The organism is Kitasatospora sp. NPDC048715, from assembly GCF_043198905.1.
In the GTDB taxonomy this organism is placed as follows: domain Bacteria; phylum Actinomycetota; class Actinomycetes; order Streptomycetales; family Streptomycetaceae; genus Kitasatospora; species Kitasatospora lactacystinica.
In genome coordinates this window covers 271,195-325,534 of record NZ_JBICVH010000012.1, presented here as the reverse complement: position 1 = coordinate 325,534, position 54,340 = coordinate 271,195, and the positions used below count along the sequence as shown (strand labels likewise).

General features: G+C 72.5%; 47 protein-coding genes and 1 pseudogene (1 of these 48 cut by a window edge). 7 read left to right on the top strand and 41 right to left on the bottom strand.

Annotation, left to right across the window (positions count from 1 at the left end):
- Positions 1–474: 474 nt before the first annotated feature.
- The 9 genes from ACGFSC_RS23925 to ACGFSC_RS23885 all read right to left on the bottom strand — a co-directional run bounded on the left by ACGFSC_RS23925 (position 475) and on the right by ACGFSC_RS23885 (position 10,877).
- Positions 475–1,998 (bottom strand): CoA-acylating methylmalonate-semialdehyde dehydrogenase, encoded by a 1,524-nt coding sequence (locus ACGFSC_RS23925; protein WP_359900672.1) that lies wholly within the window; start codon positions 1,996–1,998, stop codon positions 475–477.
- A 223-nt stretch (positions 1,999–2,221) separates the two neighbouring features.
- Positions 2,222–2,995: a nucleotidyl transferase AbiEii/AbiGii toxin family protein gene (locus ACGFSC_RS23920; RefSeq protein ID WP_359900669.1), complete on the bottom strand. Its 774-nt coding sequence runs from the start codon at positions 2,993–2,995 to the stop codon at positions 2,222–2,224.
- A 115-nt stretch (positions 2,996–3,110) separates the two neighbouring features.
- Positions 3,111–3,542 carry a hypothetical protein gene (locus tag ACGFSC_RS23915; protein ID WP_359900666.1) on the bottom strand — a complete coding sequence of 144 codons (432 nt, stop codon included), beginning with the start codon at positions 3,540–3,542 and terminating at the stop codon, positions 3,111–3,113.
- 133 nt (positions 3,543–3,675) lie between these two features.
- Positions 3,676–5,070 carry an FAD-dependent oxidoreductase gene (locus tag ACGFSC_RS23910; protein ID WP_359900663.1) on the bottom strand — a complete coding sequence of 465 codons (1,395 nt, stop codon included), beginning with the start codon at positions 5,068–5,070 and terminating at the stop codon, positions 3,676–3,678.
- A gap of 62 nt (positions 5,071–5,132) precedes the next feature.
- Positions 5,133–5,936 (bottom strand): ABC transporter permease, encoded by an 804-nt coding sequence (locus tag ACGFSC_RS23905; protein ID WP_359900660.1) that lies wholly within the window; start codon positions 5,934–5,936, stop codon positions 5,133–5,135.
- Positions 5,936–6,880 carry an ABC transporter permease gene (locus ACGFSC_RS23900; protein ID WP_359900658.1) on the bottom strand — a complete coding sequence of 315 codons (945 nt, stop codon included), beginning with the start codon at positions 6,878–6,880 and terminating at the stop codon, positions 5,936–5,938. The genes ACGFSC_RS23905 and ACGFSC_RS23900 overlap by 1 nt, the downstream gene beginning before the upstream one ends.
- Complete coding sequence (locus ACGFSC_RS23895; protein ID WP_359900655.1) at positions 6,877–8,019, bottom strand: ABC transporter ATP-binding protein; 1,143 nt, start codon at positions 8,017–8,019, stop codon at positions 6,877–6,879. Before ACGFSC_RS23895 ends, ACGFSC_RS23900 begins: the two co-directional genes overlap by 4 nt.
- A gap of 40 nt (positions 8,020–8,059) precedes the next feature.
- Positions 8,060–9,310, bottom strand: a complete 1,251-nt coding sequence (locus ACGFSC_RS23890) for a spermidine/putrescine ABC transporter substrate-binding protein (protein ID WP_359900653.1) — start codon at positions 9,308–9,310, stop codon at positions 8,060–8,062.
- Positions 9,311–9,365: 55 nt separating this feature from the next.
- Positions 9,366–10,877, bottom strand: a complete 1,512-nt coding sequence (locus ACGFSC_RS23885) for a gamma-aminobutyraldehyde dehydrogenase (RefSeq protein WP_359900650.1) — start codon at positions 10,875–10,877, stop codon at positions 9,366–9,368.
- Between the two features lie 252 nt (positions 10,878–11,129).
- On the opposite strand from ACGFSC_RS23885, the gene ACGFSC_RS23880 reads away from it, so the two are divergent.
- A complete protein-coding gene (locus tag ACGFSC_RS23880; RefSeq protein ID WP_359900647.1) occupies positions 11,130–12,782 on the top strand; it encodes a PucR family transcriptional regulator in 1,653 nt (550 codons plus the stop codon).
- Between the two features lie 39 nt (positions 12,783–12,821).
- Here the strand turns inward: ACGFSC_RS23880 and ACGFSC_RS23875 are convergent, their stop codons facing one another.
- From ACGFSC_RS23875 to ACGFSC_RS23865, 3 genes are all read right to left on the bottom strand, one after another.
- Positions 12,822–14,039 (bottom strand): spermidine/putrescine ABC transporter substrate-binding protein, encoded by a 1,218-nt coding sequence (locus ACGFSC_RS23875; protein ID WP_359900645.1) that lies wholly within the window; start codon positions 14,037–14,039, stop codon positions 12,822–12,824.
- A gap of 67 nt (positions 14,040–14,106) precedes the next feature.
- Positions 14,107–15,465 carry an aspartate aminotransferase family protein gene (locus ACGFSC_RS23870; RefSeq protein ID WP_359900643.1) on the bottom strand — a complete coding sequence of 453 codons (1,359 nt, stop codon included), beginning with the start codon at positions 15,463–15,465 and terminating at the stop codon, positions 14,107–14,109.
- Between the two features lie 223 nt (positions 15,466–15,688).
- Positions 15,689–17,164, bottom strand: coding sequence for a gamma-aminobutyraldehyde dehydrogenase (locus tag ACGFSC_RS23865; protein ID WP_359900641.1), 1,476 nt, complete (start codon positions 17,162–17,164; stop codon positions 15,689–15,691).
- Between the two features lie 268 nt (positions 17,165–17,432).
- Here ACGFSC_RS23865 and ACGFSC_RS23860 point away from each other — a divergent pair, with 268 nt between their 5' ends.
- The 4 genes from ACGFSC_RS23860 (at position 17,433) to ACGFSC_RS23845 (ending at position 21,450) form a co-directional block, all read left to right on the top strand.
- Complete coding sequence (locus ACGFSC_RS23860; RefSeq protein WP_030243538.1) at positions 17,433–17,906, top strand: Lrp/AsnC family transcriptional regulator; 474 nt, start codon at positions 17,433–17,435, stop codon at positions 17,904–17,906.
- Entirely contained in the window at positions 17,903–19,297 is a 1,395-nt protein-coding gene (locus ACGFSC_RS23855) for an aspartate aminotransferase family protein (RefSeq protein ID WP_359900638.1), read from the top strand. Before ACGFSC_RS23860 ends, ACGFSC_RS23855 begins: the two co-directional genes overlap by 4 nt.
- A 235-nt stretch (positions 19,298–19,532) precedes the next feature.
- A complete protein-coding gene (locus ACGFSC_RS23850) occupies positions 19,533–20,288 on the top strand; it encodes an ATP-binding cassette domain-containing protein (RefSeq protein WP_359900636.1) in 756 nt (251 codons plus the stop codon).
- Between the two features lie 10 nt (positions 20,289–20,298).
- Positions 20,299–21,450 carry a hypothetical protein gene (locus ACGFSC_RS23845; protein ID WP_359900633.1) on the top strand — a complete coding sequence of 384 codons (1,152 nt, stop codon included), beginning with the start codon at positions 20,299–20,301 and terminating at the stop codon, positions 21,448–21,450.
- Positions 21,451–21,469: 19 nt separating this feature from the next.
- On the opposite strand, the gene rlmN is transcribed toward ACGFSC_RS23845, so the two are convergent.
- The 6 genes from rlmN to rpsB all read right to left on the bottom strand — a co-directional run bounded on the left by rlmN (position 21,470) and on the right by rpsB (position 27,681).
- Positions 21,470–22,570, bottom strand: coding sequence for a 23S rRNA (adenine(2503)-C(2))-methyltransferase RlmN (gene rlmN, locus ACGFSC_RS23840; RefSeq protein WP_359900630.1), 1,101 nt, complete (start codon positions 22,568–22,570; stop codon positions 21,470–21,472).
- A gap of 82 nt (positions 22,571–22,652) precedes the next feature.
- The gene (locus tag ACGFSC_RS23835; protein WP_380633061.1) at positions 22,653–24,158 is read right to left on the bottom strand and encodes a phosphatidate cytidylyltransferase; all 1,506 of its coding nucleotides are present in this window, start codon (positions 24,156–24,158) and stop codon (positions 22,653–22,655) included.
- Positions 24,158–24,715, bottom strand: a complete 558-nt coding sequence (gene frr, locus ACGFSC_RS23830) for a ribosome recycling factor (protein ID WP_359900627.1) — start codon at positions 24,713–24,715, stop codon at positions 24,158–24,160. The genes ACGFSC_RS23835 and frr overlap by 1 nt, the downstream gene beginning before the upstream one ends.
- A gap of 98 nt (positions 24,716–24,813) precedes the next feature.
- Complete coding sequence (pyrH, locus tag ACGFSC_RS23825; RefSeq protein WP_329929692.1) at positions 24,814–25,578, bottom strand: UMP kinase; 765 nt, start codon at positions 25,576–25,578, stop codon at positions 24,814–24,816.
- Positions 25,579–25,839: 261 nt separating this feature from the next.
- Entirely contained in the window at positions 25,840–26,679 is an 840-nt protein-coding gene (tsf, locus tag ACGFSC_RS23820) for a translation elongation factor Ts (protein WP_189923571.1), read from the bottom strand.
- A gap of 129 nt (positions 26,680–26,808) precedes the next feature.
- Positions 26,809–27,681, bottom strand: a complete 873-nt coding sequence (rpsB, locus tag ACGFSC_RS23815) for a 30S ribosomal protein S2 (protein WP_359900624.1) — start codon at positions 27,679–27,681, stop codon at positions 26,809–26,811.
- A gap of 787 nt (positions 27,682–28,468) precedes the next feature.
- Between rpsB and ACGFSC_RS23810 the strand changes: the two genes are divergently transcribed.
- On the top strand, positions 28,469–29,119 hold the full coding sequence (locus tag ACGFSC_RS23810) for a M23 family metallopeptidase (RefSeq protein ID WP_359900621.1): 651 nt from the start codon (positions 28,469–28,471) through the stop codon (positions 29,117–29,119).
- Between the two features lie 60 nt (positions 29,120–29,179).
- Here the strand turns inward: ACGFSC_RS23810 and ACGFSC_RS23805 are convergent, their stop codons facing one another.
- From ACGFSC_RS23805 to proS, 18 genes and pseudogenes are all read right to left on the bottom strand, one after another.
- On the bottom strand, positions 29,180–29,770 hold the full coding sequence (locus tag ACGFSC_RS23805; protein WP_359900692.1) for a TetR/AcrR family transcriptional regulator: 591 nt from the start codon (positions 29,768–29,770) through the stop codon (positions 29,180–29,182).
- A gap of 139 nt (positions 29,771–29,909) precedes the next feature.
- Positions 29,910–30,705, bottom strand: a pseudogene (whiG, locus tag ACGFSC_RS23800) (RNA polymerase sigma factor WhiG); the annotation flags it as partial.
- A gap of 597 nt (positions 30,706–31,302) precedes the next feature.
- The gene (gene dprA, locus ACGFSC_RS23795) at positions 31,303–32,499 is read right to left on the bottom strand and encodes a DNA-processing protein DprA (protein WP_359900618.1); all 1,197 of its coding nucleotides are present in this window, start codon (positions 32,497–32,499) and stop codon (positions 31,303–31,305) included.
- Complete coding sequence (locus ACGFSC_RS23790) at positions 32,496–34,238, bottom strand: YifB family Mg chelatase-like AAA ATPase (RefSeq protein ID WP_359900615.1); 1,743 nt, start codon at positions 34,236–34,238, stop codon at positions 32,496–32,498. The genes dprA and ACGFSC_RS23790 overlap by 4 nt, the downstream gene beginning before the upstream one ends.
- A 1-nt stretch (position 34,239) precedes the next feature.
- The gene (locus tag ACGFSC_RS23785; RefSeq protein ID WP_359900612.1) at positions 34,240–34,743 is read right to left on the bottom strand and encodes a YraN family protein; all 504 of its coding nucleotides are present in this window, start codon (positions 34,741–34,743) and stop codon (positions 34,240–34,242) included.
- Positions 34,744–34,911: 168 nt separating this feature from the next.
- Positions 34,912–35,238 carry a DUF2469 domain-containing protein gene (locus ACGFSC_RS23780; protein WP_030056781.1) on the bottom strand — a complete coding sequence of 109 codons (327 nt, stop codon included), beginning with the start codon at positions 35,236–35,238 and terminating at the stop codon, positions 34,912–34,914.
- 55 nt (positions 35,239–35,293) lie between these two features.
- Positions 35,294–35,767 (bottom strand): NUDIX domain-containing protein, encoded by a 474-nt coding sequence (locus ACGFSC_RS23775; RefSeq protein WP_359900609.1) that lies wholly within the window; start codon positions 35,765–35,767, stop codon positions 35,294–35,296.
- A 112-nt stretch (positions 35,768–35,879) separates the two neighbouring features.
- Positions 35,880–36,632, bottom strand: coding sequence for a signal peptidase I (gene lepB / locus ACGFSC_RS23770; protein ID WP_359900606.1), 753 nt, complete (start codon positions 36,630–36,632; stop codon positions 35,880–35,882).
- Between the two features lie 160 nt (positions 36,633–36,792).
- Positions 36,793–37,797, bottom strand: a complete 1,005-nt coding sequence (lepB, locus tag ACGFSC_RS23765) for a signal peptidase I (RefSeq protein WP_392863871.1) — start codon at positions 37,795–37,797, stop codon at positions 36,793–36,795.
- 242 nt (positions 37,798–38,039) lie between these two features.
- Positions 38,040–38,810: a signal peptidase I gene (gene lepB / locus ACGFSC_RS23760; protein WP_380633073.1), complete on the bottom strand. Its 771-nt coding sequence runs from the start codon at positions 38,808–38,810 to the stop codon at positions 38,040–38,042.
- A 187-nt stretch (positions 38,811–38,997) separates the two neighbouring features.
- On the bottom strand, positions 38,998–40,011 hold the full coding sequence (gene lepB / locus ACGFSC_RS23755) for a signal peptidase I (RefSeq protein WP_392863869.1): 1,014 nt from the start codon (positions 40,009–40,011) through the stop codon (positions 38,998–39,000).
- A gap of 76 nt (positions 40,012–40,087) precedes the next feature.
- Complete coding sequence (gene rplS, locus ACGFSC_RS23750; protein ID WP_030306736.1) at positions 40,088–40,438, bottom strand: 50S ribosomal protein L19; 351 nt, start codon at positions 40,436–40,438, stop codon at positions 40,088–40,090.
- A 154-nt stretch (positions 40,439–40,592) separates the two neighbouring features.
- Complete coding sequence (trmD, locus tag ACGFSC_RS23745; protein ID WP_359900684.1) at positions 40,593–41,411, bottom strand: tRNA (guanosine(37)-N1)-methyltransferase TrmD; 819 nt, start codon at positions 41,409–41,411, stop codon at positions 40,593–40,595.
- Between the two features lie 161 nt (positions 41,412–41,572).
- On the bottom strand, positions 41,573–42,199 hold the full coding sequence (rimM, locus tag ACGFSC_RS23740; RefSeq protein WP_359900603.1) for a ribosome maturation factor RimM: 627 nt from the start codon (positions 42,197–42,199) through the stop codon (positions 41,573–41,575).
- Positions 42,200–42,362: 163 nt separating this feature from the next.
- Positions 42,363–42,602 (bottom strand): RNA-binding protein, encoded by a 240-nt coding sequence (locus ACGFSC_RS23735; protein ID WP_030056773.1) that lies wholly within the window; start codon positions 42,600–42,602, stop codon positions 42,363–42,365.
- Positions 42,603–42,604: 2 nt separating this feature from the next.
- Positions 42,605–43,033, bottom strand: a complete 429-nt coding sequence (rpsP, locus tag ACGFSC_RS23730) for a 30S ribosomal protein S16 (protein ID WP_359900600.1) — start codon at positions 43,031–43,033, stop codon at positions 42,605–42,607.
- Positions 43,034–43,387: 354 nt separating this feature from the next.
- Positions 43,388–43,966, bottom strand: coding sequence for a hypothetical protein (locus tag ACGFSC_RS23725; protein WP_049650398.1), 579 nt, complete (start codon positions 43,964–43,966; stop codon positions 43,388–43,390).
- Positions 43,967–44,559: 593 nt separating this feature from the next.
- Positions 44,560–45,972: a proline--tRNA ligase gene (gene proS / locus ACGFSC_RS23720; RefSeq protein WP_359900597.1), complete on the bottom strand. Its 1,413-nt coding sequence runs from the start codon at positions 45,970–45,972 to the stop codon at positions 44,560–44,562.
- Between the two features lie 189 nt (positions 45,973–46,161).
- On the opposite strand from proS, the gene ACGFSC_RS23715 reads away from it, so the two are divergent.
- Complete coding sequence (locus ACGFSC_RS23715) at positions 46,162–46,986, top strand: SAM-dependent methyltransferase (RefSeq protein ID WP_359900595.1); 825 nt, start codon at positions 46,162–46,164, stop codon at positions 46,984–46,986.
- Between the two features lie 67 nt (positions 46,987–47,053).
- Here the strand turns inward: ACGFSC_RS23715 and ftsH are convergent, their stop codons facing one another.
- The 5 genes from ftsH to ACGFSC_RS23690 form a co-directional block, all read right to left on the bottom strand.
- On the bottom strand, positions 47,054–49,087 hold the full coding sequence (ftsH, locus tag ACGFSC_RS23710; RefSeq protein ID WP_359900593.1) for an ATP-dependent zinc metalloprotease FtsH: 2,034 nt from the start codon (positions 49,085–49,087) through the stop codon (positions 47,054–47,056).
- A gap of 92 nt (positions 49,088–49,179) precedes the next feature.
- Positions 49,180–49,704, bottom strand: coding sequence for a GNAT family protein (locus tag ACGFSC_RS23705; protein WP_359900590.1), 525 nt, complete (start codon positions 49,702–49,704; stop codon positions 49,180–49,182).
- A gap of 125 nt (positions 49,705–49,829) precedes the next feature.
- Positions 49,830–51,392 carry a signal recognition particle protein gene (gene ffh / locus ACGFSC_RS23700; protein ID WP_359900681.1) on the bottom strand — a complete coding sequence of 521 codons (1,563 nt, stop codon included), beginning with the start codon at positions 51,390–51,392 and terminating at the stop codon, positions 49,830–49,832.
- A 196-nt stretch (positions 51,393–51,588) separates the two neighbouring features.
- Positions 51,589–54,075, bottom strand: coding sequence for a [protein-PII] uridylyltransferase (locus ACGFSC_RS23695; protein WP_359900588.1), 2,487 nt, complete (start codon positions 54,073–54,075; stop codon positions 51,589–51,591).
- Positions 54,076–54,323: 248 nt separating this feature from the next.
- A protein-coding gene (locus ACGFSC_RS23690; protein WP_359829808.1) for a P-II family nitrogen regulator crosses the window boundary here: on the bottom strand, positions 54,324–54,340 show its 3' end. Its footprint extends 322 nt past the window's final position; 17 of the gene's 339 nt are visible here — the last part of the coding sequence; its start codon lies beyond the right edge, outside the window — the gene reads right to left on this strand; it ends in the stop codon at positions 54,324–54,326.

The window sequence follows — 54,340 nt, the reverse complement described above, 5'->3', positions numbered from 1 at the left end:
CTCAAGGAACGGACGCTTCCTTCGGACCGCCTTCCAGCGGACCCTCCGGGCTTCGTTCTTTCGTGTTTCCAGCTTATCAGATGTTTTCCGCTCCGATTCCGGGGCTTCGTTCATCCAACTCGCCGGTGTCTTCCGGGGCTCGACGCCCTGTCCGACGTTTCAAACTCTAGCCGATCCCCGCTCCGAAAAGCGAATCCGACCGCAATCCGATAAAATGCGCACGCCGAATAAGCACCAGGTCGGGACGCGAAAAGCGAAAACGACCGGCACGAACCGAGAAGTGGTGTTTCAAAGGATTGGCTGCCCCGGGACCGTCCGCGCCGATGCGTGTCCGGTGCTCCCAGCCAGGCAGCTCGAAGAACTGTACGCGCTTCGGCGGCGGGATGCAAACGTCGTGCAAAGACCGCTGGCCGGACCCCGGGGGGAGGGGTCCGGCCGGCGGAGCTGTGCGGCTCGGCTGTTGGAGCGGGCGGCTCAGCTGTTGGTGGGGAAGCCCAGGTTGATGCCGCCGTGCGACGGGTCCAGCCAGCGCTGGGTCACGGCCTTGCCCCGGGTGAAGAACTGCACGCCGTCCGGGCCGTACGCGTGGGTGTCGCCGAACAGCGAGGCCTTCCAGCCGCCGAAGGAGTAGTAGGCGACCGGCACCGGGATCGGCACGTTGATGCCGACCATGCCGACCTCCACCTCGAACTGGAAGCGCCGGGCCGCGCCGCCGTCGTTGGTGAAGAGGGCGGTGCCGTTGCCGTACGGGTTGGCGTTGATCAGCGCCAGGCCCTCCTCGTACGAGTCGACGCGCACGACCGAGAGGACCGGGCCGAAGATCTCGTCGTTGTAGACGGACATGCCGGGCTTCACGTGGTCGAACAGCGTGGGGCCGAGCCAGAAGCCGTCGGCCGTCGGGGAGCCGTTGCGGTCCTCGGCGGTGACCGGGTGCTTGCGGCCGTCCACGGCGAGCTCGGCGCCGTCGGCGACGCCGGACTCCACGTAGGAGGTGACCTTGTCCCGGTGCTGGCCGGTGACCAGCGGGCCCATCTCGGAGTCGCCGTTGCAGCCGGGACCGACCTTCAGGGTGGCGATCCGCTGCTTGATCTTCTCGACCAGCTCGTCGCCGATCGGGTCGACCGCGACCAGCACGGACACCGCCATACAGCGCTCGCCGGCCGCGCCGAAGCCGGCGTTGACGGCGGCGTCGGCGGCGAGGTCGAGGTCGGCGTCCGGCAGGACCAGCATGTGGTTCTTGGCGCCGCCCAGGGCCTGCACGCGCTTGCCGTAGCGGGTGCCGGTCTCGTAGACGTAGCGGGCGATCGGGGTGGAGCCGACGAAGCTGACGGACTTGACGTCCGGGTGCTCCAGCAGGCGGTCGACGGCCACCTTGTCGCCGTGCACGACGTTGAAGACGCCGTCCGGCAGGCCGGCCTCCTTCCACAGCTCGGCGAGGAAGTTGGCGGCGGACGGGTCCTTCTCCGAGGGCTTCACCACGACGGTGTTGCCGGCCGCGATGGCGATCGGGAAGAACCACATCGGCACCATGGCCGGGAAGTTGAACGGCGAGATGATCGCGACCGGGCCGAGCGGCTGGCGGATCGAGTAGACGTCGACACCGGTCGAGGCCTGCTCGGTGAAGCCGCCCTTGATCAGCTGCGGGATGCCGCAGGCGTACTCCACGACCTCCAGGCCGCGGGCGATCTCGCCCAGCGCGTCGGAGTGCACCTTGCCGTGCTCCGCCACGATGATCGAGGCCAGCTCGTCGCGGCGGGCGTTCAGCAGCTCGCGGAAGGCGAAGAGCACCGTCGTCCGCTTCGCGATCGAGGCGTTGCGCCACTCGGTGAAGGCCGCGGCGGCGGCGGCCACCGCCTGGTCGACCTCGGCGATCCCGGCGAAGTCGACCTGGCCGGCGACCTGGCCGGTGGCCGGGTCGAAGATCTCACCCCGACGGGGGGCCGCACCGGCGGTGGCGACCGGCTTGCCGCTGATCCAGTGAATGATGTGCTTGCTCAAGGTCCGTCTGCCTCCGAAGTCCCGGGCGGCGTCCTGCCACCGGTCCGGTCTGGCGCCGCCCGCATGGGCCGGGCGCCGGGAAATCACGGGGCTACCGCGTTCGCCTTCCAGTCTGGTGGCCGTTTCGGTCCTGCTCAACGAACAGGCTGACGGGGATCGTGGATTCAGCCTTACAGGTCGTCCGGTCGCTCGGCCGAACGGGCGGCTCCACCGGGCCGTGGCCTCAGGCCTCCCCGTCCTCCGGCTCCTCCAGGTACGGGTCGTGCAGGCCGTCTGCCGCTTCCCGGGTCTCCAGCAGGTCCAGCCGCAGGTCCTGGGCCCAGGCGAGCGCCCACCGCTTCAGCCCGTCGACCTCCCCGGCCGGAACACCCCGGGCGCGGAACCGCCCGTCCGCCGCGTCGGCGAGCGTCTCCAGTCGGTCGGCCAGTGCCGTGGGCTGGAAGTCCGGGTCCAACTCCCCTGCCAGTGCGATCAGTTCGCCCTCGCGGTAGCAACGGGTGAGGGCGTGGACGTCGATCAGGTCGCGCGGCATGCCCCGGTCCACGAGGAGCGCGGTGGTCAGCGCGGCCGCGTCCTCCAGGGCGACGACCGGCAGCACCACGGGAGGCTCGTCCGGCCCGGGCGCACCGAGGTCGAGGCGGACCGGGCGGTGGCCCAGCGGCTCCTTGCGCAGTTCCACCGAGTGCGACCGCCCGCCGAGCGCCAGCCGGACGGTGAGCTGCTCCAGCCGCGGTGTGCCCGGCCGCTCGACGGCCTCCCCGCCCGCCGCCCGGTACGCCTCGCGCAGCGCGGCGGCCACCTCCGGCAGGTCGGCGCCGCCGGTGGCCAGGGTCAGCCCGTCCTGCGGGCAGGCCGCGACGCCGTGGGCGCGCAGCGCGTGCCCGCCGGCCAGCGCGAGGCCGTACCGGTCGCAGACCGGTGCGGCCGCGGCGGCCAGGCGCAGCTGGGCGGGGCCCGGGCGGAGGGACGCGTCGACGGCGTGCGGGACGGTGGTCACGCCTCCAGTCTGACGCGACCGACCGCACGGCGCGCCACCACCGCCGGGCGCCCCCGCGCATCCCAAAGCGCCGGAACTCCCCCAGGTGCGCCACCACAGCCGGGCCCCGGAGGGCTCACCAGCCGCTGAGCCTCGCCGCCGCCTCGTGCAGGGCGAGCTCCAGCAGCATCGGGTCGTTGAGCCGCCCGGAGCCGTCGGGCGGGACCAGCCAGCGCACGCCCCGGCTGCTGCGCCCGGGGTGCGGCACGACGATCCAGGCGCCCTCCCCCGCACCGCGCACACCGGTGCCGATCCAGCGGGCCGCCGTGCCGACGGGCACCAGGAAGCTGACCTGCTCGCCCCCGAAGTCGGTGAGGACCGGGCCGCGGGTGCGCGGGTCCGTGATCTCCAGGGCCGGGTGCCCGAGCCGCCCGGGGACGGAGAGGACGTCCCAGCGTCGGCCGGCCGGCAGCAGCACCAGGCCCAGCCCGGTGCGCTCCCACTGCTCCCGGAAGGACTCCGGGTCCGGTGCCGCCTGGGCGAGCCAGTGCAGTCCGGTGGTCTCCATGTCGTGTCCCCGCTTCTTGCCGTTCGTACTGTTCGGAGACGGCGGGAGGAACGGGACCCGCCGTCACCAAGGAGAGGCGGACGGCGGGTCCCGATTACACGACTATGGGGTGCCCGGTTGGCGGCGGCGTGGTTCAGCTGTCGAAGCCGAGCCCCAACCGGTCGAGGGTGCGCAGCCAGAGGTTGCGGTGGCCGCCGGTGCGGTCCGCCCGCTCCAGCGACCGGGTGGTGAGTTCGATCCCGGCCCAGCGCACCGGCTCGGGCGGGAACGGCAGCGGCTTGCTGCGCACCATGTCCAGGGAGGTGCGCTCGGTGCGCTCGCCGGCGAGCAGGTCGAGCATCACCTCGGCGCCGAAGCGGGTCGCGCCGACGCCGAGCCCGGTGTAGCCGACCGCGTAGGCGACCTTGCCGCGGTACCCGGTGTCGAAGAACGCCGAGAACCGGCTGCAGGTGTCGATGGCGCCGCCCCAGGCGTTGGTGAAGCGCAAGCCCTCCAGCTGCGGGAAGCAGCGGAAGAAGTGGTTGGCCAGGGTGCGGAAGGTCTCCGGCCGCTGGTCGTACTCGTGCCGGACGTGGCCGCCGAAGTGGTAGACCGCGTCGTAGCCGCCCCAGAGGATCCGGTTGTCGGCGGAGAGCCGGAAGTAGTGGAACTTGTTGGCGCTGTCGCCGAGGCCCTGCCGCCCGCGCCAGCCGATCGAGGCGAGCTGCTCGTCGTCGAGCGGCTCGGTCATCAGGGCGTAGTCGTACACCGGGACGATGTACGGGCGGACCCGCTTGAGCAGCGACGGGAAGACGTTGGTGCCGAGGGCGACCTTGCGGGCGAAGACCCGGCCGTACGGGGTGCGGACGGCCATGCCGCTGCCGTGCTCCCGCAGGTCGGTGGCCCGGGTGTGCTCGAAGATCCGCACGCCCTGGCCCAGGCAGGCGTCCTTGAGGCCCCAGGCGAGTTTGGCGGGGTGGACCATCGCCACGCCCTCCTTGTCCCAGAGGCCGCCGAGGAAGGTCGGCGAGTTCACCTCGGCGCGCAGCTGGTCGGCGTCCAGGACGGTGATGTCGAAGCCGTACCGGGCGACCGCCTCGGCGATCTCGTGGAGCTCCTCGACCTGGTGGGGCTGGGTGGCGACGTCGATCTCGCCGGTGCGCTCCCACTCGGCGTCGATGCCGTAGCGCTTGAGGGTGGCCTCGATGCCGTCGAGGTTGGCGGCACCGAGGCGTTCCAGCTGGGCCAGTTCGGACGGCCAGCGGTCCAGGCCGTTGCCGAAGCCGTGGGTGAGGCTGGCCGCGCAGAATCCGCCGTTGCGCCCGGACGCGGCCCACCCGACCTCGTTGCCCTCGACCAGCACGACGTCCAGCGAGGGGTCGCGTTCCTTGGCGATGAGGGCGGTCCACAGGCCGGAGTAGCCGCCGCCGACGACCAGCAGGTCGCAGGTGGTGTCGCCGACCAGGGCGGGCAGCGCCGCCGGCCGGCCGGGATCCTCCAGCCAGAAGGGGGTGGGCCTGGCGTCACTGAGTGCGCGGGCGGAATCCATGCATTATCAGCCACTTTCTACGAATAGATGACGTATGACGTGCCACCGCTGTCGACCGTACGTCAGGCGGTGGCCTTCCGGCGGTTGCCCAGCCACTGGCCGACGACGGTCAGCACCACGGCGGCGAGGAACATCGCGGTGCCGATGACGTTCACCTGCACCGGGATGCCGCGCTGCGAGGCGCCCCAGACGAACATCGGGAAGGTGACCGTGGTCGGCCCCGAGTTGAACTGGGTGATGATGAAGTCGTCGAAGGAGAGCGCGAAGCTGAGCAGCGCGCCCGCCGCGATGCCGGGCGCCGCCAGCGGCAGGGTGACCCTCAGGAAGGTCTGGGTGGGGGTCGCGTAGAGGTCCTGGGCGGCCTGTTCGAGCCTCGGGTCCATGCTCATCACGCGCGCCTTGACCGCCGTCACCACGAAGCTGAGGCAGAACATGATGTGCGCGATGAGGATGGTGGTGAAGCCGAACGGGATGCGCATGTTGAGGAAGAGCGTCCCGAGCGAGGCGGCCATGACCACCTCGGGCATGGCCATCGGCAGGAAGATCATCGCGGTGGTGGCCGAGCGGCCGCGGAAGCGGTAGCGGGCCAGTGCGAAGGCGACCATGGTGCCGAGCACGGTGGCGCCGATGGTGGCGAGCACCGCGATCTGCAGGCTGAGCGAGAGCGACTGGCACATGTCGGCCACGCCGCAGGGGTTGGTCCAGGCGTCGGTGGAGAACTCGTTCCACTCGTAGTTGAACTTGCCCACCGGCTTGTTGAACGAGAAGGCGAGCACGACCAGGTTGGGCAGCACCAGGTAGGCGAGGGCCAGCAGGCCGGCCAGCACCACCAGGCGGGCGCGGATCCATGTGAATATCCGGGACATCAGACCAGATCCTCCGTCCCGGCCTTGCGCATGTAGACCGTCACCATGCCCAGGATCAGGGCCATCAGGATGAAGCTCAGCGCGGCGGCCGTGGGGTAGTCGAGCACGTTCAGGAACTGCTTCTGGATGCCGTTGCCGACCATCTGCTCGCTCGGCGAGCCCAGCAGCTGGGCGTTGATGTAGTCGCCGGAGGCCGGGATGAAGGTCAGCAGGGTGCCCGCGACCACGCCCGGCAGCGAGATCGGGAAGGTGACCTTGCGGAAGGTGGTGAACGGCCGGGCGTAGAGGTCGCCGGCCGCCTCGTGCAGGCGCGGGTCGATCCGCTCCAGCGAGGTGTACAGCGGCAGGATCATGAACGGCAGGAAGTTGTACGTCAGGCCGCAGACCACCGCGAGCGGCGTGGCCAGCACCCGGTCGCCGTCGGTGAGGCCGAGCAGGTTGGTGACGTCCAGGACGTGCAGCGCGTTCAGCGCGCCGACCACCGGGCCGCCGTCGGACAGGATGGTCTTCCAGGCCAGCGTGCGGATCAGGAAGCTGGTGAAGAACGGCGCGATGACCAGGATCAGGATGACGTTGCGCCAGCGCTTGCTCGCCTTGAAGGCGATCGTGTACGCGAGCGGGTAGCCGACGGCCAGGCAGAGCACGGTGGCGACGGCGGCGTAGGAGAACGAGCGCAGGAAGTGCCACTTGTACTCGACCAGGGCGTCCCAGTAGGTCGAGAAGTGCCAGGTGACCTTGAAGCCCTCTTCGAGGGAGCCGGTCTGCAGCGAGGTCGACCCCTGGTAGAGCATCGGGACGGCGAAGAAGATCACCAGCCAGGCGATGCCGGGCAGCAGCAGCCAGTACGGGGTGAGCTTGCGCTTCGGCCCGCGCTCCGCCGGTTGCGGGGAGCCGCCGTCGGGGGGTATCGCCCGGGACGGCGCGGCCGGGGTGGTGGCGGTCATGCGGCCTCCTCCCCGGTGCCCGCGTCGATCGCCTGTGCGGCGTCCAGGGCGAAGGAGTGCGCCGGGTTCCAGTGCAGCTGGACGGCGGCGCCGGGGACGATGCGGGCGTCGCGCTCCATGTTCTGCTCGAAGACGGTGACCTCCTGGCCGCCGTCGGTGCGCACCACGTACTGGGTGGAGACGCCGATGAAGCTGGAGTCGAGCACCGTGCCGGTCAGCCGGTTGCGGCCGTCGGCGACCTGCTCGGAGGCGTGGGTGATGGTGATCTTCTCCGGGCGCACGCCCAGGTGGACGCGCTTGGCGTCGGTGGTGCAGCGCGCCTTCGGCACGGCGAGGCGGACGCCGGCCGCACTGAGCAGCAGGTCACCGCCCTCGGTGCCGGTGACCTCGGCGGGCAGCAGGTTGGACTGGCCGAGGAAGTTGGCCACGAAGGTGGTGGCGGGGTTCTCGTACAGCTCGGCGGGGGCGCCCAGCTGCTCGACCCGGCCGCCGTTCATCACCGCGATGGTGTCGGCCATGGTCATGGCCTCCTCCTGGTCGTGGGTGACGTGCACGAAGGTGATGCCGACCTCGGTCTGGATCCGCTTGAGTTCCAGCTGCATCTGGCGGCGGAGCTTGAGGTCGAGCGCGCCGAGCGGCTCGTCCAGGAGCAGCACCTGCGGGTGGTTGATCAGCGCGCGGGCGACGGCGACGCGCTGCTGCTGGCCGCCGGAGAGCTGGTGCGGCTTGCGCCGGGCGTACTGGCCGAGCTCGACCAGTTCCAGCATCTCGTCGACCTGCTTCCTGACGTCCTTCCGGCCGCGCCGGCGCAGGCCGAAGGCGACGTTCTCGAAGATGTCCAGGTGCGGGAAGAGCGCGTAGCTCTGGAAGACGGTGTTCACCGGCCGCTTGTACGGGGGCAGGGCGGTGACGTCCTGGCCGCCGATCAGGACGGTGCCGCTGGTGGGCTCCTCCAGGCCGGCGATCATGCGCAGGGTGGTGGTCTTGCCGCAGCCGGAGGCGCCGAGCAGGGCGAAGAAGGAGCCCTGGGGGACGGTCAGGTCGAGCGGGTGGACGGCGGTGAAGGAGCCGTAGGTCTTGCCGATTCCGGTGAGCCGGACGTCGCCGCCGACGGCCGCGTCGCGCTGCTGGTCTGTCATGGGGTGGTGTCTTCCTGGGATTCTCTGCCGGGAGGTGGGGTCAGGCGCCGATGAGCTTCGAGAACTTCTGCTCGAAGTCGCTCTCCTCGCTCTCGGAGAGCGTGCGGAACACGTGCGCCTTGACCGCCATCTCGGGGGTGGGTACGACCAGCGGGTTGGCCGCGGTGTCCGGGGCGATGCCGGCGAGCTCGTCCTTCATCCCGGTGACGGCGGAGACGAAGCCGATGCCCGCGACCAGCTGCGCCGCGATCTTCGGCTGATAGTAGAAGTCGATCAGCTTCTCCGCGTTCGCCTTGTGCCGGGCCTTGGCCGGAACCAGCATGTTGTCGGTCGAGGCGATGTAGCCCTTCTCCGGGATGACGAACCCGATGTCCGGATTGTCGGCCTGCAGTTGGATCAGGTCGCCGCCCCAGGCGATGCAGGCCGCGATGTCGCCGGCGGAGAGCTCCTGGCCGTAGTCGTTGCCGGTGAAGCGGCGGATCTGCTTGCTGTCGACGGCCTTCTGCAGCCGGGCGACCGCGCCGTCGTAGTCGTCGGCGGTGAACCTCGCGGTGTCCTTGCCCTGGTCCAGCAGGACCATCCCGATGCTGTCGCGCATCTCGGACAGGAAGGTCACCCGGCCCTTGAGGTCGGGGTCGTCCAGCAGCTGGGAGACGCTGGTGACCTCCTTGCCCCTGGTCGCCTTCCGGTTGTACGCGACGACGGTCTGGATGCCGGCCCACGGGTAGGAGTAGAGCCGCCCCGGGTCCCAGTCGGGGGCGCGGAAGCGCGCCTCGATGTTGGTGATCGCGGTGGTGACGTTCGCCGGGTTGAGCTTCTGCGCCCAGCCGAGCCGGATCAGCCGGGCCGCCATCCAGTCGGTGAGCACCATCAGGTCGCGGCCGGTGTCCTGGCCCGAGGCGAGCTGCGGCTTGACCTTGCCGAAGAACTCGACGTTGTCGTTGACGTCCTCGTTGTACTTGACCTTGATCCCGGTGGCCTCGGTGAAGGCGTCCAGGGTGCCGTGCTTCTCCTTGTCCTTCTCGTCCGTGTCCACGTACAGCGGCCAGTTGGAGAAGGCGACCTCCTTCTGCGTCCCCGAGAGGTCCTCGGCGGCGTTCGCGGTCGAGTCACCGGTCGCCCGGGGAGCCGCCGGGATGCCGCAGGCCGCCAGGGTGCCCGCCCCGGCGGTCAGCGCGGCGGCGCGCAGCAGGGTGCGACGGCCGAGCGCGGCCCGGCCGCTGGTCAGACTGCGTTCCCAGGCCCTGCGGACCGGTTCGGGCAGACCGTCGGTGAGCTCGTTGAACGCCATGGAACGGGCCTCCTGGGGGGAGATGGGGTGTGGGGGCACCCGCTTGGGCCGGGGGTTATCTGTCTCCGAAGACGGTGCGGTGCCAGTCCTTGCGGGCCACCGCGGTGGTGTCGAACATGACGTGCTTCACCTGGGTGTACTCGTCCAGCGAGTACTGGGACATGTCCTTGCCGTAGCCGGACGCCTTGTAGCCGCCGTGCGGCATCTCGCTGATGATCGGGATGTGGTCGTTGACCCAGACGCAGCCGGCCGCGATCTCCCGGGTGGCGCGCAGCGAGCGGTGCACGTTGCTCGTCCAGGCGGAGGCGGCCAGCCCGTACGGGGTGTCGTTGGCCAGCCGCAGGCCCTCGTCGTCGCCGTCGAAGGGCAGCACGACCAGCACCGGGCCGAAGACCTCGCCCTGCACGACCTCGCTGTCCTGGGCCGCGCCGGTGATCAGGGTGGGCGGGTAGTACGCGCCCCGGGTGAGGTCGTGGCCGTCGTGGCCCCGCTCCGGGACCCGGCCGCCGGTGACCACGGTGGCGTACGAGCGGGCGCGCTCCACGAAGCCCGCCACCCGGTCCCGGTGGGCGTACGAGACCAGCGGGCCGAGGTCGGTGCGCGGGTTCAGCGGGTCGCCGATCCGGATCGCCGCGAACAGCTCGGCCACCCCTGCCGTGAAGGCGTCGTACAGCGGGCGCTGGACGTAGGCGCGGGTGGCCGCCGTGCAGTCCTGGCCGGCGTTGATCAGCGAGGCCGCGACCGCTCCGTGCACCGCGGCGTCCAGGTCCGCGTCGTCGAAGACCACGAACGGGGCCTTGCCGCCGAGCTCCAGGTGGGTGCGCTTGACGCTCGCGGTGGCGATCTCGGCGACCCTCCTGCCGACGCCGGTGGAGCCGGTGAAGGAGACCATCGCGACGTCCGGGTGCCCGACCAGGTGCTCGCCCGCGGTGCGCCCGGCGCCGGTGACCACGTTGACCACGCCGTCCGGGATGCCCGCCTCGGTGCAGGCCCGGGCGAACATCAGCGAGGTCAGCGGGGTCAGCTCGGCCGGCTTGAGCACGATGGTGTTGCCCGCGGCGATCGCCGGGAGGATCTTCCAGGCGGCCATCTGCAGCGGGTAGTTCCACGGCGAGATCGAGCCGACCACGCCGACCGCCTCGCGCCGCACGTAGGAGGTGTGGTCGCCGGAGTACTCGCCGGCCGCCTTGCCCTCCAGGTTGCGGGCGGCGCCTGCGAAGAAGGCGGCGTTGTCGACGGTGCCGGGCACGTCGAACTCGGTGGCCAGCTTGACCGGCTTGCCGGTCTGCGCCGTCTCCACCCGGGCCAGGTCGTCGGCCGCCCCGGCCAGGACGGCCGCCAGCCGGGTGAGCGCCTCGGAGCGCGCGCCCGGGGTGGCCGAGGACCAGCCGGGCAGGGCGGCCCTGGCGGCGGCGACGGCGGTGTCCACGTCCTCGGCGGTGGCCAGCGCGACCTGCTCGACCACGCTGCCGTCGGCGGGGTTGACGACCTGGAAGGGGTCTCCGCTCCCCCGGGTCGGGCGGCCCGCGATGTACTGCGCGCCCGGGCCGAAGTCGGTCAGGTCCATCTGGTTCCTCCAAGTGCCGTGGTTCGACCGCTGCGGGGTCACGCGTCCGCGGTGGGGGTCTGCGGTCCCGCTGACCTTGCCTGCTGCGGGGTTGGGGTGACAAGGGTCACTTCGACAACCTCGGCACGAAGGGCCTTACAGGGTGCAAGGGTGCGGCCAGGGCAACACCTCGTCGGGGGGATGGATGATTTACCTGACACTCTGATCACCCGGAGCCCCCGCTCCGGCCCCCACCGGCCCCGGAGGCCCGCGATGCTCCCCACCGTCGCCCGAGTCCTCGACCTGGACGTGATGCGGCGCGGCCTGCCCCAGGTGGTGGCCGGCGCCGACCACCTGGAGCGGCCGGTCCGCTGGGTCCACGTCAGCGAGCTGCCCGACGTCGCCGGGATGCTCCGCGGCGGCGAGCTGGTGCTGACCACCGGCATCGCCCTGCCCGAGGACCGCGAGGGCCTGGCCCGCTACGTGCGCGAGCTGGACGAGGTCGGGGTGGCCGGCCTGGTCGTCGAGTTCGGGCGGCGCTACTTCGACTCGCTCCCCCGCGCCCTGGTCAACGCCGCCGAACAGCGCGGCCTGCCACTGATCACGCTCCGCCGCGAGCTGCGCTTCGTCGCCGTCACCGAGGCCGTGCACGCCCTGGTGGTCAACGCCCAGCTGGAGCAGCTGAGGATCTCCGAGTCCGTCCACCAGGTCTTCAACGAGCTCGTGGTGGAGGGCGCCGAAGCGCCCGAGGTGATCCGCCAGGTGGCCCGGATGGCCGGCGCCCCGGTCGTCCTGGAGAACCTGGCCCACCAGGTGCTCGCCCACGACACCGCCGGGCGCCCGGAGGCCGAGGTGCTGGAGGACTGGGAGCGCCGCTCGCGCGGGGTCCGCCCGGCCGGGCGCACCGGCCACGACCCGCGCAGCGGCTGGCTGGTCACCGCCGTCGGCGCCCGCGGCCAGGACTGGGGCCGGCTGGTGCTGGTGCAGGAGCCCGGCCCGCTGCCCGAGGGCGAGGCCCACCCCCACGCCATGCTGCTGGAGCGCGGCGCCTCCGCGCTTGCCCTCAACCGGCTGGTGGTCCGCGACCGGGAGAGCCTGGAGCGGCAGACCCACCGCACCCTGCTGTCCGGCATCCTCACCCACGCTCTGACCGTCTCCGAGGCGGCGCTGCGCGCCCAGGCCCTCGGCGTGCCGCTGGAGGGCCGCCGGCTGGTCGGCGTGGTGCTGCGGCAGCGGCGCGGACCGATCCCGGCCGCGCTGGAGGCCCAGGCCCGGCTGCGCGACTTCACCGAGCTGGCCGCCGGCGCGGTCCGGGCCTGCCGGCTGACCGCCCTGGTCGGCGCGCTGGACGACGAGGCCGTCGGCCTGCTGGTCGCGCTCGGCACCCAGCAGGACGAGCACGCCGCGCTGGACGCCCTGTCGGCCGCGCTGCGCCGGATGTCCGCCGAGGCGGGACGGGAGGGCGGCGACCCGGCGGGCCCGGTGGTCGCCGTCGGCTCCTCGGTCGGCTCGGTGCGCGACGCCCGGCGCACCCTGCTGGAGGCCACCCAGGTCGCCGACGCCGCCCTGCACGACGCGCCCGGCGGCCGCAGCTCCTCCTACTACCGGCTGCCGGACGTCCGGCTGCGCGGCCTGCTCCACCTGCTGCGCGACGACGCCCGGCTGCAGACGTACGTGGAGCGGGAGCTGGGCCCGCTGCTGGCCCACGACGCCGAGCACAACGGCCAGTTGGTGCAGATGCTGCGGATCTACCTGGAGCAGGGCCGCAACAAGTCGGCCGCGGCGGACGCGGCGCACCTGTCCCGGCCGTCCTTCTACGACCGGCTGCACAAGGTCGAGCGGATCCTCGGCGTCGACCTCGACCAGGTGGAGTCCTGCCTCTCCCTGCACGTGGCGCTGCTCGCGCTGGACGCCGTCCGGCGCTGAGCGGGGCGCGCGCCCCGGGGCGGCGCCGGGCCCCGCGCGTCACACCCCGGTGATGCGTCCCCAGACCTTGTGCAGCTCGGGCCGCTCGGCCGAGGTGACGTCGCGCATGGTGTGCAGCCGGGCCCGCATCTCCTCGGTCGGGAACACCAGCGGGTTCTCGGCGAGTTCGGCCTTCTCCTTGTCGCCGCTGGCCGCCAGCACCTCGCGGGCGGCCGGCACCGGGCAGATGTACTGGACGAACGCGGCGAGTTCGGCCGCCACCTCGGGCTGGTAGTAGTAGTCGATCAGCAGCTCGGCGTTGCGCTTGTGGGCGGCCCGGTTGGGGATCATCAGGCTCTCCGCCCACAGCTCGCCGCCCTCCTCCGGCACCACGAACTCGATGTCCGGGTTCTCGGCGGTCAGCTGGACGGCGTCGCCGGAGTAGGCCTGGCAGGCGAGCGCCGCACCGGAGGCGAGGTCGCTGGTGTAGTCGTTGCCGGTGAAGCGCCGGACGTGGCCGCTGTCGACCACCTTCTGCACCAGGTCCATCGCCTTGCGCGCGTCGTCGTCGCCGAACCTCGCGATGTCCGCGCCCTGGGAGAGCATCAGCAGCCCGAGTGCCTCGTCCAGCCCGGCGAACAGCGTGACCCGGCCCTTGAGGTCGGGCGCCCACAGGTCGGCGGTGGACCTGATCTCCCGGCCGAGCGCCTTGCGGTTGTAGGCGATGCCGGTGATCCCGGACTGCCAGGGCACGCTGCGCCTGCGCCCGGGGTCGAAGGCCGGGTCGGCGAGCTGCGGGTCCAGGTTGGCCGTGACGTTGGGCAGGTTGGCCCGGTCCATCGCCTGCACCCAGCCCAGCGAGACGTACCGCCCGGCCATCCAGTCGCTGATCACCATCAGGTCCCGGCCGGGGGCGGCGCCCTGGGTGAGCACCGGGCTGATCTTGCCGAAGAACTCGTCGTTGTCGTTGATGTCCTCGGTGTAGGTGACCTCGATCCCGGTCTTCTCGACGAAGGCGTCCAGGGTCGGGCGCCCGCCCGCGTCGTCGGTGTCGATGTACTGGGTCCAGTTGGAGAAGGCGAGCCGCTTGTCGCTCTCCGAGCGGTCCGGTGCCGAGCGACGGTCCTCGGCCACGTACGCGGACGGGATGCCGCAGCCGGTCAGGGTGCCGGCGCCGAGCAGCGCGGCCCCGCCGAGCACGGAACGTCGGCGGATGCGTGCGGGCCCCTGCGGGCGGTCGGCGACGGAGCGACGGGTCGGGGTGGTGCTGCTGGGCATGAGCGGCCTTCCGGAGCGTGGGACGGCCCCGGGCACACGGGTGCTCGGGGCCGTCCTGGTAGGTACGTCAGACAGTGTGCGCGTCGGTGAGCGACAGCACCTCGTCCAGCACCGCGAGGCCGGTCTTGGCCTCCTCCTCGGTGACGGTGCACGGCGGGACGACGTGGAAGCGGTTCATGTTGACGAACGGCCAGAGCCCGCGCTGCTTGCAGGCGGCGGCCAGCTCGGCCATCGGCGCGTTGCCGGCGCCGGCCGCGTTGTAGGGCACCAGCGGCTCGCGGGTCTCCCGGTCCTTCACCAGGTCGAGCGCCCAGAACACGCCCAGGCCGCGGACCTCGCCGATCGACGGGTGCCGCTCCGCCAGCTCGCGCAGGCCGGGGCCGAGCACGTTCTCGCCGATGTGCCTGGCGTTCTCGACGATGCCCTCCTCCGCCATCGTGTTGATGGTCGCCACCGCCGAGGCGCAGGCCAGCGGGTGGCCGGAGTAGGTGAGCCCGCCGGGGAAGGCCCGCTCGGCGAAGGTGGCCGCGATCTCGGCGCTGATCGCCACGCCGCCCAGCGGCACGTAGCCCGAGTTGACGCCCTTGGCGAAGGTGAGCAGGTCCGGGGTGACGCCCCAGTGGTCGGCGGCGAACCACTCACCGGTGCGGCCGAAGCCGGCCATCACCTCGTCCAGGATGAACACGATCCCGTAGCGGTCGCAGATCTCCCGCACCCCGGCCAGGTAGCCCGCCGGCGGGACCAGGATGCCCGCGGTGCCGACCACGGTCTCCAGGATGACCGCCGCCACGGTGCCGGGCCCCTCGAACGCGATCACCTGCTCCAGGTGCTCCAGCGCGCGCTCGCACTCCTGTGCCTCGTTCTCGGCGTGGAAGTTGGAGCGGTAGGCGTACGGCCCCCAGAAGTGCACCACACCGGAGACGCCGCCCTCGTTGGGCCAGCGCCGCGGGTCGCCGGTGAGGGCGATCGCGTTGGCGGTGGCGCCGTGGTACGAGCGGTAGGTGGACAGCACCTTCTGCCGGCCGGTGTGCAGCCGGGCCAGCCGGATGGCGTTCTCGTTGGCCTCGGCGCCGCCGTTGGTGAAGAAGATCTTGTCCAGGTCACCGGGGGTGCGCTCGGCGATCAGCCGGGCGGCCTCGCTGCGCGACTCGACCGCGAAGCCGGGGGCGATGGTGCAGAGCTTCGCCGCCTGCTCCTGGATCGCCGCGACCACCTTCGGGTGCTGGTGACCGATGTTGGTGTTGACCAGCTGCGAGGAGAAGTCGAGGTAGCGGTTGCCGTCGTAGTCCCAGAAGTACGAGCCCTCGGCGCCGGCCACCGCGAGGGGGTCGATCAGTGCCTGGGCGGACCACGAGTGGAAGACGTGCGCGCGGTCGGCCGCCTTGACGGCCTGGCCGGCGGCTGGGTCAGCGGTGGGAATGCTCATGCCGGTAAGGCTAGGGCGGCCCGTCCCCGAAGGGCAGTTCCATCGTGTCAGCCGGTCGCGCCAACCGCCGACAGGATGCAAAGACACAGGGCCCGGGTCGAGAAGACCCGGGCCCATGGTCGGTTCAGCCGACTTATCAGCGCACTCAGATCGCGGTCATACAGCGCCGACGGTCACGACCCGCTCAGATCGCGGTCATACAGCGCCGACGGTCACGACCCGCTCAGATCGCGGTCATGACGTGCTTCACGCGGGTGTAGTCCTCGAAGCCGTACGCCGACAGGTCCTTGCCGTAGCCGGACTTCTTGAAGCCACCGTGCGGCATCTCGGCGACCAGCGGGATGTGGGTGTTGATCCAGACGCAGCCGAAGTCGAGGCGGCGCGACATCCGCATGGCGCGGGCGTGGTCCTTGGTCCACACCGAGGAGGCCAGCGCGAACTCGACGCCGTTGGCGTACGCGACGGCCTGGTCCTCGTCGGTGAACTTCTGCACGGTGATGACCGGGCCGAAGACCTCGTTCTGGATGATCTCGTCGTCCTGGTTCAGGCCGGAGACGACGGTCGGGGCGTAGAAGTAGCCCTTGTCGCCGACCTGGTGGCCACCGGCCTCGACCTTGGCGTGGGCGGGCAGCCGCTCGATGAAGCCGGAGACCTGCTTCAGCTGGTTGGCGTTGTTCAGCGGGCCGTACAGCACGTCCTCGTCGTCCACGCCGCCGGTCTTGGTCTCGGCCGCGGCCTTGGCCAGCGCCTCGACGAAGGCGTCGTGGATCGACTCGTGCACCAGCACGCGGGTGGCGGCGGTACAGTCCTGGCCGGCGTTGAAGTAGCCCGCGACCGAGATGCCCTCGACGGCCTCGGCGATGTCGGCGTCCTCGAAGACCACGACCGGGGCCTTGCCGCCCAGCTCCAGGTGGACGCGCTTGACGTCCTTGGAGGCGGACTCGGCGACCGAGATGCCGGCGCGCACGGAGCCGGTGATGGAGGCCATCGCCGGGGTCCTGTGCTCGACCATCAGCCTGCCGGTCTCGCGGTCGCCGCAGATGACGTTGAAGATGCCGGCCGGCAGCTCCAGGTCCTTGAGCACGCCGCCGATGATCTCGGCCAGCAGCACGGTGGAGGCCGGGGTGGTGTCGGAGGGCTTCAGCACGACGGTGTTGCCCGCGGCGATGGCCGGGGCGAACTTCCAGACGGCCATCATCATCGGGTAGTTCCACGGCGCGACCTGGGCGCAGACGCCGACCGGCTCGCGGCGGATGATCGAGGTCATCCCGTCCATGTACTCACCCGCGGCCTTGCCCTCCAGCATGCGGGCGGCGCCGGCGAAGAACCGGATCTGGTCCACCATCGGGCCGATCTCCTCGGAGAGGGTCAGCGCGCGGGGCTTGCCGGTGTTGCGCACCTCGGTGTCGACGATCTCGTCGGCGCGGGCCTCGACCGCGTCGGCGATCTTGAGCAGCAGCTTCTGGCGGGTGCTGGGGGTGGCGTCGCGCCAGATCGGGAACGCGGCGTCGGCGGAGGCCATGGCGGCGTCCACGTCAGCGGCGCCGGACAGCGGCGACGTCGCGTACACCTCGCCGGTGGTCGGGTCCACGATGTCGAGCGTGCGGCCGTCGGCCGCGTCGACGAACTCACCGTTGATGTAGTTGCGCAGCGCGCGAAGGTCGCTCACGGATCTCTCCTCGGTCTGGGCCTGCGGCATTGCAGATTCCGGCGCAATGGTACGTCGGCGGATCCGGCGTACGAAGGGTCCCGAGTGGCCGCGACCGGAGCGGCGCGGTCCACTGGTGGCGGTACGCGCAACGGCCCTCGGGGGCGCGCGCGTACCGTGCCAGGGTAGCCGCACGACTGCCGGTATCGACAGGGCGAGCTCGCTTCAGCGATGAAATCCGCATGCGTTTTCCAAGATCACGACGAAATCAGCAGCTTCCACGCTTGCGAACACGGGAGCGATCAGGCACAGTGGCCGCGTGGCCAACCGCGACCGGAACGCCAGCGTTCCCCTCGACGCCGCCTCCAAGGCGATCATCGAGCAACTCCAGGAGGACGGGCGCCGCCCGTACGCCGCCATCGGCAAGGCCGTCGGCCTGTCCGAGGCGGCCGTGCGGCAGCGCGTCCAGAAGCTGCTCGACCAGGGCGTGATGCAGATCGTCGCCGTCACGGACCCGCTCACCGTCGGCTTCACCCGCCAGGCGATGGTCGGGATCCGGGTCGAGGGCGACATCGAGCCCGTCGCCGACGCGTTGGCCGCCCTCGACGAGGTCGACTACGTCGTCTGCACCGCAGGCTCGTTCGACCTCCTGGCCGAACTGGTCTGCGAGGACGACGAGCACCTGCTCGAACTGATCAACAAGCGCATCCGCGCCCTTCCCGGCGTGCGGAGCACCGAGAGCTTCGTTTACCTGAAGCTCCGGAAACAGACCTACACCTGGGGCACCCGATGACAGCCGACCCGGCGCAGAAGGACCTTTCCAAGACCGCCTACGACCACCTGTGGATGCACTTCACCCGCATGTCGTCGTACGAGAACTCCCCCGTGCCGACGATCGTCAAGGGCGAGGGCACCTACGTCTGGGACGACAAGGGACGCAAGTACCTCGACGGCCTCGCCGGCCTGTTCGTCGTCCAGGCCGGCCATGGCCGTGAGGAGCTCGCCGAGGCCGCCGCCAAGCAGGCCAAGGAGCTCGCCTTCTTCCCGGTGTGGAGCTACGCCCACCCGAAGGCCGTCGAGCTGGCCGAGCGCCTGGCCAACTACGCCCCGGGCGACCTGAACAAGGTCTTCTTCTCCACCGGTGGCGGCGAGGCCGTCGAGACCGCCTGGAAGCTCGCCAAGCAGTACTTCAAGCTGACCGGCAAGCCGACCAAGTACAAGGTCATCTCGCGCGCCGTCGCCTACCACGGCACCCCGCAGGGCGCCCTGTCCATCACCGGCCTGCCGGGCCTGAAGGCCCCGTTCGAGCCGCTGGTGCCGGGCACCCACAAGGCCCCGAACACCAACATCTACCGCGCCCCGGCCTTCCTCGAGGGCCCCGACGGCACGGTCGACCCCGAGGCCTACGGCCGCTGGTGCGCCGACGAGATCGAGGTGGCCATCCTCAACGAGGGCGCCGAGACCGTCGCCGCCGTCTTCGTCGAGCCGGTGCAGAACGCCGGTGGCTGCTTCCCGCCGCCGCCCGGGTACTTCCAGCGCCTGCGCGAGATCTGCGACCGCCACGACGTGCTGCTGGTCTCGGACGAGGTCATCTGCGCCTTCGGCCGCCTGGGCACCATGTTCGGCGCCGACAAGTTCGGCTACCAGCCCGACATGATCACCTGCGCCAAGGGCATGACCTCGGGCTACTCCCCGATCGGCGCCACGATCATCTCGGACCGCCTCGCCGAGCCGTTCTACAAGGGTGACAACACCTTCCTGCACGGCTACACCTTCGGCGGCCACCCGGTCTCCTCCGCGGTGGCGCTGGCCAACCTCGACATCTTCGAGCGCGAGGGCCTGAACCAGCGCGTCCTCGACAACGAGGCCGCCTTCCTGGGCACCCTGAACAAGCTGCGCGACCTGCCGATCGTCGGCGACGTCCGCGGCAACGGGTACTTCTACGGCATCGAGCTCGTCAAGGACAAGGTCACCAAGGAGTCGTTCAACGACGACGAGGTGGAGCGCGTGCTCTACGGCTTCCTGTCGAAGGCCCTCTTCGACAACGGCCTGTACTGCCGCGCCGACGACCGTGGCGACCCGGTCATCCAGCTGGCCCCGCCGCTGATCTCCGACCAGTCGACCTTCGACGAGATCGAGCAGATCCTGCGGACCAGCCTCACCGACGCGTGGGCGAAGATCTGATCCCCTGAGCCTTCTTCCCCACCCTCCGCCGAAGGGCGGCCCCGCTCCCCGCGGGGCCGCCCTTCGGCGTGCCCGGCCCGGTTTCCCACCCCCGGAACATCACAGTCGTACGACCAAACATGCCTGAATGCGGGTGATATGCCCGTGATGGACCAGAGCGCCGCCACCGCGACCAGCCCCCGTCGTTCTAATCTGACGACTGTCATATCCCTGCGGCCACCCAGGATGGATCCTCATGTCAGCGGCACCGCCTGACAACGACGTGCTGTGGGCCCGAGGGATCGTCAAGTCCCATGACGGCACCCCCGCCCTGCGCGGCATCTCGATCGGCGTCCGCGAGGGCGAGGTGCTCGCCGTCACCGGCCCGCGCGGCTCCGGCAAGAGCACCCTGCTCGGCTGCCTCTCCGCGCAGCTCCCGGTCGACGAGGGGGAGGTCTGGTTCAACAGCGCCCCCGTGCACACCCTCGCCCGGGCCGGCCGCGAACGGCTGCGCCGCGACCGCTTCGGCTTCGTCGGCTCCGAGCCCCACCTGGTGCCCGAACTGACCGCCCGGGAGAACGTGGCGCTGCCGCTGCTGCTCGCCGGGGCCGGCAACAAGGCCGCCTACACCGCCGCCGACGAGTGGCTGGAACGCCTCGACGTCGGCGACTGCGCCCGGCTGCGGCCCGAGCGCCTGCTCCAGAGCCAGCGCCAGCGGGTCGCCGTCGCCCGCGCCCTGGCCCCGCTGCCGCCCGTCGTCTTCGCCGACGACCCCACCGCCCCGCTGCACCGCGAGGCCGCCGACCAGGTCATGCGGATACTGACCAGCGCGGCCCGGTCCCACCAGCTCACCCTCGTCCTGGCCACCCACGACCCCGAGCTCGTCCGGTTCGCGGACCGCGCCGTCGCCCTCGTCGACGGACGGCTCACCGCCCCCGCCGCACCCGTCCCCCGCGGCATCACCGCCCCCGGGGCCGCCGGAGCGCCCGCCGTCACGGCCACCCGCCGCTGAAAGGGTCGACGTGTTCTACCTCCGTCTGGCCCGGGGCTACCGGGTGCCCGACCTCGGCCGCTGGCTGCTCACCGCAGCGGCCGCCGCCGTGGTCGCCGCCTTCCTGCTGCGCTCCCTCGGCCGGGCGATGAGCGAGCAGATCGGCGGCGCCGACCCGCTGGTCCGGCTGCTCTGGTGCCTGCCCCCGCTCGCCGCCCTCGCCTGGTTCGCGGCCGTCGCCGCCCGCGCGGTGCCCGCCCGCAGGCCCGAGCGGATCGCCGGCTTCACCGCCGCCGGCGCCGGCTCCCGCCGCATCCGGACGCTGATCGCCGGCGAGGTCGCACTCGCCTGCACCCTCGGCAGCGTGCTGACCCTGCTGCTCTTCCTGGTGCTGCGCAACGACGTCGCCGGCCCGGCACTCGCCGCCGACCTCGGCATGGGCGTGCCGCTGCCGCCCGCCGCGCCCCTCGCCCTGCTCGCCCTGGTCCCGCTCACCGCCGCCGGCGCCGCCGCCTGCGCGGTCTCCGTCACCGACACCCTGCCCGGCGGCCGCACCCCCGCCCCGACCGGCTTCGGCGTCTGGCGGATCGCCCTGGCGACCGGGCTGGGCGTCATCGGCGCCGCGCTCGAACTCATCGCCCTGCGGCCCGGAGCCGCCGTCGACGGCCGTCCGATCCACCTGCCCGCCGGGCTCGGCTCCACCAGCACCGCCGCCCTCTTCGGCTGGGCCGCCAGCGCGCTCGGCCTCGCGCTGCTCACCGGCCCGCTGCTGGCCTGGGCCGGGCGGCTGCTCGCCGTCGGGCGGCCCACCCCGCTGCGGCTGCTGGCCGGGCGCGGCCTCACCGCCCAGGCCCGCCGGCTCGGCGCGCCGCTGGCCGTGCTCACCCTCGCCGTCGCGCTGGTGCTCACCACCGTCCGCTACTGGATCGGCACGCCCGACAGCGCCGACGCGCTGCCCGCCGTCGAGGCCTGCCTGGTCCTCGGCTGCGCGGCCGCCGCGGTGGTCAACCGGCTCGCCGAGGTCCGCACCGACCGCCGCGGGGTCACCCACGCGCTGCTGCGCCTCGGCACCTCGCCCCGACTGCTGTTCGGCGCGGTCGCGCTGCGCACCCTCGCGGTGGGCAGCACGCTGCTGCTGACCGGTGGGGCGACCGCCGCGCTGGCGGCCGCCGGACTCCGGTAGCGCTCTCCCGGAACGGGCCTCAGCCCGCCGCGGCGAGCTGGCCGCAGGCGCCGTCGATCTCCTGGCCACGGGTGTCGCGGACGGTCGTCGGCACGCCGTGCGACTGGAGGCGGCGGACGAACTCGCGCTCGTCCTCCGGCCGGGAGGCCGTCCACTTGGACCCGGGGGTCGGGTTCAGCGGGATCAGGTTGACGTGCACCCGGCGGTTCTTGATCAGCCGGCCGAGCAGGTCCGCCCGCCAGGCCTGGTCGTTGATGTCCTTGATCAGCGCGTACTCGATGGAGATCCGGCGGCCGGACTTCTCCGCGTAGTTCCACGCCGCGTCCAGCACCTCGGCGACCTTCCAGCGGGTGTTCACCGGCACCAGCTCGTCGCGCAGCTCGTCGTCCGGGGCGTGCAGCGACAGCGCCAGACGGCAGCTGAGGCCCTCGTCGGCGAAGCGGTGCATCGCCGGGACGAGACCGACGGTGGAGACCGTGATGCCGCGCTGGGACAGGCCGAAGCCGTCCGGCGCCGGGTCGGTCAGCCGGCGGATCGAGGCCAGCACCCGGTTGTAGTTGGCCAGCGGCTCGCCCATGCCCATGAAGACCACGTTGGACAGCCGCGCCTCGCCGCCCGGGATCTCCCCGGTCTTGAGCGCGCGCATCCCGGCGGCGATCTGCTCGACGATCTCGGCGGTGGACAGGTTGCGGGTCAGACCGGCCTGGCCGGTGGCGCAGAACGGGCAGTTCATGCCGCAGCCGGCCTGCGAACTGATGCACATGGTGACCCGGTCCGGGTAGCGCATCAGCACGGACTCCACGAGCGTGCCGTCGAAGAGCTTCCAGAGCGTCTTGCGGGTGGCGTCGTCGTCGCAGGAGACGTGCCGGACCACCGACATCAGCTCGGGCAGCAGGCTCCCGGTGAGCTTCTCCCGGCTGGCGGCGGGGATGTCCGTCCAGCTCGCCGGGTCGTTCGACATCCGGCCGAAGTAGTGGTTGGAGAGCTGCTTGGCGCGGAACGGCTGCTCGCCCAGCTCGGCGACGGCCTCCTTGCGCTCGGCGGGGCTCAGGTCGGCGAGGTGTCGCGGGGGCTTTGCGCCGCGCGGCGCGACAAAGGTGAGTTCTCCGGGCTTAGGCATGGTTGTTCCAGTGTCGCAGACGCGCGAGGGCCCCGGACGCCAGGCGTCCGGGGCCCTCCCTGGTACGTCTCGTACGCGCCGGTCAGCTGCCGACGAACGCGGCCAGCAGCAGCCAGACCACCGGGGCGGTCGGCAGGAGCGAGTCCAGCCGGTCCATGATGCCGCCGTGGCCGGGCAGCAGCGTGCCCATGTCCTTGATCCCGAGGTCCCGCTTGATCATCGACTCGCCCAGGTCGCCCAGGGTCGCGGTGACCGCCGCGCAGCCGCCCAGGATCAGGCCCTGCCACCAGCTGCCGCCGTCGATCATCAGCTGCATCAGCAGCGCGCCCGCCAGCATCGACAGCGCGATGCCGCCGGCCAGGCCCTCGCGGGTCTTGCCCGGGCTGATCGTCGGGGCCAGCTTGGTCTTCCCGAACTTGTAGCCCACCGCGTACGCGCCGGTGTCGCTGCAGATCGTCACGATCAGGAAGAGCACGATCCGCTGGGGGCCGTCGTCGGCCGCCAGCATCATCGCCACGAAGGTGGCCAGGAACGGCACGTAGAAGGCCGTGAACACGCCTGCCGTTATGTCCCGCAGGTAGTCCTCCGGCGGCTCGGCCATCCGCCAGACCATCACCGCCAGCCCGGTCAGCGCCAGCGCGGCGGCCGCCCACTGGATGCCGGACCAGTAACCGGTGGCGACCATGGCGACGCCGCCCACGACCAGCGGGATCAGCGGCGCCTTGATCTGCTTGCGCTCGGAGAGCCGGCTGGTCAGCTCCCAGACGCCGACCGCGACCGCGGCCATCACGACGACCAGGAACAGCGCCTTCACCACGAACAGCGAGGCGACGATCACCGCGCCCAGGCCGACGCCCACGCCTATGGCGGCCTGGAGGTTACGGCCACCGCGCTGCTTGCGCGGCTGCGGCTGCGGGGCGGACTGGGCGGCCACGGGTGTCTCCTGCCCTGGGTGGGACGACGGCACGAAGTGGGGCTGCCCGGCCGCCAAGTGGTTCGCCGGCGGCGCGGGATGCACCGGTGCCCCCGGGTGCGGCGGGGCGCCGCGGCCGGGGGCGGGAGGGACGTCGTCGGATATCGCGCGCAGCACGACCGTCTCCGTCACGCCCGGCGGCGCCGGCTCGGGCTGATCCTCCCGGAACAGCGGGCCGTTCAGCCGGCCGGACTCCCTGCCCTGCCCCTCGGCGGGCCCGGCCGGGCCACCGGTGGCGGGCCGGCCGTGGGCCGGGGACCGACCGTGGACGGCGGACCGGCCGTGGACGGGCGCGCCGGGCGGCGGACCGGGCTCGGCCGGCACGGGAGGCATGACCTGAGTCTCCTCCGCGTCGCCGCCCCAGTACACCGGAGGCTGCTGCGACTGATCCGAACGGAGGCCCGGCGCCCCGTGGGCGACGCCCGGCGCGCCCGGGGGCACGGCGTGGCCGCCCGGGTGGCCGGGGTGTCCCTGGGCCGGCGCCGGCTGCGCGCCGTACCCCGGCACCGGATGGGCCGGGGTACGGGCGGCCTGCGGGTGCGGCGCCGGGTGGTGGGGCTGGAACTGCTGGTCGGACGGGCCCCAGTAGCCGGGGGCGTCAGGGGCGTCGTTCATCAGACCTCGAGCAGCTCGGCTTCCTTGTGCTTCAGCAGCTCGTCGACCTGGGCCACGTACTTGGCCGTGGTGTCGTCGAGCTCCTTCTCGGCGCGGCGGCCGTCGTCCTCGCCGACCTCGCCGTCCTTCACCAACTTGTCGATGGCGTCCTTGGCCTTGCGGCGCACCGCGCGGATCGACACCTTGGCGTCCTCGCCCTTGGTGCGGGCGATCTTGATGAACTCCCGGCGGCGCTCCTCGGTCAGCTCGGGCAGCACCACGCGGATGATCGAGCCGTCGTTGGACGGGTTGACGCCCAGGTCGGAGTCGCGGATCGCCTGCTCGATGGCCTTCAGCGCGGTCTTGTCGAACGGCGAGACGACCGCCATCCGCGGCTCCGGCACCGAGAAGGAGGCCAGCTGGTTGATCGGCGTCACGGCACCGTAGTACTCCGCGACGATCTTGGCGAACATCGCCGGGTGCGCACGGCCGGTACGGATGGCCGCGAGGTCGTCCTTGGCGACGCCGACGGCCTTCTCCATCTTCTCCTCGGCCTCGAGGAGGGTCTCTTCGATCACTGTGGTCTCCCTGTCCGGTTCATCTGCTGTTGTCCCGACCGGTGTCGGCGCGGTGGCCGGTCCCGGCGTCGGCGCCGTCCAGTACGGCTGGTTGCTGCTCAGGCCCGGACAGAATCCTGGCTGATGAGTGTGCCGATCTTCTCACTCTTCACCGCGCGCGCGATATTGCCCTCCGCCAGCAGTTCGAAGACCAGCATCGGAAGGTTGTTGTCCTTGCACAGCGTGATCGCGGTGAGGTCGGCGACCTTGAGGTCGCGCGCGATGACCTCGGAGTACTCCAGCGCGTCGAACTTGACCGCGTCCGGGTTCGTCCGCGGGTCGGAGTCGTAGACGCCGTCCACGCCGTTCTTGCCCATCAGCAGGACGTCGGCGTGGATCTCCAGGGCGCGCTGGACGGCCGTGGTGTCGGTGGAGAAGTACGGCATGCCCATACCGGCGCCGAAGATCACCACACGGCCCTTCTCCAGGTGCCGGACGGCCCGCAGCGGCAGGTACGGCTCGGCGACCTGGCCCATGGTGATGGCGGTCTGGACCCGGGTCTCGATGCCCTCCTTGACCAGGAAGTCCTGCAGCGCCAGGCAGTTCATGACGGTGCCGAGCATGCCCATGTAGTCGGAGCGGGCCCGGTCCATGCCGCGGACCTGGAGCTCGGCGCCCCGGAAGAAGTTGCCGCCGCCGATGACCACCGCGACCTCGGTACCGGCACGGACGACGGTGGCGATCTCCCGGGCGATCGCGTGCACGACGTCCGGGTCGACGCCGAGCCCGCCGCCACCGGCGAAGGCTTCACCGGACAGCTTGAGCAGCACCCGGCGGCGCGAGCCGTCCCTGGGGTCCTGCGCGGTCTCCTGCGTCTCCTGCATGGACTTCTCCTTTTTGCACCTACTGGTCACAGGCGCGGGTGTGCGGATGCCCCGCCTGCGCGTACACGAGAGGAGGCCACTGCCGCGGGAACCGGTTCGGTGTCCTGCACGGCAATGGCCTCCTCGTCGTTCATGGTGCCGACGCGAGCCCGCCCGTTGGGGATAGGCGCGGGGTGAGCCCGTTCGGCGTTCCTCCCGCCCCGATCAGCGGGCGGGGGCGGTTCCCAGCGTAAAGGGGCCGGGGACCAGGTGGAACGTGGCTCAGGCGCCGACGCGGAAACGCGCGAAGCGCTTGAGGGTGACGCCGTTCTCCTCGAGGACCTTGGCGACGGTCTTCTTGTTGTCCTTCGCGAAGGCCTGCTCCAGGACGGAGAACTCCTTCACGAAGCCGGTGACGCGACCCTCGACGATCTTCGGCAGGGCGGCCTCCGGCTTGCCCTCCTCGCGAGCGGTGGCCTCGGCGACGCGGCGCTCGTTCTCGATGTCCTCGGCCGGGATGTCCTCGCGGGACAGGTACTTCGGGGCGAAGGCGGCGATGTGCTGCGCGACGTCCTTGGCGACCTCGGCGTTCTCCTTGTCCAGCTCGACCAGGACGCCGACGGCCGGCGGCAGGTCGGGGCTGGTCTTGTGCAGGTAGACCGCGACGAAGCCGTCACCGTCGAACTGGGCGAAGCGGCGGAAGACGATCTTCTCGCCCAGGGTCGCGTTGGCCTCGTCCACGAACTGCTGGACGGTCTTGCCGGCCTCGATCTCGGAGGCCAGGGCGGCGTCCAGGTCGGCCGGGGCGGTCTTGGCGACGTGGGCGGCGATGGCGTCGGCGACCTTGACGAAGTTGTCACCCTTGGCGACGAAGTCGGTCTCGCAGTTCAGCTCGACCAGGACGCCGGACTTCTTGTCCTCGGCGATCAGCGCGGCGACGGCGCCGTTGGAGGCGTCGCGGCCCTCGCGCTTGGCGACGCCCTTCTGGCCCTTGATGCGCAGGAGCTCGACGGCCTTCTCGACGTTGCCCTCGGCCTCGTCCAGGGCCTTCTTGCAGTCCATCATGCCGGCGCCGGTGAGCTCACGGAGCTTCTTGACGTCCGCGGCGGTGAAGTTCGCCATGGTGTGAATCTCTTCTCGCGTCTCGCGTGTCTGCGTGGAGTGGCGCCGGGACCGATGGTCCGGTCCCGGCGCGGGAGAGAGGGGCACCCGCCGGCTTCGTACCGGCGGGTGCCCCTCACCCTTGGTACGTCAGGCCTGCTCGGCCGGCGCCTCGGCCGCGGGGGCCTCCTCGGCGGGCGCCTCGGCGGCGGGGGCCTCGGCGGCGGCGGGGGCCTCCTCGGCCTTCTTCTCGCCCTCGATGAGGTCCTTCTCCCAGGCGGCCAGCGGCTGGTCGGCACCCGGCTCGGCCTTGGCGTCGCCCTTGGCGACACCGGCGCGGGACTTGAGGCCCTCGGCCACGGCGTCGGCGATCACGCGGGTCAGCAGGGTGACGGAGCGGATCGCGTCGTCGTTGCCCGGGATCTTGTAGTCGACCTCGTCCGGGTCACAGTTGGTGTCGAGGATGGCGACGACCGGGATGTTGAGCTTCCGGGCCTCGCCGACCGCGATGTGCTCCTTCTTGGTGTCCACGATCCAGACGGCGCTGGGAACGCGCTGCATGTCGCGGATACCGCCGAGGGTCTTCTCCAGCTTGTCGTGCTCGCGCTGGAGGACCAGGAGCTCCTTCTTGGTCAGGCCGGAACCGGCCACGTCCGAGAAGTCCAGCTCGCCGAGCTCCTTCAGGCGCTGGAGGCGCTTGTAGACGGTCGAGAAGTTGGTCAGCATGCCGCCGAGCCAGCGCTGGTTCACGTAGGGCATGCCCACGCGGGTGGCCTGCTCGGCGATGGCCTCCTGGGCCTGCTTCTTCGTGCCGACGAAGAGGACGCTGCCGCCGTGGGCAACGGTCTCCTTGATGAACTCGAAGGCGCGGTCGATGTAGTTCAGCGACTGCAGGAGGTCGATGATGTAGATGCCGTTGCGCTCGGTGATGATGAAGCGCTTCATCTTCGGGTTCCAGCGGCGGGTCTGGTGACCGAAGTGGACGCCGCTCTCCAGCAGCTCCCGCATCGTGACGACGGCCATTGCCGTGCTCCTTGGTGTTACGGCCCGGCGGCGGCACTGCCTCGCAGCGATCGCCCACAGCCGGGTCAGGCTCGGTTTGTCCGTGGCGGCCAGGTGACAGCCACGCCTGACGCCCCGAACGTGCCGAGCCGCTTGAACCCTCCCGGCCCGGGGGCCGGTCGAGCTCGGCGGACCGAGCGGCACTCGCACCTGGCGGGGCTGCGGACGAACCGCGTCCGACCGCCGGTGGCGGGGCGTGCGAAGTCGACCCGGCGGACCGGGTCGCGTGTGAAGTGTACGGGAAGCGCCGAGGCGCGAGCGACTCCACGAGTGGCCGGGGGCCCGCCGAAGAGCTGGGGGGAGCCCGGAGAACGGCCGGGGTGGGCGGGTTTCGGCGGGGGTGCGGCGGGGGTGCGGCGGGGGTGCGGTGGAGTCCCGGTGGGGGTGCGGCGAGGTCGGTGCGGGGCCGGGCCGGGGTCCACGGGGCCGCTGCGGGAGCGGAGCCGGGGGTGGGCGTGCGGCAGGGGCGCGGGGGTGGGTGCGAGCGGGGGGTGCGAGCGGGGGGCGGAGGTGCGAGCGGGGGGTGCGAGCGGGGGGCGGAGGTGCGAGCGGGGGCGGGCGCGATGGCGGGTGCGGGCTCGGGGGCGGGTGCGGCCGGCACGCGGTCCGTCGGCGGCGGGCCGCTTCTACACCGGATGGTGGCGTTCGTACACCCGTCAGGGGGATGGCGGTCGGGCGCGAGGACGGTTTGTCCACAGGAATCCGAATGCGGGTGGTGCCGGGGAGACCGAGCGGCGAGCCTGCGGGCATGACTGGTCGCGGGTGGTTCGGCGGGGTGTCCGTGGTGGTGAAGGTGATGACGGTGGTGCTCGTGCTCGTGCTCGTGCTCGGGCCGTCGGGGGCTTTTGGCGCCGTCGGCGTCTCGGGGACTTCGGGCGCCGTCGGGGATTCGGGCGCCGTCGGGGCTTCGGGACGCACGGGTGCGGCCGACCTCCCGGGCTCGGCCGGCGGGGCCGGGTGGGGTGGAGCGCGCGCCTGGCCGGTGGGCGGGCCGGGTGGGGTGCTGGGCCGCTTCGAGCCGCCGGCGAAGGTCTGGGCCGCCGGGCACCGGGGCGTGGACCTCGCCGCCGAGCCGGGGGTGGAGGTCCGGACGGCGGCTCCCGGAGTGGTCGCCTTCTCCGGGCTGGTGGCAGGACGGCCGGTGGTGACCGTCGCCCATCCCGGTTCGGGCTCTCCCCCGCTGCGGACCACCTACCTGCCCGTCACCGGCACCGTCCCGGTCGGCACCCCGGTGGCCGCCGGACAGCCGATCGGGCTGCTCGCCCCGGACGGGCGCCACTGCGCCGGGCGGGACTGCCTGCACTGGGGGCTGCTGCGCGGAAGCCGCTACCTGGACCCGCTGGCCCTGTTCGGCGCGGGAACGGCGCGACTGCTGCCGTTGAGAGGCACGGACGGGTAGGCCCGGAGCCGAGGTCAGGACCGGGGCCGAGGTCGACTCGGGACCGGGCCAGGTTCAGGTTCAGGTTCCGGGGTGGACGAGTCCGTGCAGCACCATCGCGACGGCGGCGTCGGCGATCTCCTCGGGGCTCTCGGTCGCACAGCCGGTGCGACCTCCGGCCGTGGCCTGCTCGGCCCTGCGGGTCGCCGCCTCCACTACGCCCTGGACCAGGGCCGCGGCGAGCCGGGGCTGCGCGTGGCCGAGGTCCTCCAGTGTCCGGCCGACCAGACCGGCCAGCCTGCCGTGCGCGGCCCTGATCCGCTCGCGCGCGGCCTCGTCTAGCTCCAGTGCCGAGATCGCCACCACCGCCCGGTGCCGGGGGTCGGCGGCCAGCGCCAGCTGGCCCCGGACGTAGGCCTCGATCCGCTCGACGGCGGTGTCGCAGCTCTCCATCCCGGCCTCGATCTCGGCTGCCCAGAGCGGGAGGTCCACCTCGCAGAGCGCCTCGACCACGGCGGCGCGGGAGCGGAAGTACTCGTAGACCGAGGAGCGCGCCAGCCCGGTGCGCGTCGCGAGTGCGGGGAAGGTCAGGGCCTCCATGCCACCCTCGGTGAGCAGGATGCGGGCAGCATCGAGAAGCGCTGCGCGCTGGAGCTGGCGATGCTCGGCCACCGTGGCCGCTCGGATCTTCGGCACGCTCCCACTCTACGGAGCCATACCTCCGGCCGGTACGGCGCCGCGCATCGGGAAGATGCCCGGGCCCCACGAGCGGCTTCCGGCGGCCAGGTGTCGACGCCCGGGGGCCGACGCCCTATCGGATGTCCGACAGCTTGGCGCGCAGCTGGAGGACGGACTTGGTGTGGATCTGGCTCACCCGGCTCTCCGTCACCCCCAGCACCTGTCCGATCTCGGCGAGGGTGAGGCCCTCGTAGTAGTAGAGCGTCACCACCGTCTTCTCCCGCTCGGGGAGGGTGTTGACCGCCTGGGCCAGCAGCCTGCGCAGTTCGCGGTCCTCGGCCACCTCGACCGGGTTGTCCGCGCCGTGGTCCTCCAGGGTGTCCATCAGGCTCAGCCGGTCGCCGCCCTCCCCCACCGGGTGCAGCAGTTCGTCCAGCGCCACCACGTTGGCCAGCGACAGCTGGCTGAAGATGGCGTGCAGGTCCTCGATCGCGATGCCCATCTCGGCCGCGACCTCCGGCTCGTGCGGCGTCCGGCGCAGCCGGGCCTCCAGCGTCGCGTACGTCCGCTCGACCGCCTTCGCCTTCTGCCGTACCGAGCGCGGAATCCAGTCCAGGGCACGCAGCTCGTCGATGATCGCGCCGCGGATGCGGCTGATCGCATAGGTCTCGAACTTGATGGCGCGGCCGATGTCGAACTTCTCGATCGCGTCGATCAGCCCGAAGACCCCCGAGGAGACGAAGTCCGCCTGTTCCACGTTGGAGGGCAGACCGACCCCGACCCGCCCCGCCACGTACTTGACGAGCGGTGAGTAGTGCAGGATCAGCTGCTCGCGCAGCCGCTGGTCCCCGCTCTCCTTGTAGGAGCGCCAGAGTTCCTCGAGCGCGGTGCGGCCCTGGGTCGCGGCCCCCCGGGCGTCCTGCCCCTGGCCTCCGTCCGCCGTCCTCTCCCGGCGGGGCGGCGACACCGGCGAGGCGAGGGCCGGGGAGGCGGCGCTGCTGCCCGACGCACTCCCGGGCGACCGGGGCGCACCGGCCACTCCCGCGCCGGGGGGCACCCCGGCGGGTGCACCGGCGGGCGCGCCGGCGGAGCCTGCCGCGTCCGCGCCCTGGAGCGGCTCGGCACCCCGGGCCGCGTCCGTAGGCTGGGGCGCCACCGCCGGCCGCCCGCCCTGGCGCGACAGGCCGCCCATCGCCCCCGCCGACCTGGCCGGGAAGTCGGGCACGGGGCGCCTCTCGGTCCGCGGCCCTCCCGAGGACCGAGCGCCACCGGTCACTCTGTGTCCGGGAATGTGTGTGGGCATGCGTTGGTCTGCGCCGTTCTGCCGAGTCATGTGCTGATAGGGAAGGCATGTGGAGCGTAGCGTGACCAACTCACTGCAAAGCGCTACCGCCACTCGGTCGTCCCCCGATCCGGTGGCGCTCGCACATCGGATCCGGGCGACGAACAGGAGAACGGATCGGCAGGTCAGCAGGGCGGCTCCGACGTGCGTTCCCTCGACGCGAGCGCGTTCTCCGTTCCGGCGATCACCTCCTGCGCACCACGCGCCAGTGCGCGCCGTGCCGCTCCACGTAGCCGAGCGAGCCCAACTCGTAGAGCCGTTGAAGGACTTCGTCCGGCGGGAGACCGGACTGCCGGGCCAGTCGCTCGACCGGGGCGCCCTCCGGCGTCGCCGGTACGGCTTCCAGCACCCGGGCGACCGCCGGCTCCAGCAGGTCGCGCGGGAGCACCGGACCGCTGCGCTGCGGTGCCAGGTCGTCCCCGATCGCCCCGATCAGCTCGGTGATCTCGGCCGCGTCGGTGACCAGGACGGCGGCTCCGCTGCGGATCAGGGCGTGCACCCCGGCGGAGAAGGCCGAGGTCACCGGGCCCGCGACGCCCATGGTGTGACGGTTGAGGTCCCGCGCCCGTCTGGCCGTGCTCAGGGCGCCGCTGCGCACCGCCGCCTCGACCACCACCGTTCCCCGGGTGAGCGCCGCGATGACCCTGTTGCGCAGGACGAAGCGGAAGCGGTTCGGGTGCTCCCCGGGCGGGAGTTCACTGACCAGCAGACCCTGGACGCCGATCCGCCGGATCAGTTCGGCGTTGCCCTTGGGGTAGGCCACGTCGACGCCGCAGGCGAGCACGGCGGCGGTCATTCCGCCGACCGCGAGTGCCCCGCGGTGTACGGCCGCGTCGATCCCGTAGGCCGCCCCGGAGACCACCATCCAGCCGCGCTCGGCCAGTTGGGCCGACAGCTCCCCCGCGACGTGGGCGCCGTAGGCGGTGCAGGCGCGGGAGCCCACCAGCGCGACCGAGCGGAGCGCGAGCAGCCGCAGCGAGCCGGTACCCGCCACCCAGAGCCCGACCGGACGTCCGTCACCCAGGTCGTCGAGTTGGCTGGGCCACTCGGTGTCCCCCGGAATGATGAACCGTCCACCGACGTCCCGTACCCGTTTCAGGTCCATCTCCGGGTCCAGGCTCGGGAGCCGCGCCTGGTACCCGGCCAGTCGGGTGGCGTCCAGTCCGGGATGGTCGGGCACCGTCCCGTCCCGGATCGCCTTGACCACGTCGACGGCGGAGAGTTGGCCGAGCCACCGGCCGACCACCGCGTCCCCCGGTTCGCTGAGCCGGCCGATCAGCACCCGGGCGAGGCGCTCGGGCTCGGGCCCGTCGTTGGTCGCGGCACCGGCCCCGGCCTCGGCCGCGCCGGGAATTCGAGGTTGCCTCAGCAGCTGGTTCATGCCTCACCCTTCTGGTTCCGCGAACGGTCGTCGGGCGCCCCGGGCGTCCTGGGCGTCGCGGGTGTCCTGGGCGTCGCGGACCAGCCGTCCTCCGGACTGTCGCGCTGCGCCGGGATTCCGCCGAGCCGGCCGAGGACCCGCTCGGCCAGCGGGAGTCCGTGCTCCACCCCGGTGCGCAGGACCAGCGCGGTGCGCACGTCCCGCTGGTCCGGCCGGTCGCGTCCGGCGAGGTCGGCGACCGTCCAGGCGACCCGGAGCACCCGGTCCAGGCCCCGGGCGGTCAGCAGCCCCCGCTCCAACTGCCGCGCGGCGTCGTTGAGCGCGCCGGGCCCGAGCTGCCAGCGGGTGCGCAGTTCGTGGCCCGGCACCTCCGCGTTGGTCCGCCACGGGGTGTCCGCCAACCGGGCCGCCGCCCGCTCACGCGCGGCCAGCACTCTGGCCGCGACGGTCTCGGTGGTCTCCGCCGTGGTGTCCCGTTCCATGAGCTCGACCCTGGTCACCGGGGCCACCTGGACCTGGAGGTCGACCCGGTCCAGCAGCGGCCCGGAGAGCCGCCCCTGATAGCGGCTGACCATGGCCGGGGTGCACTCGCAGCCCTCGCCCCGCCGCGAGTACCGGCCGCACGGACAGGGGTTGGCCGCCAGGCAGAGCAGGAAGCGGGCCGGGAGCCGCAACGAGCCGGCCGAGCGGGCGATCACCACCTCGCCCGCTTCCAGCGGCTGGCGCAGCGCGTCGAGCACCCGGACCGGGAACTCCGGCGCCTCGTCCAGGAAGAGCACGCCCCGGTGGGCCAGCGAGACCGCCCCCGGTCTCGGCAGACCGCTGCCGCCGCCGACGATGGCCGGCATCGTCGTGGAGTGGTGCGGAGCGCAGTAGGGCGCGGTGTCGATCAGTGGACGCCCGGCCGGGAGCAGCCCGGCCACCGAGTGGACGGCGGTGACCTCCAGTGCCTCCTTCTGGGTCAGCGGCGGAAGCAGCGAGGGCAGCCGCTCCGCCAGCATCGTCTTGCCCGCCCCCGGTGGGCCCTTCAAGTAGAGGTGGTGGCCTCCGGCGGCGGCGATCTCCAGGGCCCGCCGAGCCTCGTACTGGCCGGCCACATCGGCCATGTCGAGCCGGGCCGCCCGGTCGTCGGGCAGGCCCCGCACCCCCGCGCTGGGCAGCATCAGACCGGCCATCAGCGGATCCGGCCGGCCGCCGATCGGGTCGGGCGGCTCCTCCGGTGCCTCCGCGCCGGTCAGGGTGGCGACGAGCTGGCGCAGGCTGCGGACGCCGATCACCGTCACCCCGGGAACGAGCGAGGCCTCGGGCGCGGTCTGCTCGGCGACCACGACCCGCTCGTACCCCGCGTCGGCGGCGGCCAGCACCGACGGCAGCACCCCCCTGACCGGCCGCACCCGGCCGTCCAGCCCCAGCTCGCCGATGATCAGCAGGTCGGCGATGGCGGCGGGGTCGAGCCGTTCCGCGGCGGCCAGCACGGCGCAGGCGACCGCGAGGTCGAAGCCGCTGCCGCTCTTGGGCACCGAGGCGGGGCTGAGGCCGACCGTCAGCTTGCGCTGCGGCCAGGCCTCGCCGCTGTTCACGACCGCGGCACGGACCCGGTCGCGGGCCTCGGTGAGCGCCTTGTCGGGCAGGCCGACCAGGGTGAACGCCGCCACCCCGGGCTCCAGATCGGCCTGGACCTCGACGATCACTCCGTCGACGCCGACCAGCGCGACGGAACAGGTACGGGCGAAGGCCATCTCAGACCACCCCCCGCAGGTGGTCGACCAGGGCCGCACCCCGCGCCCGGTTGACCACCGCGACCAGGTCGATCCGCACCCCGCCCGGTGGGGCGGGCGGCCATTGCGGATCGGTGGGCCCCGGGTCGTAGCCGGGCCCGGCCAACTCCGCGAAGTGACCGGGCCAGCGCTCGGCCATCCAGCGCTCGGCCAGGCGCTGCAGTCGGGCCGCCTTGGCCCGGTCGATGGCCTCGGTGGGCTGCTGGAACCCCCGCTCGGAGCGGGTCTTCACCTCGCAGACCGCCACGGTGTCGCCGTCGAGGGCGACGATGTCCAGCTCGCCCTCGACGCAACGCCAGTTGCGGTCCAGGATGCGGAGCCCGGCCTCGGTGAGGCGGCGGGCGGCGACCCGCTCCCCGTAGCGGCCGAGCCCGTTCTTGGTGCTGCGCTCCGGGATCGCCCGCGGGGCCTTCCCGGCTGCGGCCGTGTCCGGTACGGCCTGGTCCTGCACGACGGTCTGCTGCATGGTGACCACCTCCGCCGAGGAGGCTGCACCATGGCGCGCGCCGGGGCCCGGGAATTCCCTGTCCCTGTGGATAACCCGGGCCTGTGGACAACTTTTGTCACCCGCAGGAGTGAGAAGCCCCGTTCCTCCCGAAATCGGCTGGACAACGCGGGACGGAGTCGTTCAACGTCAGTTCCCGAAGCCGGACTCGTCCGAGGGCAGCTCCAGGTCGCTCTTCGCGAGTTCCTCGATGTTCACGTCCTTGAAGGTCAGCACCCGGACCTTGCGGACGAACCGGGCCGGCCGGTACATGTCCCAGACCCACGCATCCGCCATCGACACCTCGAAGAACACCTCGCCCTGGACCGAGTGCACCTGCAGCTCGTAGTCGTTGGTGAGGTAGAACCGTCGCTCGGTCTCGATCACGTACTTGAACAGGCCGACGACGTCCCGGTACTCCCGGTAGAGCTTGAGCTCCATCTCGGTCTCGTACTTCTCGAGATCTTCGGCACTCATCCAGGCGTCCCCTCAAATTGTCACGTCCACCCATTGTGGACCACCGCACCCACGGTCAGAGCCGTACCGGATCCACCGGCGGGCCCTCGGCCAGCAGCCGCTCCAGGAAGTCCGCCAGACCGGGCGGATAGACCGTCTCGGCGGTCCCCCTCAGTTCCTCGACCGTCCACCAGCGCGCCGCGAGCAACTGGGCGTGCTCGTCGGCGCCCATGCCCGAGTGGTCCAGCCCCGTCTCCGCGGTCCGGGCCAGGTGGAACCACTGCTCCTGCTCGTAGCGCTGTCCCTGAAAGGAGAACGACACCGTGCCGTACGCCACCAAGGGCCCCAGGTCCACACCCCGCAAGCCGGTCTCCTCGGCGAGCTCCCGCTCGGCGGCCCCGCGCACGTCCTCCCCCGGCTCCAAGCCGCCTCCGGGCGTGAACCACCACGTCTCGCCCGGGGTGGCCGGATCGGCCCCCAGGAAGAGGAGGATGCGGTCCAGCCCGTCCAGCAGCAGGATCCGCGCCGCCCTGCGGCGCCGTGCTGTCATGGCAGCGCTCCACGCTCCTTCCGTCCGCATCGGTGGCGCTACCGATCCTGCCACCCGACGCGGCCGTCCGGGGCGATGTTCGGCAGAGCGGCCCGCGGGGCGACGGTCCCGCTCAGGCGCCGCGCCCCCGGAGCCGGCGGGCCAGACCCGCCACCCCGCCCACCACCGAGGTCACGAGGATCAGCGCCGCGCCCGCAACGGCGGCGGCGGCGAGGGGCCCCAGCGGCCCCGGCTGCGAGGCCTTCGGGCCCGCGAAGCCGTCGAAGTCCGTGACCCGGTCGAGCAGGCCCATGCGGCCGAAGGGCAGCACCGTGGCCTCGACCCTGGCCTCGACGGCCTCGGCCGGGACGGTCCCGTCGTCGACCTCCAGGTGGGTGCGGGAGTCGAGCGAGCCCATCCGGTTGTCGCCGAGCAGGAACAGCCGGCCCTGCGGCACCGTCACGCTGAACGAAGCGCCCTGGCGGCCCTGTGTCGCGAGGTAGGGCTCGTCCACCGGCTGCCCGTTGACCGTCAGCCGGTAATCGGCCCCGGTGGTCGCGACGGTGTCCCCGCCGACCGCGACCACCCGCTTGACCATGAGCTCACCGCCCCAGGCCTGGTCCCGGAAGACCACCACGTCGCCCCGCCCGATGTCGCCGCCGCCGACCTTGCGGGCGAGCACGGTGTCCCCGGCGCGCAGGGTCGGGTGCATCGAGGCGGTGGGGATCTTGTACGGCCGGTAGTCGATCGCGATCAGGGCGAAGCCGCCGACCATCAGCACCAGCCCCAGCGCCAGGGCGACGCCCTGGAGCACCGCGGCGGCCCCGCGGCGCCCACGGGCGGGTACCGGAGGGCGGTCGACCGTCTGCTCCACGACACTGCTCATCGACACCGTCCACCTCTGGCCGACCGGAGAACACCACTGGCACGCCGGAGGCACGGGCGGAAAAGCCGACGGGCCGTGGCACGTCCGAGCAGATTACTCGTCGGTACCACGGCCCGCGCAAGAGCCGGGGCCAAGCCGGCGGAACACGATCCGGTGGAGCTCAGGACTCCTTGCGGTGCTCCGCCCGGCCCCGCACCCGACGGACCAGCGGGAGCAGGGCGACGGCCCCCACCGCACCGGCCACGGGGGGCGCCATCGGCGCGGCCGCCGCCAGGCCCTTCTGGTCGAAGGTGTCCGGCACCGGCAGCGTGGACCAGTGGCTGATCGGCCAGGCCACCACGAACGCGCGCCCGATCACGTTGTCCACCGGGACGGTGCCGCCACCCGGCTGGTCCATGTGGAAACGGGAGTCCAGCGAGTTGGCGCGGTGGTCACCCATCACCCAGATCCGGTCCTTGGGCACCTTGACCGGGCCGAAGGGGTGGTCGCCGCAGGGGGTGTTGCCCTGGTAGACGTACGGCTCGTTGAGGGCGACGCCGTTGACCTTGACCGGCCCCTCGCCCTCGCACTCGACGGTGTCCCCGCCGACCGCGATGACGCGCTTGATCAGGTCCTTCTCGTTGGCGGAGGGCATCAGACCGACGAAGCTGAGCACGTCCTGCACGCCCCGGAGGAAGGCGTTGCTGCTCTGCTGGGTCGGCTCGTCGCTCAGCCAGCCGCCCGGGTCGTGGAACACCACGACCTCACCGCGCTCGGGCTCGGCCCCGAACCACGGGGTCAGCTTGTCCACCAGGACGCGGTCGCCGACCTGCAGCGTGTTCTGCATCGATTCCGACGGAATGGAGAACGCCTGGACGAAGAACGTCTTGATCACCAGCGCGAGGATCAGCGCGATGCCGACCAGGATCGGCAGTTCCTTCCAGAACGAACGCGGCTTGCGCGGCTTGGAGGGAGCCTCCGACTCCGATCCGTCCGCGGGCTCGGCCCCCGCGTGCGAGGAGTCCGGGGGGTCCTCCGAGCCGGCACCCTGCCCGTCAGCGGTCTGCGCCGCCGCGTCCTCGACCGAGGCCGAGGAGGCCGCGGACTCGGCGGACCGGTCCGCCCGACGACCTGGGCCCTCGGGCTCTCCGGCGCCTGATCGGGCGCCGATCACCAAATCCCCCACAACGTCTCCTCCCTGCTGTGCGGACGCCCGCGCGCCCGCGCTCAGAGTGCCGCACAGCGGGCACCACGCTCACCACGACCATGAACGCCTCAGGGCTGCCCACCGCGGACTCCCCCGACACCAGCACGGCCTCGGCACACGGCCGGGACCACTCCCGGCCGCACCTGCACTTCTCTATCACTCCCAGGCATCCGGCTCGCGGTCCCACACGCGAGGCCCGTCCGGTCGACGGCCGGCGCTGCTCACTCCGGAGGCCGCCCCGACCTGCGCGCGACGAACGGAAGGATGCCCAACACACCCATAACGAGCGGGGGTTCCACAGGAACCGGCCCAACGCCCACCGACTCCGCGGCAGTTCCGCCGGCCTGCGGCATCCGGGCGAGAGAGGAGAGTGAACCTGGCGCATCGAGTTGATGGAAGCGGTCCAGCGGCCAGGCGATCACGAACGCGCGGCCGACCACGTCGCTCAACGGGACCGTTCCCTGGCCCGGATTGCCCATGTGGAAACGGGAGTCGGCAGAGACGTCCCGATGGTCGCCCATGACCCACAGCCGTCCCTGTGGCACCTGCACCTTGAAGGTCTGCCGGGACGGCGGGTTGCCGGGCGCGAGGTAGGACTCCTCCACCGGACGACCGTTGACGCTGAGGCGCCCCTGTGCGTCGCAGCACTCGATGGTGTCCCCGCCGACGCCGATCACCCGCTTGATCAGGTCCTGCTCGTTGTCGGAGGGCAGCAGTCCGACGAAGGTCAGCACCTGTTTGGCCCCGCCCAGCACCGGGCCGTCGCCGGACGGCTTCCGGTCGCGCTCCAGCCAGCCGCCCGGGTCCTTGAACACCACGATGTCGCCGCGCTGCGGCTCACTGCCGAACCAGGGGGTCAGCTTGTCGACCAGTACCCGGTCCCCGATCCGGATGGTCTGCTCCATCGAGCCCGAGGGGATCACGAACACCTGGATCAGGAAGGTCTTCATCACCAGCGCCACCAGCAGGGCCACCAGGACGATCAGCGGCACCTCGCGCACCAGCGAGCGCTTGCGCCGACCGGCCGCCTTGCGGGCACTGCGACGGCGCTCGGCCCGGCCGCGCGGCGGCGGGGCACTGGTCGGCGGGGCACCGGTCGGCCCCGAGCCGGCGCCGCCGGCCTGCCCCGGTCCCGCGGTCGCCGCTCCCCCGGCGGCCGGACGGTCGGCGAGCCGTCCCCTACCCCTGGTCCCCATGACCACCCGTCCCCGCAGTCGGGGCGAGGGCCGCGGGCCGGTCCAGGCCGGTCCAGCGCGAGAACGGGTAGACCACCCAGTCCGCCCTGCCGATCACCTTCGCCTCGGGCACGAAGCCGCCGCCGGGCTCGCCGAGGTGGTCGCGGGAGTCCCGGGAGGCGCTGCGGTGGTCACCCATCACCCACAGCTTGCCGGCGGGCACGACGATGTCGAAGGCCACGCTCGACGGGTCGTCGCCCGGGGACAGGTAGGAGGTCTCGTCGATCGGCACGCCGTTGACGGTGATCGGCGCGCCCGGGCCGGTGCTGGTCACCCGGTCCCCGCCGACGCCGATCACGCGCTTGACGTAGACGGTGTTCCCGGCCGGGGTCAGACCGAGGTCCTGGGCGAACGATCGCAGGCCGTCCCAGAAGCCGGGCGGCTTCGCCGACTCCCGGAGGAAGGAGCCCGTCCCGTCGAAGACCACGACGTCGCCCCGCCGGGGGTGGCCGCCGAAGGCGTAGGCGAGCTGGTTCGCGACCAGCCGGTCGCCCGGGCGCAGGGTCTCCTCCATCGACCCGGAGGGCACCGAGAACGGACGCGCGACGAAGGCGTTCACCAGCAGCAGGGCTGTCAGGCAGATCCCGGCCACCAACAGCAGGTCGCGCGAACGCGAGTGCCCCGGCTCATCGTCCTGCTCCGGGCCGTCGTCTCCGCAGCCGCCCGTCCGCTCCCCGACGCGTTCAGGGCCCTCGGCCTGCTCCGGTACCTCAGTGCGCTCCGGTACCTCGGCATGCTCCGGCCCCTCGGCATGCTCCGGCCCGCCGGTGGCCGCCGGCCTGTCGGTGGCCACCGGGCCCGCGACAGCCTCCGGGCCGTCGACACCATCCGCCGCGGCGCCCCCGTCGTCGACCCCGGCGGAACCGCTCCCGGAAACGACCGCGGACCGCGACAGCGAGTCCGCACCGGTGGGTGCGGGACTGCCGTCGCGGTCCGCGGGTGGTTCGTGCGTGCTCATCGGGGGGTGAGCTTACCTTGCGGTCGTTCGCCCCCTCGGAACGTTCCGATCCCCGGCGAGGCCGGGGGCCGGTGGATCAGCGGTCGCGCTTCTCCTTGATCTTCGCGGCCTTGCCGCGGAGGTCACGCAGGTAGTACAGCTTGGCGCGGCGAACCGCACCGCGGGTCACGACCTCGATCTTCTCGACGACCGGGGTGTGCACCGGGAAGGTGCGCTCCACGCCGACGTTGAAGCTGACCTTGCGGACGGTGAAGGTCTCACCGATACCGGCGCCGTGGCGGCGGATGACGACGCCCTGGAAGACCTGGACACGGGAGCGGTTGCCCTCGATGACCCGGACGTGAACCTTCAGGGTGTCACCGGCGCGGAAGGCCGGAATGTCGCTACGCAGCGAGGCCGCGTCGACAGCAGCGAGCTTGTTGCTCATGTTGCTCTCCATCGCAGGCGCCACGGGCCGCCCACGGAAAATCGTCACAATGGGGTTTGCTGCGGGCCGCATCGGCTGACGACGATCCCCCCGTGGCGAGGGCGCCGGTCCACGTGTCCCCTACGGAAGGGAACCAGCGACAGACAACAGCCGCCTATTCTTCCACATCACCGGCCACGGACCGAAATCGGCCGAGCCGCTCGTCCCAGGCCAGGCCGAGGATGCTCAGCGCCTCCCGCTCCTTCTTGTCGAAGGCTCCGTACTGCCAGCGCTCGACCAGGTCGGGCCGGTTCGCCAGGGTCCGGGCGAAGGCCTGCTCGCGGCGCCAGCGGGCGATCCTGCCGTGGTTGCCGCTGAGCAGCACGTCCGGCACCGTCCGGCCGCGCCACTCGGCGGGCTTGGTGTAGACCGGGCCCTCCAGCAGGTCGGCCATCGCGCCCGGCGCGAAGGAGTCGTCGCGGTGGGACTCGGCGTTGCCGAGCACCCCCGGCAGCAGCCGGGCGATCGCCTCGACCATCACCAGCACGGCGACCTCGCCGCCGGCCAGCACGTAGTCGCCGATCGAGGCCTCGACCACCGGCATCCGGGTGGCCGCTTCCTCGATCACCCGGCGGTCGATGCCCTCGTACCGGGCGGGGGTGAAGGCCAGCCACGGGCGCCCGGCCAGTTCCTGGGCGAGCTCCTGGGTGAACGGTCGCCCGCTCGGCGTCGGGACGATCAGGGTGGGCACCTGCCCCTCGGGGCCGCCGGCGATCACCGCGTCCAGCGCCTCGCCCCACGGCTCGGGCTTCATCACCATGCCGGGGCCGCCGCCGTACGGACTGTCGTCGACCGTGCGGTGCACGTCGTGGGTCCACTCGCGCAGGTCGTGGACGTGCACGTCCAGCTGGCCGCGGGCGCGGGCCTTGCCGACCAGCGAGACGTCCAGCGGCTCCAGGTACTCGGGGAAGATCGTGACGACGTCGATCCGCATGCCGCTCCACGCGCCGCCGGACCCCGCCTCGTCCGCCCCGGCGCCGCTCGTGATCGCACCGCTCGTGGCCGCACCGCTCGTGACCGCACCGCTCGTGACCGCACTGCTCGACACGGCGCCGTCGGCCGCCGGAACGTCCGCCCCGGTGTTCTCCTCCGCGGTCACTGCGACTCCTCCGAGCCCTCGGCGCCGTCGGCACCCTCAGCGGTCTCGGCGCCGTCGGCACCCTCAGCGGTCTCGGCGCCCTCGGCCGAGGAGGTCCCCGCGACGTCGGCCTGCTCCGGGTCGATCAGCCCGGGCGGCGGGGTGATCACGGCGCGCTGGTTCTCCAGATCGATGGTCGGCACGATCTGGCTGACGAAGGGCACCAGCACCTCCGTCCCGTCGGCCTTCTCGACCGTGAGCAGGTCCTGGTAGGGCAGGTGGAGGACCTCGGTCAGCTCGCCGACCAGGGTGCCGTCCAGCAGCACCACGTCCAGGCCGATCAGCTGGTGGTCGTAGTACTCCTCCGGGTCCTCGGGGCTCTCCTCCGGGTCGACCTCGGAGATGAGCACGGTGCCGCGGAGGGCCTCGGCCGCGTTGCGGTCCTTGACGCCGGCGAAGCGCAGCAGCAGCCGGCCGCTGTGCACCCGGCCCGACTCGACGGTCAGCGGCCCGACCGACGCGGGGTCGGTGAGCACGACGGCACCGGGGCCGAGCCGGAGTTCCGGCTCGTCGGTGCGGACCTCGACACTGACGTCCCCCCTGATGCCGTGGGCACGGCCGATCCTGCCGACGACGAGCTGCACGGTGATCGTTCTCCTGGAGTTCCTGAGCCGAAACGAAAGCGACGGCGACGGGCTGCGAAGCGATGATGCGAGGGAAATGCGGAGGGAAATGCGAAAAGGCCGACCGGGACGACATGCGTCCCGGTCGGCCTCACAAGCCCTGACGGCTGAACGAGCAGCAGCGTCAGCGAATGTTGTCCACGTCGACCAGGTCGACCCGGACGTTGCGACCGCCGAGGGCGCCGACCACGGTGCGCAGAGCGCGCGCCGTACGGCCGCCCCGGCCGATCACCTTGCCGAGGTCATCGGGGTGCACTCGCACCTCGATGGTGTTACCCCGACGCAGGTTGCGCGAGCGCACCTGCACCTCGTCGGGGTGCTCGACGATGCCCTTCACCAGGTGGTCGAGGGCGTCCTCGATCACGATCAGGCCTCGGCGGCGACGTCGGCCTCGGCCTCGGCCTTGTCCGACTTCTTGGCCTTCGGGGTGATGGCGACACCGGTGGTGGCGTCCTCGAAGCCGGCGACGGCCTTCGCGAACAGGTGCGAGAAGTCCTCGACCTTCGGCTCGGCGACCAGCAGCGGCGCCGGAGCCGGCAGGCCCTTGAACTTCTGCCAGTCGCCGGTCAGCTTCAGGATGGCGAGCACCGGCTCGGTCGGCTGGGCGCCGACGGACAGCCAGTACTGGGCGCGGTCGCTGTCGACCTCGATCTTCGAGGGGTTGTAGGTCGGCTGGTAGATGCCGATCTCCTCGATCGCGCGACCGTCACGCTTGGTGCGGGCGTCGGCGACGACGATGCGGTAGTGCGGGGAGCGAATCTTGCCGAGACGCTTCAGCTTGATCTTGACTGCCACGGGAGTGGATTCTCCTGGTGTTGACGTGGGTGAGCGGGCTCGCCATCGCGTGGGGTTGCGCGGCGGACCGTTCAAGGGACACGCCAGCCGTAGGAGAGAGGGGTCCTGCTCGGCTGCCGAGTACTCAGCTGTCCATTCTGCCACATCGGCGAGAACCGGCTGCACGCGGGACCGGGAGCCCGGTCAGGGCTCGACCGGGAGCCCCCGCTCCCGGTCCAACCCGAAGACGTCACCGCTGTCCTGCCGTACCGCTCATTCGGTACCGCTCATTCGGTACCGCTCACTCTGCCGCCCGATGCCGCTCATTCCGGCCGGGCCGCTGCCCGCACAGCAGCCCGCCGGGACGTCGAACGACTAAGCGATCTTGAACGGCTGCTGGCACGCGCCGCAGACGATGGACGCCTGCGCGAGCACCGACGGAACGACCCGGACGTTGCGCCCGCAGCCGCAGACCGCCTTGACCCGCACGCCGCCCCCGGAGGAGCCGTGCCGGGCCGCCGGGCCGCGGAAGGCGCGCGTCGCGCCGTCGCCGGCCACCGCCTCCTGGTGCGCCCCGAGGGCACGGTCCAGGCGCTCGATGGTCTCGGCGTACCGCTCCTGCGTCTCCTTGAGCATGGTCACCTGGGAGAAGCCGCTGCTCGCGTGCGGCTCGACCGGGTGCGCCAGGCCCAGCTCGGAAGCGAGCATCAGGAAGCGCCGGTTGTGGTAGCGGCCGGCCCGCGAGGTGTCCCGGATGTCCCGGGCCGCGGCCAGACCGTGGGCGGCCTCGTGCAGGAGTCGCTCGAAACCGAGCCGTGTCCCGCAGGCCGAGGAGGACTCGCCGATCAGCGCCTCGGGCGAGGCGAGGTCGGGGAGGTCCTGGTGGTAGGCCTGGATGTCACTCCAGGCGGCGGCCAGTTCGGCCGCGAGAACGAGGGGCTGTGTCGTGCTCACGCTAGACCAACGATGGAGTGCGAGCCGATGTTCCGCATGTTCTCGTTCTTGGGAAATTCACAGGGAACTCCCAGGAATGCAAGGCCGCGCGCGAATTGCGCGTTCCGGATCTGACGCAAGACCAACCCCCTGCCGGTTTCGGCCCGTCGCGAGGTCGGCGGGCCTGGTGAATTTCCGTCCGGGGAGCGGGCTGTCGCCACCCAGGACGTACGGCCCGTGGGCCTGCCGGATTGACAGGGCCACGGGCCGTACACCGTACCGCTATTCCGTTAATACCGGGAGTTGACCGGCCAGTAGGGATGTCCACCGCGGGGACGCACCGGAGGAGTTACCGGATTCTTACCCTTCCGCATTCCGGGCAAATGTCGCCGCTGTCGGTCATTACCCGCGGACGACGGACGCCCGGCGGACATCAACAGGACATCCACCGAACACCGAACGCCCGTCGGGGCGCACCCGTGACGGCCGCGCGCCCGGAACGGACGCACGCCCGGGCCGAGCGCGCCCCCGGAGCGGACCCGAACCCGGGACAAGCGGGCCCCGGACGGACGACGGCGCAGCCCGGACGGACGACGGCGCGCCCCGGACGGACGTCAGTACGCCCGGGCGACGATCGCGATGTTGCCCTCCTGGTCGTCCGCCGCCGGCACCGAGCCGTCGGCCGCGACGATGCAGCGCACCGTGACGCCCTGCTCGGCCAGCTTGGCCTCGCCCTCCGCGCCGAGCTCGGCCCAGGAGATCCGGCCCCAGCCGGTCGCGGCGGCCTCGATGGCCTCGTCGATGGTCTTGACGTCGACCGTGCGGGACTCGCGGCGCTCGCGGGACTGGCGCAGCAGCAGCGCCTGGTCCTCCTCCAGCACGCCCGGGACCAGCGCGACGAGGGAGTCGATGGAGACCGGCTCCTTGCCGCCCGGGATGCGGCGGGCCAGCATCGCGGTGCCGTTCTCCAGGTCGCGCGGGCCGACCTCGATGCGCAGCGGAACGCCCTTGAGCTCCCAGTCGACGGCGCGGCGGCCGAACGGGGTGTCGGTGCGGTCGTCGACCACGACCCGGATGCCGGCGGCCTCCAGCTGGGCGCCGATCTCGCGGACCTTGGCGATGACCGCGTCGTCGCCCTTGATGGCGAGCACGACGGCCTGGACGGCGGCCAGGCGCGGGGGCACCCGCAGGCCGTTGTCGTCGCCGTGGGACATGATCAGGCCGCCGACCATGCGGGTCGAGACGCCCCAGGAGGTCTGCCAGACGTGCTCGCGCTCGGCGCCCTGCAGCTGGTAGGTGGTGTTGAACGCCTTGGCGAAGTTCTGGCCCAGCTCGTGGCTGGTGCCCATCTGCAGGGCCTTGCCGTCGCCCATCATGCCCTCGAGGGTGAGGGTGTTGATGGCGCCGGCGAAGCGCTCCTTGGCGGTCTTGCGGCCGAGCACGACGTCGATGCCGAGCACGTTGGTCATGAAGTCGCCGTAGACCTGGGTGTGGATCATCGACGCGTAGGCGCGGGCGTCCTCGTAGGTGGCGTGGGCGGTGTGGCCCTCCTGCCAGAGGAACTCGGTGGTGCGCAGGAAGACGCGCGGGCGCAGCTCCCAACGGACCACGTTGGCCCACTGGTTGATCAGCAGGGGCAGGTCCCGGTGGCTCTGCACCCACTTCGAGAAGTACTCGTTGATGATCGTCTCGGAGGTCGGCCGGACGACGACCGGCTCCTCCAGCTGCTTGCCGCCGCCGTGGGTGACCACCGCGAGTTCGGGGGCGAAGCCCTCGACGTGCTCGGCTTCCTTGGTCAGGTAGGACTGCGGGATGAACATCGGGAAGTAGGCGTTCTGCGCGCCGGCCTTCTTGATCCGCGCGTCCATCTCCTGCTGCATCCGCTCCCACAGGCCGTAGCCGTACGGTCGGATGACCATGGTGCCGCGCACCGGACCGTTGTCGGCCAGCTCGGCCTTGTTGATGAGGTCCTGGTACCAGCGCGGGAAGTCTTCCGCCTGAGGGGTGAGAACGGGTGCCTTAGCCATGGGGCGAATGGTACGGGGCCCGGGGCCCCGGTTTCGAATCGGTATCACCGGACGGGGGCGCACCACCGCGACACGCGCGCACCACCCTGCACCCCTCTGGACGCCGGGCCCGACCCGCTGTTCGCTGGTGTGGGGCGGGACTTTGGGGGAGCCGTAGCAGCACACCGAAGGACCGGATGGGAGGCCGCCGTGGCTTCAGCTCGGACGACCGGCACGACCGCACGACCGACGGGCGCACGCCCGCACCACCCGCGGACCGGGGTCGCCCGCACCGCGCGGGCGCGCGACTGGGCGGAGATCCAGGAACGCATGCTGGTGCCGCTCTACGAGGCGGTCTACGACCGGCTGGAGGTCGGCCCGGCGAGCAGTGTGCTGGGCCTGGGCTGCCGGTCCGGGCTGGCCCTGCTGCTCGCCGCCGGGCGGGGCGCCCAGGTCGCCGGGCAGGAGCCGCGGGAGGAGCTGCGCGAGCTGGCCCACGACCGTCGGCTGCGGGTGTGCGCGGGGGCTCGGACAGCGTCCGCCGTCCCCCGCCCGGCCCATTCGCTGGTGACGGTTTTCGAGCAGCTGCCCGGCGCCGCCGGGTCCGGCCCGGTGGTCGCCGAGGCCGCCCGGCTCGCTCTCCCGGGCGGGCACGTGGTGCTGGCCGCCTGGGGCCCGCCGGAGCGCTGCGAGAGCGCCGCGGTGCTGGACGTGGCCCGGCGGATGGCGGGCCGGACCACCGCGCGGGACCCGTTCGAGCTGAGCGTGCCGGGCGCCCTGGAGGACCTGCTCGCCCCGGCCGGCCTGCGCCCGGCCGGCAGCGGCCGGGTGAGCTGCCCGTTCGCGTACGCCGACCTCGACAGCGCCGTTCGCGGCCTGCTCTCCACCGGTCTGTTCGATCCGGCCGAGGAGTTCTCCGGCGCCTCGCTGGTGGCCAAGGAACTGGAGGAGGCGCTCCAGCCTCACCTGCGCGCGGACGGCACGGTGCGGATGGAGAACCTGTTCCGCTACCTGGTCGCAGAGCGGCCGCGCTAGCAGGGGCGGGGAGACGAAAAAAACCGGGGGCGCTCGCCACTCTGGCGCGCGCCCCCGGCATCGAGCGTCACGCCCGGTCGATCGACTTCCCGTCGGAACCGTCGGAACCGTCGGAAGACCCCGCCGACCCCGTGGAAGGCCCTTCGGAAGACCCCGCCGACCCCGCCGAACCCGCCGAGCCCTCCGCGCCCGCCGAGGCCGCCTCCCGCGGCACCCCCGCCGCCCGGTACGCCGCCTCCTCGTCCAGCGTCTCCGCCTCCAGCAGCGCCGCCGCCAGCGCGTCCAGCCGGTGCCGCTGCTCGTTCAGGATCCGCACCGCGTCGCCGTAGCACTCGGAGACGATCCGCCGGGCCTCCTCGTCCACCGCGTCCAGGGTGGTCGGCGCGGCGGAGAGCCCGTACGCGCCCTGCGGGTCGGAGGGCACCGCGGTGAGCCGCCCGACCCGCTCGCTCATCCCCCAGCGCCCGGCCATCCCGCGGGCGATGTTGGTGACCTGCTCCAGGTCGCTCTCCGCGCCGGTGGTGATCACCCCGTAGACCACCTGCTCGGCCGCCATGCCGCCGAGCGCGCCGATGATCCGGCCGCGCAGGTAGGGCTCGGTGTACGAGTAGCGGTCGTTCTCCGGGGTGGAGAGGGTGACGCCGAGCGCCCGGCCGCGCGGCACGATGGTGATCTTGCGGACCGGGTCCGCGCCGGGCTGGAGCATGCCCAGCAGCGCGTGCCCGCTCTCGTGGTACGCCGTCCGCTCGCGCTCCTCCTGCGGCATCACCAGCGGCCGCACCGCACCGAGCTGGACCTTCTCCAGGGCGTCCGAGAGGTCCCGCTCGTTGACGGCGTCCTGCTCGCGCTTGACGGCCAGCAGCGCTGCCTCGTTGACCAGGTTGGCGAGTTCGGCGCCGGTCATCCCGGGCGTGACCTTGGCCAGTTGGTTGAGGTCGGTGCCGCCGGCCAGCGGGACGCTGCGGCTGTGGATGCGCAGGATCGCGGCACGGCCCTCCCGGTCGGGCGGGCTGACGGTGATCCGCCGGTCGAAGCGGCCGGGGCGCAGCAGCGCCGGGTCGAGCACGTCCGCCCGGTTGGTCGCGGCGATCACGATGACGCCCTCGGAGCCGGTGAAGCCGTCCATCTCGGTGAGGATCTGGTTGAGGGTCTGCTCGCGCTCGTCGTGCCCGCCCATGCCGCCGCCGGCGCCGCGCTGGCGGCCGATGGTGTCGATCTCGTCGATGAAGATGATCGCGGGGGCGACCTTGCGGGCCTCGGCGAACAGCTCGCGGACCCGGCTGGCGCCGACGCCGACGATCATCTCGATGAACTCGGAGGCGGAGGCGGAGAAGAACGGCACGTTCGCCTCGCCGGCCACGGCCCGGGCGAGCAGGGTCTTGCCGGTTCCGGGCGGGCCGCTCAGCAGCACGCCGCGCGGCATCTTGGCGCCGAGCCGGCGGTACCGCTCGGGGTTCTTCAAGTAGTCGACGACCTCGGTGAGTTCGGCCTCGACCTCGTCGATGCCGGCCACGTCGGCGAAGGTGGTGCGCTTGCCCTCCTCGGCCATGACCGGCTTGGGCGGGGCCTTGCGGCCGAGCGGTCCGCCGCCGAGTCCGCCGGCCATCCGGCGGGCGAGCAGCACCCAGATGAAGATCAGTAGCAGCATCGGGGCGAGCGAGAGCAGCAGGTTGGTGAGGAAGCTGCGCTGCTGGACGGGCGAGGTGGCGGTGACCTCGACGCCCTGCTGCTGCAGGGTGGCCCAGAGGTTGTCGCCCGCGAAGGAGGGCCGCTGGGTGTCGAACTCGGTGTAGTCGCCCTTGCCGCCGTCCGGTTTGGGCTGGGCGGTCTTGAGGGTGCCCTCGATCGCGTCGCCCTTGGCGTAGATCTTGGTGATGTTGCCCTTGTTCAGCTGGTTGTTGAACTCGGTGTACGAGATCGTGGTGGCGCCGGCGGGGCCGAAGAAGGACAGCAGCAGGTCCGAGATCAGGAACACCACGAGGGCGGTGAGGGCGAGGCCCACCCAGCCGCCGGGCATCCGGCGCTTGGGCGGCGGGGGCGGGGCACCCTCCGAACGCCAGGGCTGTTCGGGGGTCTGACGTGGCGGCACGGGTTCGGTCACCCATCGGACAATACGGACAGCTGCTCGGACGAGCCAATCGCAACGCCGCGCCCGGACCGCCGTACGCCCGTGTCAACCCCTCCCACCAGCGGCTATGCCGTTGCGCCCGGCCACTCCTCGGCGGTCAGGGCGAACCGCTCGTGGTCGCGCCAGTCGCCCTGGAGGAACAGCATCCGCGGCGAGAAGCCCTCGTGCCGGAAGCCCAGCCGCTTGGCCATCGCGACCGAGCGCTCGTTGTCCGGCTGGACGTTGATCTCCAGCCGGTGCAGCCCCAGCCCGTCGGCCGACTGCGGGGCGAAGCAGCGGTCGACGACCAGCCGCATGCCCTCGGTCATCCGGCCGGTGCCGTTGAACGGGAGGTAGGAGTCGTAGCCCAGCGTGGCGTTGCAGAAGCGGCTCATCACGATGTTGGCGACGTTCACCTTGCCGACCAGTCCGCCGGTCTCCCGGTCGAGGATCAGGAAGGTGCGCAGCCCGGAGCCCTGGCGCTTCAGCAGGTCGGGCAGTCCGTCCGGCTCGACCGGGTTCCACCGTCCGATGTGCTCGGCGGACCGCCGGACCGCCTCGGCGTACGCGGCCGTGTCGTCGGCCCTCGGGGCCCTGATCATCACTCGCATGTCCCCATCATCGGACACGCGATCGGCCCGCCGCCCGGAAACACCGGGCGACGGGCCGACCAGAATCGATCAGGACCGACCGCCATTGATCAACGGATGACCAAAGGCGGCGGCACGTCCAAGGACTACAGCATGTCCTTGAACTCCTTGGGCAGCTCGAAGTCGGCCGGGCCCTTGCCCGCGCCGAGACCGAACGCGCCGCCGTCCGCCGGACCCTGGCCGGCGCCCGGGCCGAGCGCGCGGCGCTCGGCGGCCGCGGCCTCGTCCTGCGCCCGCTTCAGCGGGTTGCCGCTCTTGCGCTTGCCCTTGGCCTGCGGGGCCTTCTTCGCGGACTTCTTCCCGCCGCCCATGCCGGGGATCCCCGGCATGCCGGGCATGCCCTTGCCGGAGGCCATCGCGGACATCATCTTGCGGGCGTCGAAGAACCGCTCGACCAGGTTCTTCACCTCGCCGACCTGGACGCCCGAACCCTTGGCGATGCGGGCCCGGCGGGAGCCGTTGATCAGCTCCGGCTCGGCGCGCTCGGCCGGGGTCATCGACTTGATGATCGCGCCGACCCGGTTGACGTCCTTGTCGTCGATGTTGTTGATCTGGTCCCGGATCTGGCCCATGCCGGGCAGCATGCCGAGCAGCTTGGAGATCGAACCCATCTTCTGGACCTGCTCCAGCTGGGACAGGAAGTCGTCCAGGGTGAACTGCTTCGGGCCGCCGCGCAGCTTGGCGGCGATCTTCTCCGCCTCGGCCTGCGAGAAGGTCTGCTCGGCCTTCTCGATCAGCGAGAGGACGTCACCCATGCCGAGGATGCGCGAGGCCATCCGGTCCGGGTGGAAGGCGTCGAAGTCGTCGACCTTCTCGCCGTTGGAGGCGAACATGATCTGCCGGCCGGTGACGTGCGCGACCGAGAGGGCGGCACCGCCGCGGGCGTCGCCGTCGAGCTTGGAGAGCACCACACCGGTGAAGTCGACGCCGTCGAGGAAGGCCTGGGCGGTGGTGACCGCGTCCTGGCCGATCATCGCGTCGACGACGAACAGGACCTCGTCCGGGTTCACCGCGGCACGGATGTCGGCGGCCTGCTGCATCAGCTCGGCGTCGATGCCCAGGCGGCCGGCGGTGTCGACGACGACGACGTCGTACTGCTTCTGCTTGGCGTACTCGATCGAGTCCTTGGCCACCTGCACCGGGTCGCCGACGCCGTTGCCCGGCTGCGGGCCGTAGAAGGCCACGCCGGCGCGCTCGGCGACCACCTGGAGCTGGTTGACCGCGTTGGGGCGCTGGAGGTCGCAGGCGACCAGCAGCGGGGTGTGCTTCTGCGTCTTCAGCCAGTGGCCGAGCTTGCCCGCGAGGGTGGTCTTACCGGCACCCTGGAGACCGGCCAGCATGATCACCGTCGGGCCGCTCTTGGCGAACCGCACCCGGCGGGTCTCGCCACCGAGGATCGCGATGAGCTCCTCGTTGACGATCTTGATGATCTGCTGCGCCGGGTTCAGCGCGCCGGAGACCTCGGCACCGAGGGCCCGCTCCTTGACCTGCTTGATGAAGGCCCGGACGACCGGCAGCGCGACGTCCGCCTCCAGCAGCGCGATGCGGATCTCGCGGGCGGTGGCGTCGATGTCCGCCTCGCTCAGGCGGCCCTTGCCCCGGAGGTTCTTGAACGTCGCTGCGAGGCGATCGGAAAGGGTGTCGAACACGTCGTCGCGGGTCCTCTGCGGCATCGGTATCAGTACGGTCGTCGCCCCCCAGGGTATCCGGCCGCCCCGGGTGAGGTCTCCACCCCCGGTCGGAACTCCTGCCCGTACCCGTGGCCGCACCCCTGCCCGCGTCCTTCCGCGAGCCCGGGCGGCCCGGCCCCGACCAGCCCCGACCGGCCCCGACCGGGCCCGGCGCTCAGCCCAGCGCGGCCCGGACCGCCGCCGCCACCTCGCCGGCCCGCCCGGCGGTCAGCGGCCGCCCCGCCTCGTCGGTCAGGTAGAACGAGTCGACGGCCTCCGCGCCCAGCGTGGACACGTGCGCGGTGCGCACCCGCACGCCCGCCCCGTCCAGCGCCCGGCCGATCCGGTGCAGCAGCCCGGGGGCGTCGTGGGCGCGGACCTCCAGCACGGTCGCGGTCGCCGAGGCCACCGCCGGCGCCACCGCGACCAGCGGCGGCGGGGTGGGGATGCCCCGGCGGCGCGGGGCGGCGGCGTCCCGCTCGGCGAGGCGGCGGGCGACGTCCAGCGAGCCGTCCAGCGCCCGGCGCAGGTCGGCCCGCAGCCGGGCCGCCTCCGGCAGCTCGCCGTACTCGGCCGCCACCCGCCAGGACAGCACCAGCACCGGCCCGGCGCCCACCGGGTCCAGCTCGCGCAGCCCGGCCGAACGGACGGCCAGCCGGTGCAGCGCGAGCACCCCGGCGGCGGTGCCGAGCAGTCCGGGACGGTCCGGGACCGCCAGGTTCAGCTCGACGCCCATCGGCTCGGCGCCCGGCTCCGCCCCCTCCGACCGGGCCCGCAGCGACAGCGCCGGCTGCCCGGTCCGGGCGGCCTCGACCGCCAGCCGCTCCTGCTCGGCGGTCGGCGCCGCCTCGACCGGCGGGACTCCCGCCCCGGCCAGCCGGTCCGCCGCCCGGGCCACCAGCCCGTCCACCAGCGAGGCCCGCCAGCCGCTCCACGCGGCCGGCCCGGTGGCCAGCGCGTCCGCCTCGGTGAGCGCGTGCAGCAGCTCCAGCTCCGGCAGGGTGGTGACCGCCTTGGTGATCGCCTCGACGGTGGCCGGGTCGTCCGGATCGCGCCGGGTCGCGGTGTCCACCAGGGTCAGGTGGTGGCGGACCAGTACCGCCAGGGTCTCGGTGTCCTCGGGGCCGAAGCCCATCCGGGCGCCGAGGTCGCGGACGATCACCTCGCCGGCCGCGCTGTGGTCACCCGGCCAGCCCTTGCCGATGTCGTGCAGCAGCGCGGCGACCAGCAGCAGGTCCGGCCGGGCCACCCGGCGGGTCATCGCGGCGGCCCGCACCGCCGTCTCCACCAGGTGCCGGTCCACCGTCCAGCGGTGCACCGCGTTGCGCTGCGGACGGCAGCGCACCCGCTCCCAGTCCGGCAGCAGCCGGCGGACCAGCCCCTGCGCCTCCAGCGCCTCCCACACCGGGACGGCCGACTCCCCCGCGCCCAGCAGGGTGACCAGCTGCTCGCGCGCCTCGTCCGGCCAGGGCACCGGCAGCGGGCGGCACTCGGCGGCCAGTCGGCGCACCGTGGCGTACGAGACGGTCAGCCCGTTCTGCGCGGCGGCGGCCGCGGCGCGCAGCGGCAGCACCGGGTCGGCGGCGGGGCGGGCGCCCCGGGCGAGCACCGCCTCGCCGTCCTGTTCGACCACGCCCTCGGCGAGCGGCCGCCGCTCGACCGCGCCCCGGGCCACCGCGCCGGTGCCGCGTCCGGAGCCGACGAAGGGGATGCCAGGCCGGCGCACCCGCCGGCCCCGGCCGCCGCGGGCCGCGAGCACCCGGTCCACCGCCCGCCAGGTGACGTCGCCCGCGTACGCGATGGTGCGGGCGGCCTCGTAGACCTGGCGCAGCAGGGCGTCGGCGTCCAGCACCCCGAGCCGCTCGGCGACCTGGTCCTGGTCCTGGAGGCCGAGCCGTTCGGTGGCCCGGCCGGTGACCAGGTGCAGGGCGTCGCGCACGTCGGCCAGCCGCTGTGCGGCGGCGTCCAGGCCTTCCCGGGGCGCGTCGGCCAGCCAGGTGGCGGCGATCGCGTCCAGCGCCACGACGTCGCGCAGGCCGCCGCGGGCCTCCTTGAGGTCGGGCTCCAGCAGGAAGGACAGCTCACCGTGCCGTTCGGCCCGCTCGCGGCCCAGCTCTCGAAGCTCCGGCAGGCGCGCGGGGGCGCTCGCGCGCCAGTCGGTGAGCACCGCGGAGCGCAGGGCGTCGGTGAGCGCCCGGTCCCCGGCGAGGTGACGGGCGTCCAGCAGGCCGAGCTGGACCTTGAGGTCGGCGGCGGCGACCGAGCGGGCCTGGGCGACGGTGCGCACGGCGTGGTCGAGCCTGGCGCCCGAGTCCCAGACCGGGTACCAGATCCGCTCGGGCAGCTCCCGGGGGATCGGGCCGTCGTGCAGCAGCAGGACGTCCAGGTCGCTGCGCGGGGACAGCTCGCCCCGCCCGTACCCGCCGACCGCGACCAGGGCGACGCGGGGCGGGGCGCCGGCGGCCGCGAGCAGGCCGGCCAGCCAGTCGTCGGTGAGCCGGGCGAGCTCCCGGCGGCGGGGGCGGCCGCCCGGGCCGGGGCCGGCCGGCAGCGCGGCCCGGGCGGCGGCCCTGCCCGCGAGGTCGAAGGGGTCGGCGGGGTCGCAGGAGCCGCCCGGGGCGACGGGGTCGGAGGGCTCGGAGGGGCTGGTCTCGGAGGTCATGCGCGTGGTCCCGTCCGTCGTGCTGCTGAGCCGTCGTGCTGGTGAACCGCCGTGCCGCGCGGGCCACCGGGGCGTGCGAACCGTCGAGTCGTGCAGGCCGTCGTGCCGTGCGAACCGTCGAGTCGCGCGGACCGTCGTGCCGCCGCCCCGACCCGCCGGGCGGGCCGTTCGGCCGGCCGGAGGACGCCGTTGGGCCGTCGGGCGGACCCGCGCACCCGGGGGTGGCAGGTCCGCCGTCCGGCGCGGGGCTACAGGGCGTCCGGGC

Coding starts and splice junctions, on each gene's coding strand:
- ACGFSC_RS23895 (WP_359900655.1), bottom strand. CDS start 8,019: ATGACAGACCAGCAGCGCGACGCGGCCGTCGGCGGCGACGTCCGGCTC.
- ACGFSC_RS23870 (WP_359900643.1), bottom strand. CDS start 15,465: ATGAGCATTCCCACCGCTGACCCAGCCGCCGGCCAGGCCGTCAAGGCG.
- ACGFSC_RS23880 (WP_359900647.1), top strand. CDS start 11,130: ATGCTCCCCACCGTCGCCCGAGTCCTCGACCTGGACGTGATGCGGCGC.
- ACGFSC_RS23785 (WP_359900612.1), bottom strand. CDS start 34,743: ATGCAGCAGACCGTCGTGCAGGACCAGGCCGTACCGGACACGGCCGCA.
- ACGFSC_RS23810 (WP_359900621.1), top strand. CDS start 28,469: ATGACTGGTCGCGGGTGGTTCGGCGGGGTGTCCGTGGTGGTGAAGGTG.
- proS (WP_359900597.1), bottom strand. CDS start 45,972: ATGGCTAAGGCACCCGTTCTCACCCCTCAGGCGGAAGACTTCCCGCGC.
- ACGFSC_RS23910 (WP_359900663.1), bottom strand. CDS start 5,070: ATGGATTCCGCCCGCGCACTCAGTGACGCCAGGCCCACCCCCTTCTGG.
- dprA (WP_359900618.1), bottom strand. CDS start 32,499: ATGAACCAGCTGCTGAGGCAACCTCGAATTCCCGGCGCGGCCGAGGCC.
- ACGFSC_RS23780 (WP_030056781.1), bottom strand. CDS start 35,238: ATGAGTGCCGAAGATCTCGAGAAGTACGAGACCGAGATGGAGCTCAAG.
- rpsB (WP_359900624.1), bottom strand. CDS start 27,681: ATGGCCGTCGTCACGATGCGGGAGCTGCTGGAGAGCGGCGTCCACTTC.
- ACGFSC_RS23695 (WP_359900588.1), bottom strand. CDS start 54,075: ATGACCTCCGAGACCAGCCCCTCCGAGCCCTCCGACCCCGTCGCCCCG.
- ACGFSC_RS23900 (WP_359900658.1), bottom strand. CDS start 6,880: ATGACCGCCACCACCCCGGCCGCGCCGTCCCGGGCGATACCCCCCGAC.
- ACGFSC_RS23885 (WP_359900650.1), bottom strand. CDS start 10,877: ATGGACCTGACCGACTTCGGCCCGGGCGCGCAGTACATCGCGGGCCGC.
- ACGFSC_RS23790 (WP_359900615.1), bottom strand. CDS start 34,238: ATGGCCTTCGCCCGTACCTGTTCCGTCGCGCTGGTCGGCGTCGACGGA.
- ACGFSC_RS23915 (WP_359900666.1), bottom strand. CDS start 3,542: ATGGAGACCACCGGACTGCACTGGCTCGCCCAGGCGGCACCGGACCCG.
- ACGFSC_RS23890 (WP_359900653.1), bottom strand. CDS start 9,310: ATGGCGTTCAACGAGCTCACCGACGGTCTGCCCGAACCGGTCCGCAGG.
- rlmN (WP_359900630.1), bottom strand. CDS start 22,570: ATGCCTAAGCCCGGAGAACTCACCTTTGTCGCGCCGCGCGGCGCAAAG.
- ACGFSC_RS23850 (WP_359900636.1), top strand. CDS start 19,533: ATGTCAGCGGCACCGCCTGACAACGACGTGCTGTGGGCCCGAGGGATC.
- tsf (WP_189923571.1), bottom strand. CDS start 26,679: ATGGCGAACTTCACCGCCGCGGACGTCAAGAAGCTCCGTGAGCTCACC.
- ACGFSC_RS23855 (WP_359900638.1), top strand. CDS start 17,903: ATGACAGCCGACCCGGCGCAGAAGGACCTTTCCAAGACCGCCTACGAC.
- ACGFSC_RS23865 (WP_359900641.1), bottom strand. CDS start 17,164: ATGCCGCAGGCCCAGACCGAGGAGAGATCCGTGAGCGACCTTCGCGCG.
- rplS (WP_030306736.1), bottom strand. CDS start 40,438: ATGAGCAACAAGCTCGCTGCTGTCGACGCGGCCTCGCTGCGTAGCGAC.
- ACGFSC_RS23875 (WP_359900645.1), bottom strand. CDS start 14,039: ATGCCCAGCAGCACCACCCCGACCCGTCGCTCCGTCGCCGACCGCCCG.
- ACGFSC_RS23775 (WP_359900609.1), bottom strand. CDS start 35,767: ATGACAGCACGGCGCCGCAGGGCGGCGCGGATCCTGCTGCTGGACGGG.
- ACGFSC_RS23835 (WP_380633061.1), bottom strand. CDS start 24,158: ATGAACGACGCCCCTGACGCCCCCGGCTACTGGGGCCCGTCCGACCAG.
- lepB (WP_392863869.1), bottom strand. CDS start 40,011: ATGAGCACGCACGAACCACCCGCGGACCGCGACGGCAGTCCCGCACCC.
- lepB (WP_359900606.1), bottom strand. CDS start 36,632: ATGAGCAGTGTCGTGGAGCAGACGGTCGACCGCCCTCCGGTACCCGCC.
- pyrH (WP_329929692.1), bottom strand. CDS start 25,578: ATGCAGGAGACGCAGGAGACCGCGCAGGACCCCAGGGACGGCTCGCGC.
- ACGFSC_RS23905 (WP_359900660.1), bottom strand. CDS start 5,936: ATGTCCCGGATATTCACATGGATCCGCGCCCGCCTGGTGGTGCTGGCC.
- trmD (WP_359900684.1), bottom strand. CDS start 41,411: ATGCGGATCGACGTCGTCACGATCTTCCCCGAGTACCTGGAGCCGCTG.
- ACGFSC_RS23705 (WP_359900590.1), bottom strand. CDS start 49,704: ATGCGAGTGATGATCAGGGCCCCGAGGGCCGACGACACGGCCGCGTAC.